The 55,862-nt window shown below is 63.8% G+C and carries 54 protein-coding genes (2 of these 54 running past the window's edge); 30 read left to right on the top strand and 24 right to left on the bottom strand.

Translation table 11 applies throughout. The features are described from left to right. Both CAG31_RS18645 and CAG31_RS18650 read left to right on the top strand, forming a co-directional pair. A protein-coding gene (locus tag CAG31_RS18645) for a MalY/PatB family protein (protein ID WP_085583821.1) crosses the window boundary here: on the top strand, positions 1-738 show its 3' portion. 420 nt of this gene lie to the left of the window's left edge; the window shows 738 of its 1,158 coding nt (coding positions 421-1,158); the start codon falls outside the window, past its left edge; it ends in the stop codon at positions 736-738. A 258-nt stretch (positions 739-996) separates the two neighbouring features. Beyond that, entirely contained in the window at positions 997-1,776 is a 780-nt protein-coding gene (locus CAG31_RS18650) for a TSUP family transporter (protein WP_085583823.1), read from the top strand. On the opposite strand, the gene nudC is transcribed toward CAG31_RS18650, so the two are convergent. The 3 genes from nudC to CAG31_RS18665 form a co-directional block, all read right to left on the bottom strand. Beyond that, on the bottom strand, positions 1,744-2,574 hold the full coding sequence (gene nudC / locus CAG31_RS18655) for an NAD(+) diphosphatase (RefSeq protein WP_085583825.1): 831 nt from the start codon (positions 2,572-2,574) through the stop codon (positions 1,744-1,746). The genes CAG31_RS18650 and nudC overlap by 33 nt on opposite strands. A gap of 6 nt (positions 2,575-2,580) precedes the next feature. After that, complete coding sequence (locus tag CAG31_RS18660; protein ID WP_085583827.1) at positions 2,581-3,393, bottom strand: crotonase/enoyl-CoA hydratase family protein; 813 nt, start codon at positions 3,391-3,393, stop codon at positions 2,581-2,583. A 220-nt stretch (positions 3,394-3,613) separates the two neighbouring features. Next, entirely contained in the window at positions 3,614-4,387 is a 774-nt protein-coding gene (locus tag CAG31_RS18665) for a class I SAM-dependent methyltransferase (RefSeq protein ID WP_085583829.1), read from the bottom strand. A gap of 143 nt (positions 4,388-4,530) precedes the next feature. On the opposite strand from CAG31_RS18665, the gene CAG31_RS18670 reads away from it, so the two are divergent. From CAG31_RS18670 to pncA, 4 genes are all read left to right on the top strand, one after another. Then, entirely contained in the window at positions 4,531-5,064 is a 534-nt protein-coding gene (locus CAG31_RS18670) for a tetratricopeptide repeat protein (RefSeq protein WP_085583831.1), read from the top strand. 62 nt (positions 5,065-5,126) lie between these two features. Further along, positions 5,127-5,612: a sigma-70 family RNA polymerase sigma factor gene (locus CAG31_RS18675; RefSeq protein ID WP_085583833.1), complete on the top strand. Its 486-nt coding sequence runs from the start codon at positions 5,127-5,129 to the stop codon at positions 5,610-5,612. Next, positions 5,609-6,367 (top strand): anti-sigma factor, encoded by a 759-nt coding sequence (locus CAG31_RS18680; RefSeq protein WP_085583835.1) that lies wholly within the window; start codon positions 5,609-5,611, stop codon positions 6,365-6,367. Before CAG31_RS18675 ends, CAG31_RS18680 begins: the two co-directional genes overlap by 4 nt. Before the next feature lie 52 nt (positions 6,368-6,419). Then, positions 6,420-7,046, top strand: coding sequence for a bifunctional nicotinamidase/pyrazinamidase (pncA, locus tag CAG31_RS18685; protein ID WP_085583837.1), 627 nt, complete (start codon positions 6,420-6,422; stop codon positions 7,044-7,046). Positions 7,047-7,267: 221 nt separating this feature from the next. On the opposite strand, the gene CAG31_RS18690 is transcribed toward pncA, so the two are convergent. Both CAG31_RS18690 and CAG31_RS18695 read right to left on the bottom strand, forming a co-directional pair. Beyond that, positions 7,268-8,569: an ATP-binding protein gene (locus CAG31_RS18690; protein ID WP_085583839.1), complete on the bottom strand. Its 1,302-nt coding sequence runs from the start codon at positions 8,567-8,569 to the stop codon at positions 7,268-7,270. Positions 8,570-8,573: 4 nt separating this feature from the next. Further along, positions 8,574-9,275 (bottom strand): response regulator transcription factor, encoded by a 702-nt coding sequence (locus CAG31_RS18695; RefSeq protein WP_085583841.1) that lies wholly within the window; start codon positions 9,273-9,275, stop codon positions 8,574-8,576. A 259-nt stretch (positions 9,276-9,534) separates the two neighbouring features. Here CAG31_RS18695 and CAG31_RS18700 point away from each other — a divergent pair, with 259 nt between their 5' ends. The 5 genes from CAG31_RS18700 to CAG31_RS18720 all read left to right on the top strand — a co-directional run bounded on the left by CAG31_RS18700 (position 9,535) and on the right by CAG31_RS18720 (position 16,197). Further along, complete coding sequence (locus CAG31_RS18700) at positions 9,535-10,692, top strand: efflux RND transporter periplasmic adaptor subunit (RefSeq protein WP_085583843.1); 1,158 nt, start codon at positions 9,535-9,537, stop codon at positions 10,690-10,692. A 15-nt stretch (positions 10,693-10,707) separates the two neighbouring features. After that, a complete protein-coding gene (locus tag CAG31_RS18705; RefSeq protein WP_085583845.1) occupies positions 10,708-13,803 on the top strand; it encodes an efflux RND transporter permease subunit in 3,096 nt (1,031 codons plus the stop codon). Between the two features lie 330 nt (positions 13,804-14,133). Further along, on the top strand, positions 14,134-14,556 hold the full coding sequence (locus CAG31_RS18710) for a hypothetical protein (RefSeq protein ID WP_085583847.1): 423 nt from the start codon (positions 14,134-14,136) through the stop codon (positions 14,554-14,556). A 274-nt stretch (positions 14,557-14,830) separates the two neighbouring features. Beyond that, the gene (locus CAG31_RS18715) at positions 14,831-15,472 is read left to right on the top strand and encodes a DUF1345 domain-containing protein (RefSeq protein ID WP_085583849.1); all 642 of its coding nucleotides are present in this window, start codon (positions 14,831-14,833) and stop codon (positions 15,470-15,472) included. Between the two features lie 275 nt (positions 15,473-15,747). Further along, positions 15,748-16,197 (top strand): hypothetical protein, encoded by a 450-nt coding sequence (locus CAG31_RS18720; RefSeq protein ID WP_085583851.1) that lies wholly within the window; start codon positions 15,748-15,750, stop codon positions 16,195-16,197. Positions 16,198-16,272: 75 nt separating this feature from the next. Here the strand turns inward: CAG31_RS18720 and CAG31_RS18725 are convergent, their stop codons facing one another. The 3 genes from CAG31_RS18725 to CAG31_RS18735 form a co-directional block, all read right to left on the bottom strand. Further along, the gene (locus CAG31_RS18725) at positions 16,273-18,600 is read right to left on the bottom strand and encodes an autotransporter outer membrane beta-barrel domain-containing protein (RefSeq protein ID WP_085583853.1); all 2,328 of its coding nucleotides are present in this window, start codon (positions 18,598-18,600) and stop codon (positions 16,273-16,275) included. Between the two features lie 201 nt (positions 18,601-18,801). Beyond that, positions 18,802-20,811, bottom strand: coding sequence for a hypothetical protein (locus CAG31_RS18730; protein ID WP_139831390.1), 2,010 nt, complete (start codon positions 20,809-20,811; stop codon positions 18,802-18,804). Positions 20,812-20,889: 78 nt separating this feature from the next. Next, a complete protein-coding gene (locus CAG31_RS18735; RefSeq protein ID WP_085583857.1) occupies positions 20,890-21,681 on the bottom strand; it encodes a hypothetical protein in 792 nt (263 codons plus the stop codon). A gap of 227 nt (positions 21,682-21,908) precedes the next feature. On the opposite strand from CAG31_RS18735, the gene CAG31_RS18740 reads away from it, so the two are divergent. Genes CAG31_RS18740 through CAG31_RS18760 form a run of 5 tightly spaced genes read left to right on the top strand, consistent with a single transcriptional unit; the run spans position 21,909 to position 27,139 of the window. After that, entirely contained in the window at positions 21,909-22,928 is a 1,020-nt protein-coding gene (locus CAG31_RS18740) for a LacI family DNA-binding transcriptional regulator (protein WP_085583859.1), read from the top strand. 56 nt (positions 22,929-22,984) lie between these two features. After that, positions 22,985-23,767, top strand: coding sequence for an AP endonuclease (locus tag CAG31_RS18745; RefSeq protein WP_085583861.1), 783 nt, complete (start codon positions 22,985-22,987; stop codon positions 23,765-23,767). Continuing rightward, positions 23,760-24,782: a sugar kinase gene (locus CAG31_RS18750; protein WP_085583863.1), complete on the top strand. Its 1,023-nt coding sequence runs from the start codon at positions 23,760-23,762 to the stop codon at positions 24,780-24,782. Before CAG31_RS18745 ends, CAG31_RS18750 begins: the two co-directional genes overlap by 8 nt. Before the next feature lie 59 nt (positions 24,783-24,841). After that, positions 24,842-26,140, top strand: coding sequence for an MFS transporter (locus CAG31_RS18755; protein ID WP_085583865.1), 1,299 nt, complete (start codon positions 24,842-24,844; stop codon positions 26,138-26,140). Positions 26,141-26,161: 21 nt separating this feature from the next. Continuing rightward, positions 26,162-27,139 carry a D-glycerate dehydrogenase gene (locus tag CAG31_RS18760; RefSeq protein WP_085583984.1) on the top strand — a complete coding sequence of 326 codons (978 nt, stop codon included), beginning with the start codon at positions 26,162-26,164 and terminating at the stop codon, positions 27,137-27,139. A gap of 181 nt (positions 27,140-27,320) precedes the next feature. On the opposite strand, the gene CAG31_RS18765 is transcribed toward CAG31_RS18760, so the two are convergent. From CAG31_RS18765 to CAG31_RS18780, 4 genes are all read right to left on the bottom strand, one after another. Beyond that, positions 27,321-28,508, bottom strand: coding sequence for a pyridoxal phosphate-dependent aminotransferase (locus CAG31_RS18765; RefSeq protein ID WP_085583867.1), 1,188 nt, complete (start codon positions 28,506-28,508; stop codon positions 27,321-27,323). A gap of 41 nt (positions 28,509-28,549) precedes the next feature. Further along, complete coding sequence (locus tag CAG31_RS18770) at positions 28,550-30,175, bottom strand: methyl-accepting chemotaxis protein (protein WP_085583869.1); 1,626 nt, start codon at positions 30,173-30,175, stop codon at positions 28,550-28,552. Between the two features lie 287 nt (positions 30,176-30,462). After that, on the bottom strand, positions 30,463-31,605 hold the full coding sequence (locus CAG31_RS18775) for a glycerate kinase (RefSeq protein ID WP_085583871.1): 1,143 nt from the start codon (positions 31,603-31,605) through the stop codon (positions 30,463-30,465). Between the two features lie 390 nt (positions 31,606-31,995). Then, entirely contained in the window at positions 31,996-33,105 is a 1,110-nt protein-coding gene (locus tag CAG31_RS18780) for a sugar diacid recognition domain-containing protein (RefSeq protein ID WP_085583874.1), read from the bottom strand. Positions 33,106-33,275: 170 nt separating this feature from the next. Here CAG31_RS18780 and CAG31_RS18785 point away from each other — a divergent pair, with 170 nt between their 5' ends. Continuing rightward, entirely contained in the window at positions 33,276-34,586 is a 1,311-nt protein-coding gene (locus CAG31_RS18785; protein WP_085583876.1) for an MFS transporter, read from the top strand. Positions 34,587-34,658: 72 nt separating this feature from the next. Here the strand turns inward: CAG31_RS18785 and CAG31_RS18790 are convergent, their stop codons facing one another. Both CAG31_RS18790 and CAG31_RS18795 read right to left on the bottom strand, forming a co-directional pair. Beyond that, positions 34,659-35,024, bottom strand: coding sequence for a hypothetical protein (locus CAG31_RS18790; RefSeq protein WP_085583878.1), 366 nt, complete (start codon positions 35,022-35,024; stop codon positions 34,659-34,661). Further along, complete coding sequence (locus tag CAG31_RS18795) at positions 35,021-35,731, bottom strand: SDR family oxidoreductase (protein WP_085583880.1); 711 nt, start codon at positions 35,729-35,731, stop codon at positions 35,021-35,023. Before CAG31_RS18795 ends, CAG31_RS18790 begins: the two co-directional genes overlap by 4 nt. A gap of 100 nt (positions 35,732-35,831) precedes the next feature. Between CAG31_RS18795 and CAG31_RS18800 the strand changes: the two genes are divergently transcribed. The 3 genes from CAG31_RS18800 (at position 35,832) to rarD (ending at position 38,970) form a co-directional block, all read left to right on the top strand. Beyond that, positions 35,832-36,731, top strand: coding sequence for a LysR family transcriptional regulator (locus CAG31_RS18800; RefSeq protein ID WP_085583882.1), 900 nt, complete (start codon positions 35,832-35,834; stop codon positions 36,729-36,731). Between the two features lie 68 nt (positions 36,732-36,799). Next, positions 36,800-37,813 (top strand): aldo/keto reductase, encoded by a 1,014-nt coding sequence (locus CAG31_RS18805; RefSeq protein ID WP_085583884.1) that lies wholly within the window; start codon positions 36,800-36,802, stop codon positions 37,811-37,813. 275 nt (positions 37,814-38,088) lie between these two features. Beyond that, a complete protein-coding gene (rarD, locus tag CAG31_RS18810; protein WP_085583886.1) occupies positions 38,089-38,970 on the top strand; it encodes an EamA family transporter RarD in 882 nt (293 codons plus the stop codon). Between the two features lie 177 nt (positions 38,971-39,147). On the opposite strand, the gene hppD is transcribed toward rarD, so the two are convergent. Together hppD and CAG31_RS18820 are read right to left on the bottom strand one after the other, a co-directional pair. Beyond that, positions 39,148-40,224 (bottom strand): 4-hydroxyphenylpyruvate dioxygenase, encoded by a 1,077-nt coding sequence (gene hppD, locus CAG31_RS18815; RefSeq protein WP_085583888.1) that lies wholly within the window; start codon positions 40,222-40,224, stop codon positions 39,148-39,150. Between the two features lie 246 nt (positions 40,225-40,470). Beyond that, complete coding sequence (locus CAG31_RS18820; protein WP_085583890.1) at positions 40,471-41,418, bottom strand: DMT family transporter; 948 nt, start codon at positions 41,416-41,418, stop codon at positions 40,471-40,473. A 76-nt stretch (positions 41,419-41,494) separates the two neighbouring features. Between CAG31_RS18820 and CAG31_RS18825 the strand changes: the two genes are divergently transcribed. From CAG31_RS18825 to CAG31_RS18835, 3 genes are all read left to right on the top strand, one after another. Continuing rightward, positions 41,495-42,367: a LysR family transcriptional regulator gene (locus CAG31_RS18825; protein ID WP_085583892.1), complete on the top strand. Its 873-nt coding sequence runs from the start codon at positions 41,495-41,497 to the stop codon at positions 42,365-42,367. 103 nt (positions 42,368-42,470) lie between these two features. Further along, complete coding sequence (locus tag CAG31_RS18830) at positions 42,471-44,006, top strand: EAL domain-containing protein (RefSeq protein WP_085583894.1); 1,536 nt, start codon at positions 42,471-42,473, stop codon at positions 44,004-44,006. Positions 44,007-44,241: 235 nt separating this feature from the next. Then, a complete protein-coding gene (locus CAG31_RS18835; RefSeq protein WP_085583896.1) occupies positions 44,242-44,607 on the top strand; it encodes a histone-like nucleoid-structuring protein, MvaT/MvaU family in 366 nt (121 codons plus the stop codon). Between the two features lie 206 nt (positions 44,608-44,813). Here the strand turns inward: CAG31_RS18835 and CAG31_RS18840 are convergent, their stop codons facing one another. Next, entirely contained in the window at positions 44,814-45,332 is a 519-nt protein-coding gene (locus CAG31_RS18840; protein ID WP_085583987.1) for a DUF4946 domain-containing protein, read from the bottom strand. Between the two features lie 139 nt (positions 45,333-45,471). Between CAG31_RS18840 and gloA the strand changes: the two genes are divergently transcribed. Next, positions 45,472-45,993, top strand: coding sequence for a lactoylglutathione lyase (gloA, locus tag CAG31_RS18845; RefSeq protein WP_085583898.1), 522 nt, complete (start codon positions 45,472-45,474; stop codon positions 45,991-45,993). Positions 45,994-46,056: 63 nt separating this feature from the next. Here gloA and ahpF read toward each other — a convergent pair whose 3' ends face one another. The 3 genes from ahpF to CAG31_RS18860 form a co-directional block, all read right to left on the bottom strand. Next, entirely contained in the window at positions 46,057-47,619 is a 1,563-nt protein-coding gene (gene ahpF, locus CAG31_RS18850; protein ID WP_085583900.1) for an alkyl hydroperoxide reductase subunit F, read from the bottom strand. 134 nt (positions 47,620-47,753) lie between these two features. After that, positions 47,754-48,317 (bottom strand): alkyl hydroperoxide reductase subunit C, encoded by a 564-nt coding sequence (gene ahpC / locus CAG31_RS18855; protein ID WP_085583902.1) that lies wholly within the window; start codon positions 48,315-48,317, stop codon positions 47,754-47,756. 138 nt (positions 48,318-48,455) lie between these two features. Then, positions 48,456-49,394 (bottom strand): site-specific integrase, encoded by a 939-nt coding sequence (locus CAG31_RS18860; RefSeq protein ID WP_139831391.1) that lies wholly within the window; start codon positions 49,392-49,394, stop codon positions 48,456-48,458. Between the two features lie 177 nt (positions 49,395-49,571). Here CAG31_RS18860 and CAG31_RS18865 point away from each other — a divergent pair, with 177 nt between their 5' ends. Then, positions 49,572-50,588: a DNA-binding protein gene (locus CAG31_RS18865; RefSeq protein WP_085583907.1), complete on the top strand. Its 1,017-nt coding sequence runs from the start codon at positions 49,572-49,574 to the stop codon at positions 50,586-50,588. Here the strand turns inward: CAG31_RS18865 and gorA are convergent. After that, positions 50,585-51,943, bottom strand: coding sequence for a glutathione-disulfide reductase (gene gorA / locus CAG31_RS18870; RefSeq protein ID WP_085583909.1), 1,359 nt, complete (start codon positions 51,941-51,943; stop codon positions 50,585-50,587). The genes CAG31_RS18865 and gorA overlap by 4 nt on opposite strands. Positions 51,944-52,075: 132 nt before the next feature. Beyond that, positions 52,076-52,915, bottom strand: coding sequence for a UTP--glucose-1-phosphate uridylyltransferase GalU (gene galU, locus CAG31_RS18875; protein WP_085583911.1), 840 nt, complete (start codon positions 52,913-52,915; stop codon positions 52,076-52,078). 224 nt (positions 52,916-53,139) lie between these two features. Here galU and CAG31_RS18880 point away from each other — a divergent pair, with 224 nt between their 5' ends. Next, positions 53,140-53,328 carry a hypothetical protein gene (locus CAG31_RS18880; RefSeq protein ID WP_085583913.1) on the top strand — a complete coding sequence of 63 codons (189 nt, stop codon included), beginning with the start codon at positions 53,140-53,142 and terminating at the stop codon, positions 53,326-53,328. 142 nt (positions 53,329-53,470) lie between these two features. Continuing rightward, on the top strand, positions 53,471-53,761 hold the full coding sequence (locus CAG31_RS18885) for a hypothetical protein (protein ID WP_085583915.1): 291 nt from the start codon (positions 53,471-53,473) through the stop codon (positions 53,759-53,761). A 2-nt stretch (positions 53,762-53,763) separates the two neighbouring features. Here CAG31_RS18885 and CAG31_RS18890 read toward each other — a convergent pair whose 3' ends face one another. Both CAG31_RS18890 and CAG31_RS18895 read right to left on the bottom strand, forming a co-directional pair. Next, positions 53,764-53,994: a hypothetical protein gene (locus CAG31_RS18890; RefSeq protein WP_085583917.1), complete on the bottom strand. Its 231-nt coding sequence runs from the start codon at positions 53,992-53,994 to the stop codon at positions 53,764-53,766. A gap of 70 nt (positions 53,995-54,064) precedes the next feature. Further along, on the bottom strand, positions 54,065-54,421 hold the full coding sequence (locus CAG31_RS18895; protein WP_085583919.1) for a hypothetical protein: 357 nt from the start codon (positions 54,419-54,421) through the stop codon (positions 54,065-54,067). Positions 54,422-54,633: 212 nt separating this feature from the next. On the opposite strand from CAG31_RS18895, the gene CAG31_RS18900 reads away from it, so the two are divergent. The 3 genes from CAG31_RS18900 to CAG31_RS18905 all read left to right on the top strand — a co-directional run. After that, positions 54,634-54,936 (top strand): DUF1883 domain-containing protein, encoded by a 303-nt coding sequence (locus CAG31_RS18900; protein WP_085583922.1) that lies wholly within the window; start codon positions 54,634-54,636, stop codon positions 54,934-54,936. A 35-nt stretch (positions 54,937-54,971) separates the two neighbouring features. Then, on the top strand, positions 54,972-55,142 hold the full coding sequence (locus CAG31_RS28475; RefSeq protein WP_170930059.1) for a hypothetical protein: 171 nt from the start codon (positions 54,972-54,974) through the stop codon (positions 55,140-55,142). A gap of 92 nt (positions 55,143-55,234) precedes the next feature. Continuing rightward, a protein-coding gene (locus CAG31_RS18905) for a 2OG-Fe(II) oxygenase (protein WP_085583924.1) crosses the window boundary here: on the top strand, positions 55,235-55,862 show its 5' portion. Its footprint extends 89 nt past the window's final position; only the first 628 of its 717 coding nucleotides appear in the window; its start codon is at positions 55,235-55,237; the stop codon falls past the right edge of the window.

Below are 55,862 nucleotides of genomic sequence, written 5' to 3' on the forward strand. Positions count from 1 at the left end.
GGCACCTACGCCACCCCGCTGGACGCCCTGCGCCAGTCCCTCGAAGGCGGCGGCGCGCTGCTGCTGAGCAACCCGCACAACCCGATCGGCAAGGTGTTCGGCCGCGAAGAGCTGCAAGCGGTGGCCGACCTCTGCGTGCAGCAGGACGCCTGGATCATCTCCGACGAGATCCACGCCGAGCTGTGCTACGACGGCCGCGTGCACATTCCGACCGCCTCCCTGGGCGCCGACATCGCCAAGCGCACCATCACCCTGATGTCGGCCAGCAAGGCCTACAACATCGCCGGCCTCAAGACCTCGTTCATGATCATCCAGGACGCCGCCCTGCGCGAGCGGGTCAACCACGCCCGCTGCGGCATGGTCGACAGCGTCAACCCGCTGGGCATGGAAGCCACCCGCGTGGCCTACAGCGAGGCCGGGCCTTGGCTCAAGGCGCTGAAACAGTACCTGCAGGCCAACCGCGATTACCTGGTCGAGGCAGTGCGCAGCCGTCTGCCGGGCATCTCGATCAACGTGCCGCAAGGCACTTACCTCGCCTGGCTCGACTGCTCGGCGCTGGACCTGGGCGACCCACAGCGGTTCTTCCTCGAACACGCCAAGGTCGGCCTGAGCGCCGGTTCGGATTTCGGCGACCACAGCCAACCGTTCGTGCGCCTGAACTTCGGCTGCCCACGCTCGATGCTCGAAGAAGGCATTGCCCGGATGGAACGCAGCCTGGCGCAGCGACGCGGCGCCTAACCCGCAAAACCTGTAGGCGCTTGCCTGCAAGCGATGACGCCGGCACTGCCGACATCTATGGCGACTGCTCCACCGCCATCGCCAGCAGGCTGGCTCCCACAAGGGGTCGGGGGTGTTCGGAATCGGTGGTCACCGCAGAACCTGTGGGAGCGGGCTTGCCCGCGATAGCGTCAGACGGGTCGCCGCAACATCCGGAAATGAGTAACATGACCGCCCGTCCCTGCAGCCCGTCTGCGCCCTGCCGAATAAGCCGATTCCATGCCCTTCGATCTCAGCGTTGACCTCACCACCCTGGCCATCCTGGCCCTCGTCGCGTTCATTGCCGGTTTCATCGACGCCATCGCCGGCGGCGGCGGCCTGTTGACCACCCCGGCCCTGCTCACCGCCGGCCTGCCGCCGCACCTGGTGCTGGGCACCAACAAGCTGAGCTCGACCTTCGGCTCGGCCACCGCCAGCTTCACCTTCTACCGGCGCAAGCTGTTCCACCCAAGGCAATGGATGCACGCGATCGTCGGCACCCTGGTCGGCGCGCTGACAGGCGCCATCGTCGCCCACTACCTGCCGGCGGAATGGCTGAACAAGATGCTGCCGGTGATCGTGTTCGCCTGCGGCCTGTACCTGCTGTTCGGCGGCACGCCGAAGGCGCCGCTGGACAGCGACGCGCCGATCAAGAAGACCTGGCAAGGCCCGCAAGGCTTCAGCCTGGGCTTTTACGACGGCGTGGCCGGCCCCGGCACCGGCGCGTTCTGGACGGTCAGCAGCCTGCTGCTCTACCCCATCGACCTGGTCAAGGCCAGCGGTGTGGCGCGCAGCATGAACTTCGTCAGCAACGTCGCGGCGCTGGCGGTGTTCGTGTTCTCGGGGCAGGTGGACTGGATCATCGGCCTGTGCATGGGCCTGTCGGTGATGGTCGGCGCGTTCTTCGGGGCGCGCACCGCGATCAGCGGCGGCGCCAAGTTCATCCGTCCGGTGTTCATCACCGTGGTGCTGGGGCTGACCGTGCGGCTAGCCTGGCAGCACTGGTTCAGCGTGGCCTAAGCGGCGGGCCACGTAGACGTCGATCAGGTAACGTGCAATCGATTTCGACGCCGGCAACGGCGGCAGATCGTGCACGTTGAACCACTGGGCGTCTTCAATCTCGTCTTCCTGGCAGACAATCTCCCCGCCGGCATATTCGGCATGAAAGCCCAGCATCATCGAATGCGGGAACGGCCAGCACTGGCTGCCCATGTACTGAATGTTCTTCACTTCGATGCTGACTTCCTCACGCACTTCGCGAATCAGGCAATCCTCGGCCGACTCCCCCGGCTCGGCGAACCCGGCCAGCGTGCTGTAGACCCCGGTGACGAAACGCGGCGAGCGCGCCAGCAGCACTTCATCGCCCCGGGTCACCAGCACGATCATGCTCGGCGAAATGCGCGGATAGCTGCGCAGGTCGCACGGCTGGCAGTACATCGCCCGCTCCCGCGGCACCTGGGTCATGGCCTGACCGCAGTTGCCGCAGAACCGGTGTTCGCGGGCCCAGGTGCCGATCTGCGCCGCATAGCCCAGCACCTTGTAGACGGTGTGGTCACCGTCGAGCATGAACGCGCGCAAGCCCTTCCAGCTGCAGCCCGGCACCTCGCTGTGGCTGCGCAGTTCCAGCAGGTACACCGGCTCGCCGTCGAGGTGGCCGATGCCGTGTTCGGCGAGGATCGCCAGATCCTGGCGCTTGAGCCATTCCCGGGGGAACAGCGCGCCGTTGTCGTCGAACAGAAAGCCCTCGGGGCTGCGCGCCACGGCCCAGCCGCCGGGTTGGTCGGTGTCCAGTACTGCAGTGGTCCAGCGAGATGTCATGGTTTCTCAATCCAGAAATTCGGGTTTCTGTTTGCTCATGTGGGCGGCCATGGCCACGCGCAAGTCGGTGGATTGCAGCATGGCGGCGTTCCAGGTGGCAACGTACTCGAGGCCGTCGTCGATGCCATGGTCGCGCATGTAGCTGATCATGGCCTTGGTGCCGGCGACCGCGATCGGCGACTTGGCGGCGATCTCCCGGGCGATGTCCAACACGCCTTCGATCAGGCTGTCCTTGTCGCCGTAGACGCGGTTGACCAGGCCGATGCTGCGCGCCTCCTCGGCGCCGAAGGTACGGCCGGTGTAGGCCAGCTCACGCAGCATGCCGTCGCCGACGATCCGTGGCAACCGTTGCAGGGTGCCGACGTCGGCGGCCATGCCGATGTCGATTTCCTTGATCGAGAATTGCGCGTCCTCGGCGGCGTAACGCATGTCGCACGCGGCGATCAGGTCGATGGCCCCGCCCAGGCAATAGCCCTGGATCGCCGCCAGCACCGGTTTGCGGCAATTGTCCACGGCATTGAACGAGGCTTGCAGGGTGAGGATCTTGCGCCGCAGCAGGCGCGCGTTGCGGCCGACGTCCTTGCCCAGTTCGTTGGCCACGCCGGCCAGCATCATCAGGTCGATGCCGGAGGAAAAATGCTTGCCGGCACCGCTGAGCACCACCGCCCGCACTGCGTCGGTGTCGTCGATCCACTGGAACACCTCGACGATCTCGCTCCAGAACGCAGCGTTCATCGAGTTGATCTTCTCCGGACGGTTGATCTGCACATGGGCGACGTTGTCGGCCAGTTCGACGCTGAAGGCGGTGTATTGGGTCATGGCAGAAATCCTTTACCGGGCATTGAATGAGGCCCGCACTATAACAAGGCACCTTGACCCGCAGTAAGGCAGCGGTTCGGCCAAAAGCGGGACTGACCCGGCCTCGCCCCGAACCCTGTGGGAGCCAGCCTGCTGGCGATAAGGTCGGTGAGCGCGCCACAGGGTTGCGCCCTGTGGAGGCTGGGCTGACGCCATCGCCGGCAGGCTGGCCCCTACAGGTTCAGCTGCCCTTCACCGCCACAAACGCCGCCGTCTCATAAGGCACCGTCACCACATCCCGGCCCCGCAGCTCGGGCTCGGAGAGGATCAGCGCGCGGATCCGCTCATCGACCTTCGCCCGCTGCGCCGCCGGCAGCGCGGCGATGAAACTGGTGGAGCGCACCCGGTTGAAGATCACGTCCTCCGGCGAGCCGGTATGGCCATGGTGAAACCGCTGCACCTGCAACGGCCCGAACGCCGGATGCGGAAACGCCTGGCGCCAGGCGCCGGTGTAGTAGCGCGGGGTGTCGCCCTCCAGCGCGTTGACGATGGCGTCGAGCTTCGGCACCCAGCTCACTTGCGTGTCGCGCAGGTTCCAGATCAGACCGAGCCGCCCCCCGGGCTTGAGCACCCGGGCGATTTCGTCCAGCGCCTCGGCGGTGGCGAACCAGTGGAACGCCTGGGCGCAGACCACCGCGTCCACCGAGGCGTCCGGCAACGGCAGGTCGGTCGCCGTGCCGCTGACCGCCAAGGCCTTGGGCCAGGTGACGGCGAGCCGGTCGAGCATCTGCGCCACCGGTTCCACGGCAATTACCTGGGCGCCGGTCGCCAGCAGCCGGCCGGTGAACTTGCCGGTGCCGGCGCCGAGGTCGATCACCGTCTTGCGGCCGTCGAGCCCGAGCGTGTCGCTCAGCCAGTCCCCCACTTGGGGCGGGTAGTCCGGACGGCCTTTGACGTATAGGTCGGCGGCGCTCTTGTAGCCGGCGGTGGCTGAATGATGGACCTGATCTTTCATGGCGCACTCCAAAAAGACGACGGACGCCGACGAGCATAGCGTCCGGAATTGGGCTTACCTTGAACGAACCCTGACAAAGCGATGAATAAAAATTCACCCTGGGGTGTTCAAAGTGAAACGTGACCCACAGTGGAGCCTTGCCCATGACTATCCGTTCCGTTATGTTCGCCGCCCCGTTGCTGATGGCCGCCGTTCTGGCCAGCCCCCTGGCCCTCGCCCATGGCGATGAGGACGAGCCGGTCAAGGCACCGAACTGCCCCAAAGGCCAGGTGTACGACAGCAAGTCGCAGAAGTGCGTCATGCAGACCAGCCACCTGCTGCCGGACGCCGACCGCACCGACTACGCCTACCGGCTGGCCAAGGCCGGCCGCTATGAAGAGGCCCTGGCGCTGCTCGACACCCTGCGGCAGCCGAACACCGCCAAGGCCCTGAATTACCGCGGCTACGCCACCCGCAAACTGGGGCGCACCGACGAAGGCATCGGCTATTACCTGCAATCGGTGAAGCTGGATCCGCAGTACGCGCAAGTGCGCGAGTACCTGGGCGAAGCCTACGTGGTGAAGGGCCGCATCGACCTGGCGCAGGAACAGCTGCAACAGATCAAGGCGATCTGCGGCACGGCCTGCGAGGAGTACCGCGACCTGGCCGAAGCCATCAACGATTCATCGAAAACCTGACACGACACGCGGAGGCGATCATTTTCAGCGAACAGGCATTCAGAGCCGAACTGGGGCAACACCTGGCGCGCTTGTGGCGCTACGGCCTGCTGCTGTCGCGCAACCGCCACGTGGCCGAGGATCTGGTGCAGGCCACCTGCGTGCGCGCCCTGGAGCGTTCCGGCCAATACGTGGCCGGCACGCGCATGGACCGCTGGCTGCTGAGCATCCTGCATTCGATCTGGCTCAATGAAGTGCGCGCCCGCCGGGTGCGCCAGGGCCAGGGCACCTGCGACGCCGACGGCCAACTGGCGTTCGACGGCGAATACGCCGCCCAGACCCACGTGATGGCCGCGCAGGTGATCCGCCGGGTCGATGCGCTGCCCGAGACCCAACGCGAAACCGTCTACCTGGCCTATGTCGAAGGGCTGTCCTACCGCGAAGTCGCCGAGATCCTGCAGGTGCCCATCGGCACGGTCATGAGCCGCCTGGCCACCGCACGCCTGAAACTGGCCGAATACCCGCCGCTGCAAGCGGTGCCGAACACCCCCGCAGGAGACCGCCAATGAACACGCCTTCGGACGAGCAACTGGTGGCGTACCTGGACGACGAGATCGACCGCGAACAACGCGACCTGCTGGACACCGCCATCACCGACGACCCGCTGCTGAGCCTGCGCGTGCAGTGGCTGGCCCGCAGCAACCTGCCGTTCCGGGACGCCTACGACGAACTGGCCCGGCAGGCGCCGCTGGATCGCCTGCAAGCCCGGCTGGACGCCGCCCCCTCCCCGGCCCGCCCCGGCATCAGCCGGCGCTGGTTCATCGGTGCCGCCGCGGCCGCCCTCGCGCTGGGCGGCGTGGCGGCCGACCGCCTGTTCCTCGGCTGGCAGGCGCGGCAGCCGCACAACTGGCGGGCGATGGTCGGCGACTACATGGCGCTGTACGTGCCGCAGACCCTCGAACATCTGCCCACCGACGAAGCCTCCCAACGCGCCCAGTTGCGCACCGTCGACGCGCGGCTGGGCCTGAACCTGACCGCCGCGCAGCTGAAACTGCCCGGCGCCGAGCTCAAGCGCGCGCAACTGCTGGAATACGACGGCATGCCCATCGCCCAGCTGACCTGGCTGGACGCCGCCCATGGCCCGCTGGCGCTGTGCGTCATCCGTTCCAACAGCGGCAGCCGGCCCTTGGCCCACGAGCGGCGCCACACCCTGAACGTGGTGTACTGGACGGAGCGCGAACACGCGTGGATGCTGATCGGCCACAATCCGCCCGCCGATCTGGAGGCGCTGGCGAAAATGTTTAAGGACCGGCTCGGCGCCTGACCGAAGCGGCCGCTATGCTGGGTAAGTGATTATCCAGGGAGGAACACTGTTTATGCCGATCTCACCACGCTCTGCATTGCTGGTCATCGACGTCCAGAACGACTTCGTTCCCGGCGGCCGGCTGCCGGTACCCGAAGGCGACCTGATCGTCCCGCTGGTCAACCGTCTCGGCGCCCGCTTCAAGCAAGTCATCGCCGCCCAGGACTGGCACCCGGCCGGCCACGCGTCGTTTGCCTCAAGCCATCCCGGCCACGGGCCTTACGATGTGGTCCACTTGCCGTACGGCGAGCAGACCCTCTGGCCGGACCATTGCGTGCAGGGCTCGCCGGGGGCCGAGTTTCACCCGGGGCTGGACCTGCCCCACACGCAGTTGATCATCCGCAAGGGCTGCAATCCCGACATCGACAGCTATTCGGCGTTTCTGGAGGCGGACCGGGCCACGGTCACGGGCCTGGCCGGTTACCTGAAGGAGCGCGGCGTCGACACCGTTTACGTGGTCGGGCTGGCCCCGGACTTCTGCGTGATGTTCACCGCGCTGGATGCGCGGGCGGCCGGCTTCAATGCCTTCGTGGTGATGGACGCCTGCCGGGCCATCGACCACAACGGCTCGCTGGCCGCAGCGGTCGAACGGATGCAGGTGGCGGGCGTCGGCCTGATCCAGTCCAAAGACCTTCTCTGACTGACTTCGCGGGCAAGCCCGCTCCCACAGTGGATCTAAGCCTTGCACATACTCTGTGGGAGCCAGCCTGCTGGCGATGGCGGCCTGCCTGAAACATTGGATCTACGCCGTGCGCCTACCCTGTGGGAACCACTGTCTTGCGCCGGGCCTGTGGTGTCCGGACTGACGCTATCGCCAGCAGGCTGGCTCCCACAGGGGGATCCTCGGCCCAGGCACCGGCGTCAGGCCGGGGTCGGCAGGCACAGCCGGAACCGCGCCCCGCCCAGCGGAGAACTCTCCACGGTCAGCGTGCCGCCCTGGGCCTCCAGAGCCCGGCGGCTGATCGCCAGCCCCAGGCCAAAGCCGCCGGTGGCCCGATCGCGACTGCGGTCGAGCCGGTAGAACGGCTCGAAAATCCGCTCGCGCTCGTCGTCCGGAATGCCGATGCCGTCATCGTCCACCCAGATCTCGCAACCCTTGGGGCACACCTGCACGCCGACCTGGATGCGCTTCTCGCAGTAGCGCATGGCGTTGCGCAGCAGGTTCTGCAAGGCCCTGGCGGTGAGGCGCGGATCCAGCGTGAAACGCTCAAGCTGACCGTGCAGCAGCACGTCGATGACGACCTCCGAGGACTCCTGCTCGTCATCGACGCTGCCCAGGATGCTGTCGATGAACTCGTCCAGCGACACCTCGACCTGCTCCGGCAGCTTCGCCGGATTCTGCAGGCGGCTGTAGGACAGCAGCTCCAGTACCAGGTCATCCAGCTCGCGGATGTGCGCAACCAGCCCTTGCAGGCGCTCGCGGCTGGCCGCCGGCAAGTCGTCGGACAGCGCCAGCGCCAGGCCGAAGTCCAGGCGGGTCAGCGGCGTGCGCAATTCATGGGAGACCGCGTTGAGCAGGTCGCGCTGCTGGTTGAGCAGGCTTTCGATATCGCTGGCCATGGTGTCGAACACGTAGGCCAGGCTGCCGATGTTCGAGCTTTGGGCGATCTGCGTGCGCTCGCTCAGATGGCCCTTGCCGAACCGTTCGGCGGTACGCTTGAGGCGCTCCAGGTCGCGCCAGTGCGGGCGCAGCCACAGCAGCAGGCACGCCAGCATCGTCGCGCCGATCAGCACGTTGATGCTCCAGTACAGCAGGTTGACGTCCATCGGATCCGGCGGCACCACCATCCGCACCGCCATCTCGTCGTTGAGCGGCGTCACCGCCAGGGTGCGCCAGCCCCAATCGCCGATGCGCACCACGTTTTCGCCCTTGAGCAGACGCTCGCGCTCAGGCGCGGTGAAATCGGCGTCATCGATGCGCGCCAGCACGATGTGCAGCGGCTGGAAGTCCTTGTCCATCGAGGCCGCGACCTCCGGCCAGCGCTCCGGCGGCGCAGCGCGGAACTGCTTGGTGATCAGCGACTGCAAGCCCCGCGAGAATTCCAGGTTGTAGGTGATGAAACGATCACGGAAGACCATCACCACCAGGTCCGGCATCAGATAGGTCGCGGCGCTGAACGAGACGATCGTCACCAGATAGAGGCGGAACAGGATTCTGAACATCGGCTCAGCATTCCCACTCGGAACGGCTGAACAGGTAGCCCTTGCCCCACACCGTCTTGATCTTGCGCGCCTCGCCGGCGTGGTCGTCGAACTTGCGCCGCAGCTTGGAGATGGCCACGTCCACCGAACGGTCGGTGCCGTTGAACTCGATGCCGCGCAGGCGCTGCAGAATCTGGTCGCGGCTCAGCACTTCGCCGGCGTGGCGGGCCAGCACCACCAGCAGGTTGTATTCGCCGCTGGACAGCTCCACCGCCTGCCCGCGCCAGGTCACGGTGCGCTCCGACAGGTCGATGCACAGGTTGCCCATGACGATCCGGTCGTTGACCGTCAACGGCTCGCCCAGGCTGCTGCGACGCAGTAAAGTGCGCACCCGGGCCAACAGCACCCGGGGCTCGCAGGGTTTGGTGACGTAGTCGTCGGCGCCCATCTCCAGGCCCAGCACCTGATCGTGGCTGTCGTCGCGGGCCGTGAGCATCAGGATCGGCAGCGTCGCCGAGTCGGCGCGCAGCAGGCGGCACACCTGCAGGCCGTCGAGGCCCGGCAGCATCAGGTCGAGGATCACCAGGTCCGGCGGGCTGAGCCGCGCCCGCTCGCGCACATGGTCGCCGCGGCCGATCACGCTGACGGAATAACCGTTGCGCTCCAGGTAGCTGGCAATCAGTTCGGCGAGGGCGGTGTCGTCTTCGACCAGGAGGATGTTGGGCATGGGGTGTTCCAGAAAGTGCTGGCGACCGGACAACCGCCATCGCGAGCAGGCTCGCTCCCACAGGTTTTGTTCGTTGTAGGAGCGAGCCGGCTCGCGATGGCGGCCTGACTGTCACAAAAGAATTCAAGGCATAAAGGATATACGCCCTCACCCGTCCCTGACTAAAACCCTTACACAATTTCACACAGCGCCTACAAAGCTTCACCGCTGCCGGCGGTCGCTACCCGTAGGATTCGCCCATCAACATTGGGGGTAGTACATGTCGAAGAAACTGCTGGCCGGGCTCGGCCTGATCGCAACGGCGCTGGCGCTCGGCGCCTGTGGTGCGTCCTCGGACAGCGAAGAGCAGGCGCCGCCGGCCACGGTGCGGATCGAGACCCTCAAGGCCCATCCCCTGTCGCTGAGCAGTGAGCTGAGCGGACGCATCGCCGCGCCGCGCATCGCCGAAGTGCGGGCGCGGGTGGCCGGCGTGGTGCTGCAGCGCACCTTCCGCGAAGGCAGCGACGTGAAAAAGGGCGACGTGCTGTTCCGCATCGACCCGGCCCCGTTCAAGGCTGACCTGGACAGTGCCGAAGCCGCGCTGCGCAAGGCCGAGGCCAATGCGTTCCAGGCTTCGCTGCAAGAGCAGCGCTACGCCCAGTTGATCGGCGACAAGGCCATCAGCGCCCAGGACTACGACAACGCCCGGGCCAACGCACGGCAGACCGCCGCCGAGGTCGCCGCCAACAAGGCGGCCGTCGAACGGGCGAAGCTGAATCTGGGTTACGCCACCGTCACCGCGCCGATCTCCGGACGCATCGGCCGGGCGCTGGTGACCGAAGGCGCGCTGGTCGGCCAGAACGAAACCACGCCGCTGGCACTGATCCAGCAGCTCAACCCGATCCACGCCGACGTCACCCAGTCGACCCGCGAGCTCAACGAACTGCGCCGCGCCTTCCGCTCCGGCCAGTTGCAGCAGGTCGGCCAGGATCAGGTCAAGGCCACGCTGATCCAGGACGACGGCAGCCTCTACCCGTTGCCGGGCAAGCTGCTGTTCGCCGACATCACCGTCGATCCGGGCACCGGCCAGATCATCCTGCGCAGCGAGTTCCCCAACCCGGACCTCGACCTGTTGCCCGGCAGCTTCGTGCGCGTGCGCCTGGAGCAAGCGGTCATCCGCGAAGGCCTCACCGTGCCGCAAAGGGCTGTGCAACGCGACAGCGCCGGCATCGCCCAGGTGCTGACCCTCGACGATCACCTGCGCGTGGCCCAGCAGCCGGTGCAGCTCGGCGCGGTGCAGAACGACCGCTGGATCGTCACCGGCGGCCTCAAGCCGGGCGACCGCATCATCGTCGAAGGCTTGCAGCACGCCCGTCCCGGCGAAACCGTGCAGATCGACGATACCCCTCTTCCACTCGCCCAGACCTCCGGGCAGTAAGCAGGACACCTCTTTATGCCGCAGTTCTTTATCGACCGCCCGGTGTTCGCCTGGGTGGTCGCCCTGTTCATCCTGCTGGCCGGCGCGCTGTCGATTCCGCAGTTGCCGGTGGCCCAGTACCCGGACGTCGCGCCGCCGCAGATCGAAATCTACGCCGTGTACCCCGGCGCCTCGGCGCAGACCGTCGACGAAAGCGTGGTCAGCCTGATCGAGGAAGAGCTCAACGGCGCCGACCATCTGCTGTACTTCGAGTCGCAAAGCAGCCTGGGCAGCGCCACCATCAAGGCCACGTTCCAGCCGGGCACCAACCCGGAGCTGGCCCAGGTGGACGTGCAGAACCGCCTCAAGGCCGTGGAGTCGCGCCTGCCGCAAGCGGTCAACCAACAAGGCTTGCAGGTCGAGAAGGTGTCGGCAGGCTTCCTGCTGCTGATCACCCTCACCTCCAGCGACGGCAAGCTCGACGACGTGGCGCTCAGCGATTACCTGGCGCGCAACGTGATGAACGAGATCAAGCGCCTGGACGGCGTCGGCAAGGCCCAGCTGTACGGCGCCGAGCGGGCGATGCGGATCTGGATCGACCCGCAGAAGCTGATCGGCTTCAACCTGACCCCGGCCGACGTCAACGCCGCCATCGCCGCGCAGAACGCGCAGGTGTCCGCCGGCAGCATCGGCGACCTGCCCGCGCCGAAGGCCCAGGAGATCACCGCCACCGTGTTGGTCAAAGGCCAGTTGTCGACCCCGGAAGAGTTCGCCGACATCGTGCTCAAGGCCAACCCCGACGGTTCCACCGTGCGCATCGGCGATGTGGCGCGGGTGGAGGTCGGCAGCCAGGAATACCAGTTCGGCACCCGCCTCAACGGCAAGCCGTCCACCGCCGTGGGCGTGCAGCTGTCGCCGGGGGCCAATGCCTTGAACACCGCCACCCTGATCCGGGCGAAGATGGACGAACTGTCGCGCTACTTCCCGGCGGGCGTCGCGTACAAGATTCCGTATGACACCTCGCCGTTCGTGAAGGTCTCGATCACCAAAGTGGTCTACACCCTCGGCGAAGCCATGCTGCTGGTGTTCGCGGTGATGTTCCTGTTCCTGCAGAACGTGCGCTACACGCTGATCCCGACCCTGGTGGTGCCGGTCGCCCTGATGGGCACCTTCGCCACGATGCTGGCGCTGGGGTACTCGATCAACGTGCTGACCATGTTCGGCATGGTGCTGGCCATCGGCATCCTGGTGGACGACGCCATCGTGGTGGTCGAGAACGTCGAGCGGATCATGGCCGCCGAGGGCCTGTCGCCCAAGGAGGCCACCCGCAAGGCGATGGGGCAGATCACCGGCGCGATCATCGGCATCACCCTGGTGCTGGTGGCGGTGTTCATTCCGATGGCGTTCATGCACGGCTCGGTGGGCGTGATCTACCGCCAGTTCTCGCTGTCGATGGCCACCTCGATCCTGTTCTCGGCGTTCCTCGCCCTGACCCTGACGCCCGCGCTGTGCGCCACGCTGCTCAAGCCGATCGCCAAGGCCGAACACCATGAGAAGGCCGGGTTCTTCGGCTGGTTCAACCGCCGCTTCGAACGGCTGACGGCGCGCTATCAGGGCTGGGTGGGGTACGCCCTCAAGCGCAGCGGGCGCTACCTGCTGATCTACGTTGTGCTGCTGATCGGCCTGGGCGTCCTTTTCGTGCGGCTGCCCTCCTCGTTCCTGCCGACGGAAGACCAGGGCTACACCATCACCGACATCCAGCTGCCGCCGGGCGCGACCCAGAACCGCACGGTGCAGGTGGCCGAACAGCTTGAGGCGCACAACGCCGGCGAGCCGGGCATCAGCGACAGCGTGGTGATCCTGGGCTTCAGCTTCTCCGGCAGCGGGCAGAACGCCGCGTTGGCCTTCTCCACGCTCAAGGATTGGTCCGAGCGCGGCAGCGACGATTCGGCCGCCTCCATCGCCGACCGCGCCAACGCCGCGCTGAGCCAGGTCAAGGACGCCGTGGCCTTCGCCGTGCTGCCGCCGCCGGTGGACGGCCTCGGCACCTCCAGCGGCTTTGAGTTCCGCCTGCAGGACCGCGGCGGCCTCGGCCACGCCGCGCTGATGGCGGCGCGTACCGAACTGCTCGCCGCCGCCGAGAAGAGCCCGGTGCTGATGAACGTGCGCGAGAGTGCCCTGGCCGAAGCGCCGCAGGTGCAGTTGGAGGTCGACCGCCGGCAGGCCAACGCGCTGGGCGTGTCGTTCGCCGACATCAGCAACGTGCTGGCCAGCGCCGTGGGCTCGACCTACGTCAACGACTTCCCCAACCAGGGCCGCATGCAGCGGGTGGTGGTGCAGGCCGAAGGCGACCGGCGCAGCCAGGTCGACGACCTGCTGAAGATGCACGTGCGCAACGACGCCGGGAAAATGGTGCCGCTGTCGGCGTTCGTCCAGGCCAAGTGGACGCAAGGCCCGACCCAGCTGACCCGCTACAACGGCTACCCGGCCATCGCCATCTCCGGCGAGCCCTCGCCCGGCCACACCACCGGCGAAGCCATGGCCGAGATCGAGCGGCTGGTGGCCCAGGGGCCGAAAGGCCTGGGCCAGGAATGGACGGGGCTGTCGCTGCAGGAACGGTTGTCCGGCAGCCAGGCGCCGATCCTGCTCGGGCTGTCGCTGCTGATCGTGTTCCTGTGCCTGGCGGCGCTGTACGAGAGCTGGTCGATCCCGACCTCGGTGCTGCTGGTGGTGCCGCTGGGCGTGCTCGGCGCGGTGCTGGCGGTCACGTTGCGCGGGATGCCCAACGACGTGTTCTTCAAGGTCGGGCTGATCACCATCATCGGCCTGTCGGCGAAGAACGCGATCCTGATCATCGAGTTCGCCAAGAGCCTGTACGACGACGGCCACGACCTGCTCGACGCGACCCTGCAGGCCGCCCGCATGCGTCTGCGGCCGATCGTGATGACGTCACTGGCGTTCATCCTCGGCGTGGTGCCGCTGGCCATCGCCACGGGCGCCAGCTCCGCGAGCCAGCAAGCCATCGGCACCGGGGTGATCGGCGGGATGATCACGGCGACATTGGCGGTCATCTTCGTGCCGGTGTTCTTTGTGGTGGTGATGAAGCTGGTGCGGCGCTCCAGCCGTCACTGATCCCTGTAGGGCGGACTGGCTCGCGAAAACGGTGTGCCGAGAAAGGTCGGTTGACATGACACCGTCGCGAGCAAAGCCCGCCCTACCAACCCGTGTGTGGCAATGAGCCTGTGGGAGCCTGACTGTCGCTCCCGCAAACAACGCACTGAGGCTTTCGGTCAAAAATGCGGTGGGGCTGCTTGACTCCGTTCAACTGAACAGCAGCATGTATATAGATACACCTGTCAACCCTGACAGTTATCTCAATTTTTTTTCATCCTTAGACTCCGGGCAAGCAGACGACATCCTGTCGGTTGCACTCGCTAGGGCTTAAGCCCTCGGAGAACGCAGATGAAACAAGAAAAACAAAAGATGACGGCGACCATCACTCAAAATGACAAAGAAACACATTTCGTTGCCGACTCTTCCTTCTCCTTAGTGGAGACCCCGCGAGGCTTTGATTTAAGAGCGGTCATGAACCACGGTGGCGACCAGACAGCCCTCTACCTTATGTCAATTCCTCCCAGCATTCCGAAAGATGGCAAGCCTATAAACTTGGGTCTGAGAGAACACCCGCAAGGGAATAACGAAGCCACCGGACGATATTTGGAGTTAACGGCCGAAGGTGTCGTAGATATGATTTCGGCGACGGGATCGGCAATCATTCACTACGACGAAAAGCTTCATAAAATGTGGGGAACATTCCGTTTCAACAACTCCAAAACAAATCCCGGTCTCGTAATCGATCATGGCGATTTCGAAGTGCACAAGTGAAAAGGCACAAACGAGATACACAGCGAAGCAAAAAACAGTCACCTGCGGGTGACTGTTTTTTTACGCAGAGGCGCAGAAGTGTGAAACAGCCGTCCTGATTAAGCGTCTATCCACCACCGCTGCCTGCGGCAGGTGCCTGCCAATGCAATCAATCCTTGCATCGACTCGACGGTCGCTTGGCAAGCCGGTTTCCACGGATCTCCCTGGCAATACGGGTCTTGAGCACAGCCCAAATAAGCTAAGGTGTCAGCAAACCCTGACCCTACGAGCCCCCATGCGCTTTCTCGCCCGCACCCACCCTCGCCTCTCCGCCGCCGCGCTGTTCGGCATCGCCGTCGGCCTGCTCACGCCCAACGCCTCTCTCGTCAGCAAGGTCCTGATCGGCTGGAACGCCGGCGTCTGGACCTACCTGGCGCTGATGCTCTGGCTCACCGCCCGGGCCAAGGCCCCGGACGTCAAACGCATCGCGGAAATGGAAGACGAGAATGCCGGCCTCGTCCTGCTGATGGTGAGCATCGCCGCCCTGGCCAGCCTCGCCACCATCACCTTCGAACTGGTCGGCAGCAAGGACCTGGAAACCACCCGCAAGCTGCTGCACTACGGTTTCACCGCGCTGACGGTGATCGGCTCCTGGCTGCTGATCGGGGTGATCTTCAGCGTGCACTACGCCCGCCTCTATTACACCTGGGACGGTCAGGAACCGGCCCTGCGCTTCGCCGAAGGCCTGACCACGCCCAACTACTGGGACTTCCTGTACTTCTCGTTCACCATCGGCGTCGCGGTGCAGACTTCCGACGTCGGCGTCGCCACCCGCGAGCTGCGCAAGATCGTGCTGGCGCAGTCGTTGATCGGGTTTGTGTTCAATACGGCGATCCTGGGGTTCTCGATCAACATTGCGGCGGGGTTGTTTGGCTGATCTGCACAGGGGCCGCCTGTATATAGACACACCTGTCAACTCTGACAGTTACTCAGGTGTTCTCGCTCCATTATGCTGACCCCGCACTCGTGCAACACACAACCCAACTCGCACGAGTGGTAAGACCGTGTACTGAACACTGAAGGCGGTGCGCCGTGCACATGTCATAAGTGCCAGTACACGAGCACCAACATTGGTTCTCGCATGACTCTATCCATGCCCCGCTGGCCTACCGCAGTGCATGGATCATTCGTTTAACCCTACGGAGATGATTCATGAACAGTTCAGCCCTGAAAGTGATCGACACTGACCCGCTGGAAGTCTTCACTGCGATCCTGGAAGACGGCTCGGAGTTCTCTGCCACGCTCACTGAAATAAAACTCGAGCACTCACCCGGCCGCGGCGAACTTTGGGCCGTCATCGCCACTGAGTTCAATGACGGTGCCGCCAGAAGCTTCACCATCAAGTTTTCCAAAGCAATCGATGAGGCCATCGCAAGAATTACCGATGAAGACGGTGAGGGTGACGTCACTTTGTTTTTCAACGACTACAGCGACCCGGAGCGCCCGACCTTGCAGAAAGCCAGATCGGGAAACATCCAATACAGCCTTGATCCAAGAACCCTCCATTTCTTCGGCACTTTCAATGCCCATATCGATAAGGCTGACGGCAGTAGTCAGAGCTATCTGTCCAAAGGCGAATTTGATACGGTGCTAGGCCACTAAGCCTGAAGAATAGGCCCCGACTCAGATCGGGGCTTTTTTTTGCGTCAGGTTCAAACGCTGATCCGCGTTATGCCCCTACCATTTGAACTGAACGCCCAACGTGCCGCCGATGGGCATTTCGATGTTGCTTCCATTCATGTACTCGACTTCCGCATGGGCCTGCCAACGCTCCGACAAATTGACGGCGATGCCGGCTCCCACTTCGGCACGCGAACCGGAAAGGTCATTGTCGAAGGCATTGTTGTTGACTTTGACTTCGTTGTTTCTGGAGAACTCATGCACCAACGCCGCGCGCACGTAGGGCTGAACCTGCGTGCCGTCACTCAACTGCATCTTGCGCCCTGCCGTGGCGCCAGCCTTGCCGAGCAATGAACGGGTGCGGTCCCCTTCGGCCCGCAGTCCGTTGTTCAGGTCGAAGTCCCTGCCCTGGATCACCACGGCCGACCACTGGGTGAACGGTTCGATGAAGTAGCCGTCGTCCAGCTTGATGTGCCGCCCCACTTCCACCGATCCGCCCACAGCGCTGTTGTCGTAATCGCCCTTGGCGCGCGTCCCGTCGCTCAGGCCGGCCTTGGCATCGTTGCGGAACCGGTTGACCTTCAACACGCTGTCGACGTAGTAACCGCTCGCTTCATCCAACCAGGTCAGGTAGGTTCCGGCGTAATAGCTTTTGATCGTGCCGCTGCTGCCCGTGTGCAGATTGAGGTCGGATGTGCTGTAGCCGGCCATCACGCCCAACAGCCATTGCCCGTCGGAAAAGTGCAACGGTGCGTCCGCCCCCAACGTGAATCCCTGCTGGGTCTGTCGGTAGCCGTCCCCGAACGCGTCATTGACGTTGTATTTGTTGCCGTAGGCCCTCGCCCATGCCCCGGACTTTTCCTGATTGAAGCGCACTTCCCCCATGCGGCTGCGCAACGACGTCAGCTCGCCGTACCATACCGTCGGCGCGGTGTTGAACAAGGCCATGACGGTGCGGGTCGAGGGGCTGACCGTGCGCCCGGACGGATCCAGGAACCAGTTGTTGCGGCTCTCGTCCGCCTTCAACCCATAGGAAAACGCGCCGAGATCGACTTTGCCGTCGGCATTGGCAAGAGAGAACGCCGCATCCCCGCCTGCGGTGTGAACGACCGTGACGGGCTGGCCGCTGGGAGGTTCGGTGCCGGTGCTGGCGATCAACAGTTGATGGTTGCCTGTCGCAACACCGGTGACATTGAGGACGTCCGATTGAAGGGTCGCAAAATCCACGCTCATTTCAAACAGGCCGTTGCCGGACAAGTTGTTCACGTTCAACTGATGGAACCCGTCGTCCGAACCCAGCTTGACGGTCCCTCCATCGAGGTTCAGGTCACCGACCTTGCTGTCGCCTGTCAGTGCCCAACGGGATTGCCCACCGATGTCTACCTTGGCGACATCGGTCATGACACCCTTGAGTTGCGAGCCCTGCTGCAGCCCGACCGATACGGCGCTTGAGGCGTCTCCTGTCACGTTGCCGGTCAGCGATCCTTGAGTGAGGGTCAGTGCAGCCACACTGCCGTCGCTCACCTGAACATTGCCGACGAGGTCGCTGCGTTCCACGTTGATCGCGGCATCGGCGGCGCCCTTGACCTCCACGGCGATCCCGTTGCCGCCCGTCAATGTGGAGCCGTCAAGCACATCGATGCGTGTGACCGGTGCGGCACGACCGTTGTTGTCGACCAACACCGCAGAACCGCTCTTGCCCTCGACGCTCGCCCCGTCCAACGTCAATTGGCTGGCAGGCAGGCCTGCGCCTTCGAGACCGAGGGTCACGCCGTTCTGGCCACCGACGATTTGCGTTCCGTTGCGGGCCGAGGCACTGCCGCTCAACAGGGACACGCCGGCACTGCCGGCACCGGTGCCTTCCACTCGGGAGCTGGAAAAATCGAGGCTGCTGAACGCTGTGGCGCGCGCACCGCCCGAAGCGCCGGTGATCCGGCTGTCCGTCACGCTGATCGAAGAGCCGCTGGCGGTACTGACATTGCGGGCCGCCTGCAGGCCCAGGCGGTTGCCTGTGACGGTGCTGGCATTGATGGTGCCGGTGCTGTTGATGATTTCCACACCGGCCCGGGCATTCCCGCCGTTGACGGTCGAGTCGCTGAGGTTGACCACTGAACCCTGGCTGACGGAAATCTGCTGGGTTGTCGCACCGGTCGCATTCAGGGTGGAATGCGATGCGTTGATGCCCAGCGTCTGCGCCTGCTCAACGTTCAATGTTGCGCCTTGGGAAAGTGTCCATGCTTCCACAGGTGCGCCGTTGGTGAGGGTCTGACTCCCACCGACCAATGTACCGGCAGAGGAAAGATCGGGGAGCCACAAGAGGGACAGTGATGAAAGACTGATCAGCCTCCTGAGGCCGGACTTCGCATCAATACAAGATGACAACATAAGAAATTCCCTTGAATGGCTCCCGCAGGAGCACGGAGCTGAATTCGCGGGCATAGCTCCCACGCCCAAGACGGCGCGTAAATTACAGTTCCGTAGTAGGAAGATATGTAGGACTTATCCGGCAGCTATGCGGGAAAGGTCTGTACACGCAGTTGAATCAACAATGCCGAAGAGAATTCTCTTCGGCATTCATCAACGCCTTCAGTCGGTCGGTGTCCCCTCGCAATAGTTGTTACTGGCATTGAGCAGCGACACTTCGTTCAGGAACTCCATCGACGGCAGCGGTGCGCCTGCAACCGTGATTTCGTACCAGATCTTGATGTAACCGTTGGGTAGACTGGAACTGGCCGGAGGCTGAATGGGTTTGAGTTTTGTCAGGTATGGCTGAATGTTCTGGATGAACACGCCATCGGCTTCCGCCCCGGTGATCGTGTAAGTGTCGGCAAAGTCTGTGCCCGGAATCGGCATCAATCCCTGGCTGTCGGTCGTGCCGATGGATCGCAATGTGACTACGGTTCCGACCGGCATCGCGGTGGGGTGAATCGGCACTGTCACCGGCAACTGGAAGTCAGGCCGGGTGAGATAACGGCAAGACACAAAGCCGTTGAAGAGCCGCACCGTCGGTTTCGGCAAGATAAGCCGGACGGCGTCGAGCTGGACTTCGGTGTCGAATGACTTCATCACATTGCGGCCGCCCGTTTCCTCGATCGTCCAGTAGGCGATTTTCTTGCCGGGTACGGCCGCCTCGATCACCGCCGCCGGAATGGGCGCGGTCAGTACGGTCACGGTGCCGGCCGTCAGCAGTTCGCTGTGCACCTCTTTGCCGTCGAACCAGAGTTTCGCTGTCTCGTCTCCCAGCGGTACCCAAGGGTTGGGGGCCGCCACCATCGGCGTGCTGATGGTCACCACGTCCAGACGATCGTCTTCCGTGATGTGATTGGGCGTACCGGATTTGCCGACGACCGTGACCCTCACCATGTTCGGGTTTTCCCGTCCCGGGAAAATGGGGTTGATGGGCCCCCTGTACGTGAAGTCAAGCGCGGACGAAGTCGACCTTGAATCCTGCGGGGGTTGAACGCCGCGGGTGAAGACATAGGTGCCGGTGATGGGCACTTCAGCCGTCGCATTGTTCCAGAGCGCCAGCAACCGGCTGTTGCTGAGAGTGAATTGCAGATTGGCCGGTCCGATCCCCAAGGCTTTGCTGCCCAACGGCACATCCAGTGTTCCATTGCTGACGGTCGGGGTGATCCGGTCCGTCTGCTGCCCGTTTGTGGAGTAGGGAACTTCCAGGAACACAGGGGTTTCCAGGTCCGCCAGGTCGATCACATCCGGCAGGATCCCTTTCGGAAACACACAATCCAACAGTACCGGTGCCGGACGGCGAGACACTCGCAAGCCTCTGGCAAGTGAGGGGTCGCTGACATTGCCTACGATGTCGCGCAATTCGTACCAGAGAAAGTACTGTCCATCCAATTGCGGGATGTCGTCCGTCGGAATGGCAACGGAACTGTTTGACAGCGTCTGCTCAAATACCGGCATCCCCACACCATAGTTGGTCGAGAGATAGACAATGATGGTGTCATCCGGACGATAGAACTGATAAGAGATATTGACGTCGATATCAAGCGAGTCGTGGGTGCTCAGCCACTCATCATCAATGATGCCGGGCGCCGGCAGGTTGATGAGCGTGGCGGTCTCCGGCTTGAACTTCTGACCTGACGCCTTATCTTGCTCCGGAGCGTTACGGTCGATCTGGACAGGGAACCAGTCCGAGCTGTCCGGGTTGCCGTTATCCCCCCTATACACAACCAGTTCAAACTCCCACAACGTTGAAGCCTGCGCCAGATCGTCGTCCACAAGAGCGACTGTGGGCACTTCAATGTCCACCGTCGCCGGGCGACCTGCGGCTTGGCCCAGGTTACCGCCGGCCACCATTTCTGGTGCATCTGAAGGCCCTTTGCGCTGCCAAAGCTCATACTCGTCATTATCCTGTGGATCCAGGATCGTGTTGGTGTGAAATCGAATGATCAGGTCTCCGGAGTCCAAAATGGTCTTGGGGATCAGGTCATCGACAATCTTTCCCACCACTTCGGGCTTTTCCAGCAGTACGCCGGAAACCTGTCCAGATGTGCGCAAGGACAAGCGAGCACGTTCGCCGATTTCCTGCAATGTCAACCTTGCGCCTTTACCGATAATGTTTTGTACGGTCATTTCATGTTCTCCACGTTGAGCGATATTGAACAACCACCTCACAAACAGATGCAGCCATGGGTAAAACATCGGAATCATTCAGGGCTCACCCCCACAAGGCGGAGATCCCGGCAATGTGCGGTCGATCTTGACCAGCCCCTTGCGGGATTTGCGGAAGGAGACACCTGCACGAAAAAGGGTGTATTGAGCGAGGGCCGAATCGTTGTCCACCATGGGCCGGACATAGGGATCGAACGGAATGTCGATGACGAAGCCGTTGCTGACATCAGCAGGGCTCAGGGTTCTTCTGAATTCGTGCACCGGCGTCAATGCCGGCGGAGATCCGTTGAGAGAATCGAACCCCTGCCATTGCAGGACGCATTCGTCTCCGTTGAGGAACACCGGCTCGCTCAGGATCTTGACCCGGATCCTTTCCCAGACCGGCGGCGCAGAACTGCAATTGATGTAGCCATAGAAGTTGACGTCAGGAAACTCAGGCGCCCTGAGGGTGGGTGCCAACTCATGGTCGATCGTCAACTTACGCTCGGGTGAGGGATCCAGATTGCCATTGAACCCCTCCAGTTCGTAATAGATGACCGCCGTTCCGTCGACACTCATTTGTTCAGGAGTGATCGGAAAGGTGAACTCCGGCCGGTCATCCGCCTGGGTATAAGTAGCGGTAAATATTTCGTCCGTCGCACCGTCTTGCCGCCAATAGACACGGAGGATCGTGAAGTCGTCGGGGTCGGCCGGAAAGTTGGGCCACCGAGGTATTCTGCCGATCGTGCCGGCGATCAAAACATCTCTCGGAATATGGCCGTCCGGATCCAGTTCGCTGACCCCGTCTATCGTCAATGGGGCCGCTGTTATCTGGTTCTTGAGTGTGGGCATGTCAAGATCCTCTCCTGAAGCAGCGCTCTTGCTTCAGGTGTTCCGGGAAAAGTTGATGAGTCGATTAAGCGCCCCGGCCGAGAGGTTGCCTACTGTCATATCTGACAGGTCTTGCTACCGTTCGTCGTTCGATGCAGCCCCTCTCTCCAACGGTGCCCTTGACGGCTTTCGCTGGATGGTGTTTTCTGAAACCGGTTTCAACACCTACAACAATAAGGCTCAACCCCGTGAACGACTTCTCCGCCGCCCAGCGCAGCCGCGTGACCATGCTCGACGTCGCCGAGCACGCCGGCGTGTCCAAGGCCAGCGTCTCGCGCTTCATCGGCGATGACCGTGCCTTGCTCTCCGAGGCCACCGCCGAGCGCATCGAGCGGGCGATCGCCGAGCTGGGCTACCGCCCCAACCAGATGGCCCGAGGCCTGAAACGCGGGCGCACCCGCCTGATCGGCATGCTGGTGGCCGACATCCGCAACCCTTACTCGATCGCCGTGATGCACGGGGTGGAAACCGCCTGCCGCCGGCACGGCTACAGCCTGGTGGTGTGCAATACCGACCGCGACGACGAACAGGAACGCCAGCACCTGGCGCTGCTGCGCTCTTACAACATCGAAGGCCTGATCGTGAACACCCTCGGCCATCACCGGGACGAACTGCATGAGCTGAAACGGGAAATGCCGCTGGTGCTGGTGGACCGCAAGGTCGAAGGGTTGGACAGCGACATGGTCGGGCTGGACAACCCCCGCGCGGTGCAGATGGCGCTGGAACACCTTGAGCAGCGTGGCTACCGCGATCTGCTGCTGGTGACCGAACCCTTCGACGGCACCAGTTCGCGGATCGAGCGGGTCGCAAGCTTCCAGCAGCAGATCGGCCAGCGAAGCGGCCTGAGCGGCGCGGTGCTGGAGACCGGCGAAACCCTCGCCGCCGACCTGCAAACCTTTTTGAACCAACCCTGTGCCGGGCCCAAGGCGCTGTTCTGCGCCAACGGTGTGGCGGCGCTGGCCTGCACCCGTGCCCTGCGCGAGATCGGCAGCCGGCTGTTCGAGGACGCCGGGCTGATCGCGCTGGATGACCTGGACTGGTACCCGCTGGTGGGCAGCGGCATCACCGCCCTCGCCCAGCCGACGGCGGACATCGGCGCCCGAGCGTTCGAATGCCTGCTCAAGCGCTTGCGGGGAGATGACGAGGCGGCGCGGGTGGTGGATTTTGCGCCGGTGCTGATTGAGCGCGGGTCGACCAGAGCCCCGTAAACCCACCGCAACCTTTTTTTGAACAAGAATGAAACCGGTTTCAGAGGACAACAACAATGAATGAACCTGCCGTTTCCATCAGCCTGTCCAGCTATGGCGCCGACTTGGTGCGCCAGCGTGGTCAAGGTTTTTTCATCGATGTGCTGGCCGCCGCCGGCGCCAGCCGCATCGAATGGCGCGAGGAATTGCTCACCGGTGAGGTGCCCGCACAACTCGCACAGGCCAGCGCAGCGGCACGGCTGCAAAGCGTCTATTCGTCGCCCACCGAACTGTGGCTCGCCGGCCAGGCCTTACCGAACCCGCAACTGGACACCGCCTTGCGGAACGCCGAGGCCTTCGGCGCCCGTTGGTTGAAAGTCTCGCTGGGCCACTTCGCCGACGGCCACGATTTCAGCGCGCTGGCCCACTGCTTGAGCCAAAGCCCTGTGCGGCTGCTGGTGGAGAACGACCAGACCCCGCACGGCGGCCGCATCGAGCCGTTCCAGCGCTTCTTCGCCGCCGTCGAGCATCACGCACTGCCGGTGCGCATGACCTTCGACATCGGCAACTGGCAGTGGCAAGGCGAGTCCGCCGTCCAGGCCGCATGCGTACTGGGCAGGCAGGTCGGCTACGTGCACTGCAAGGCCGTGGCCCGCCGCGCCGACGGCAAGCTCGTCGCCGTGCCGCCCGTCGCCAACGACCTGCATCACTGGGAACAACTGCTGCGGCACATGGATCAAGGCGTCATGCGCGCCGCCGAATACCCGCTGCAAGGCGACGATCTGGTGCAGCTCACCCGCGACCACGTCGCCGCCCTCGCCCGCCTCGGTCAATCCTGCCTGGAGCCTGCCCATGTCTGAGATCGACATTCTTTCGTTTGGCGAAACCATGGCGATGTTCGTCGCCGAGCACAGCGGCGACCTGGCGTCGGTGGGCCAGTTCCACAAGCGCATCGCCGGGGCCGACAGCAACGTCGCCATCGGCCTGTCCCGGCTGGGGTTCAATGTGGCTTGGCTGAGCCGGGTCGGCGCCGATTCCCTGGGCCGCTTCGTCGTCGAATCCCTGGCGCGGGAGGGCCTGGACTGCAGCCATGTGGCGGTGGATCCGGCACACCCCACCGGTTTCCAGCTCAAGTCCCGCAGCGACGACGGCAGCGACCCGCAGGTCGAGTACTTTCGCCGGGGCTCGGCGGCCAGCCATCTGTCGCCCGAAGCGATCACGGCAGAGCTGCTCAATGCCCGGCACCTGCACGCCACCGGCATTCCGCCGGCGCTGTCGGCCTCGGCCCGGGCCATGTCCCATGACCTGATGACGCGCATGCGCCAGGCCGGGCGCAGCGTGTCGTTCGACCCCAACCTGCGCCCGAGCCTGTGGGGCAGCGAACGGGAGATGGTCACCGAGATCAACCGTCTCGCCGCCCTCGCCCACTGGGTGCTGCCGGGCCTGGCCGAAGGCCGTCTGCTCACCGGGTTCGACGACCCGGCGGACATCGCCGCGTTCTACCTCGACCGGGGCGCCGAAGCGGTGGCGATCAAGCTCGGGCCCCAAGGCGCCTATTACCGCACGCAACTGGATCAAGGCTTTGTGGCCGGCGTGCCGGTGGCGACGGTGGTCGATACGGTCGGCGCCGGCGACGGGTTCGCCGTCGGGATGATCAGTGCCCTGCTGGAGCACCAAAGCTTTGCCGAGGCGGTCAGGCGCGCCAACTGGATCGGCAGCCGTGCGGTGCAGAGCCGTGGCGACATGGAGGGGCTGCCGACCCGGGCTGAACTGTGCGCCGAATTTGAGGCCGCCATCGCTGGCAAGCCAGCTCCCACAGATTTTGTGTACACCGCAGATCCTGTGGGAGCTGGCTTGCCAGCGATGAGGCCCTGACAGACAAACCACCCATTGAACCTGCTGCGACAAAAACAACAAGCTCAGGAGCAAGACCCATGAAAACCGCAACCCTCGCCGCCCGCCGCTGGTGGTACATCATGCCCATCGTGTTCATCACCTACAGCCTGGCGTACCTGGACCGCGCCAACTACGGCTTCGCCGCCGCCTCCGGCATGGCCGCGGACCTGATGATCACACCGGGCCTGTCGTCCTTGCTCGGCGCGCTGTTCTTCCTCGGCTATTTCTTCTTCCAGGTGCCGGGCGCGATCTATGCGCAGAAGCACAGCGTGAAGAAACTCATCTTCGTCAGCCTGATCCTCTGGGGCGGCCTCGCCACCCTCACCGGGGTGGTCTCCAACGCCTACTGGCTGATCGTGATCCGCTTCATGCTCGGCGTGGTCGAGGCCGCGGTGATGCCGGCGATGCTGGTCTACCTCTGCCACTGGTTCACCCGCGCCGAACGCTCCCGGGCCAACACCTTCCTGATCCTCGGCAACCCGGTGACGATGTTGTGGATGTCGGTGGTGTCGGGCTATCTGGTGCAGCATTTCAGCTGGCGCTGGATGTTCATCATCGAAGGCCTGCCGGCGGTGCTCTGGGCGTTCATCTGGTGGCGGCTGGCGGATGACCGGCCGGCCCAGGCCAGCTGGCTGAGCGACGGCGAGAAGCGCGACCTGGAAAGCGCCCTGGCCGCCGAGCAGGTCGGCATCAAAGCGGTGAAGAACTACGCCGAAGCGTTCCGCTCGCCGAAGGTGATCATCCTGGCGCTGCAGTTCTTCTGCTGGAGCATCGGCGTCTACGGGTTCGTGCTGTGGCTGCCGTCGATCCTCAAGGCCGGCGCGCAGATGGACATGGTCGAGGCCGGCTGGCTGTCGGCGCTGCCGTACCTGGCGGCGGTGGTCGGCATGCTGCTGGTGTCGTGGGGCTCGGACAAGCTGCAAAAGCGCAAGCGTTTCGTCTGGCCGCCGCTGCTGATCGCCTCGGTGGCGTTCTACGGCTCCTACGCCCTGGGCGCCGAGCATTTCTGGTGGTCCTACACCTTGCTGGTGATCGCCGGGGCCTGCATGTACGCGCCTTACGGGCCGTTCTTCGCCATCGTGCCGGAGATCCTGCCGGCCAACGTCGCCGGCGGCGCCATGGCACTGATCAACAGCATGGGCGCCCTCGGCTCGTTCGGCGGCTCCTACCTGGTCGGCTACCTCAACGGCTCCACCGGCTCGCCCGGCGCTTCGTACCTGCTGATGAGCGGCGCGTTGCTGCTGTCGGTGCTGCTGACGGCATTCCTCAACCCCGGCGCCAGTGACCGGGTGACGCCCAGGCCTGCGGCGCGACGTCCGTTGCCGGCCCATTCCTGATTCGAAAGAGAGATGAACGCGATGAAAAAGCAGGTTGTGCTGTACAAGAAACTGTCGCCGCCGCTGATGGCCCGGCTGCATGAGCACGTGGACGTGACGCTGATCGACGCCCTCGACGCCGACGGCCTGATGAAGCTGCGCGACGCCCTGCCCGGCGCCCACGGTCTGCTCGGCGCCAGCCTGAGACTGGACGCGGCGCTGCTCGACCTGGCGCCGTGCCTGGAGGCGGTGTCGAGCGTGTCGGTGGGCGTCGACAACTACGACATCGACTACCTGACCCGCCGCCGGATCCTGTTGAGCAACACCCCGGACGTGCTCACCGAAACCACCGCCGACACCGGTTTCGCCCTGATCCTGGCCACGGCCCGGCGCGTGGTGGAACTGGCGAACATGGTGCGCGGCGGCCATTGGCACCGCAGCCTCGGCCCTGCGCATTTCGGCACCGATGTGCACGGCAAGACCCTGGGCATCATCGGCATGGGCCGGATCGGCGAGGCGTTGGCCCAGCGCGGGCATTTCGGCTTCGGCATGCCGGTGCTCTACCACAGCCAGTCGCGCAAGCCGGCGGTGGAGCAGCGCTTCGACGCGCAATACCGCAGCCTTGAGGCGCTGTTGCGGGAAGCCGACTTCATCTGCCTGACCCTGCCGCTCACCGCGCAGACCGAAGGCCTGATCGGCGCCGAGCAGTTCGCGCTGATGCGCCCCGAGAGCATCTTCATCAACATCGCCCGGGGCAAGGTGGTGGACGAAGCGGCGCTGATCGAAGCCCTGCGCCACAAGCGCATCCGCGCCGCGGGGCTGGACGTGTTCGAGCGTGAGCCGCTGAGCCACGATTCGCCGCTGCTGCAGTTGAGCAACGTGGTGGCGACGCCGCACATGGGCTCGGCCACCCACGAAACCCGCGAGGCCATGGCCCGGTGCGCAGTGGACAACCTACTGGCGGCGCTGAGGGGAGAGAAGCCTGCAAACCTGGTGAATCCCTCGGCCTGGCAGGCTTGAGGGCTGCTGTGCCTGTCACCCGAAGGGTGAGGGATCCCGCCCTGCGGCGTCTTCACTGACGCTATCGCCAGCAGGCTGGCTCCCACAGGCATCGCGGCTGTAAGCAGCATCTGCGGCCACAACAAAAACCTGTGGGAGCTGGCTTGCCAGCGATAGGGCCGGCACAGACAGCACATGACTGTCAGGCCGTACGCGCCTGCAACAGCTGCGCCGCGCACAGCGCAATCCGCGCGCAGGCATCGGCCAGTTTCACCCGGTCCACCACCAGCCCGATGCGGATGTGCCCCGCCGCACTGGGCCCGAAGGCCTCTCCGGCGAGCACCGACACCCCGTAACCCTCCAGCAGCCGCTCGGCGAACGCCTGGGCGCCGAGCCCGGTCTGGCGCACATCGACCATCACGAACATCCCGCCGTCCGGGCGCACCGGGTGCAGGCCCGGGCAACCGCGCAGACGGTCGCACACCAGGTCCCGCCGCAGGCGGTATTCCTCGCGCATCCGGGTCACCTCCGGCAGGTCTTTCTCCAGCGCCACCTGCGCCGCTTTCTGCACGAAGTCCGGCAGGCCGAACAGCATGCTCAAGGACAGGTTCACCAAATGCTCGGCCAAGGTCTTGGGCCCGATCATCCAGCCGATGCGCCAGCCGGTCATGGCGTGGGACTTGGACAGGCTGTTGACCGTCGCCGTGCGTTCGGCCATGCCCGGCAGGCTCGCCGGGCTGACATGCTCGCCCTCGTACAAAAGATCGCTGTACACCTCGTCGCTGATCAGCCACAGGTCATGACGGATGCACAGCGCCGCCAACTCTTGCCAGATCAGCAGCGGCAGGCTGGCGCCCGAAGGATTGTTGGGACTGTTGAGCAACATGGCGCGGGTCTTGGCGGTGATCCGCGCCGCGACGTCCGCCGGGTCGACACGAAAGCCGTTCTCAGGCCGCACCGGCACCGGCACCACCGTCGCCCCGCAAGCGCCGAACACGCCTTCGTAGGTGACGTACATCGGTTCGGCGACGATCACCTCGTCGCCCGGATCCAGCAGGCACTGCGCCACCGAATACACGGCGCATTGCGCGCCGGGCATGACGATCACATGGTCGGCGTCCACCGCCTGACCGCTGCGCCGCTGGTGGCGCCGGGCGATCAGGCTGCGCAGGGCATGCTGGCCGCGCACCTCCGAGTAGTGCGTATCGCCGGCCAGCAGGCTGTCGATGGCGCCGTGGATGATCGGCAGCGGCGTGTCGAAATCCGGATCGCCCACGGTCAGCAGCAGGACATCGACGCCTTCGGCGCGCAACTCCAGCGCTCGGTCGTGAATCCGCCAGGCCGCTGCTCCCTCCCCGGCGATCCGTTGGGTCAAGGCTGAATAGCGCATGTACGTCTCCTGGTTGCGCGGTCTCCAGCCTTCACCGTATCTCAAATCACGAAACGCGCCACCATGGCGTTCAAATCCACCGCCAGACGCGACAGTTCGTGGGTCGCGGCGCTGGTCTGGTTGGCCCCGGCGGCCGACTGGGTGGCCAGGTCGCGGATGTTGACCAGGTTGCGGTCCACTTCCCGCGAGACTTGCGCCTGCTCTTCCGACGCGCTGGCGATGACCAGGTTGCGTTCGTTGATCTGATGGATCGACTGGGTGATCTGCTCCAGGGCGATGCCGGCGGCGCGGGCCATTTCCAGGGTGGACTGGGTGCGCTGGTTGCTCTGCTGCATCGACTCGACCGCCTCGCCGGTGCCGTTCTGGATGCCGGCGACCATTTTCTCGATTTCCTGGGTCGATTGCGCGGTGCGGTGGGCCAGGGCCCGCACTTCGTCCGCCACCACCGCAAAGCCGCGTCCGGCCTCGCCGGCACGGGCCGCTTCGATGGCGGCGTTGAGCGCCAGCAGGTTGGTCTGTTCGGCGATGGCGCGGATCACGTCCAGCACCTTGCCGATGTCACGGCCCTGGGCGGCCAGGCCTTCGATCATCTGCGCGGTGTTCTGCACGTCGTGGGTCATGGTCTGGATCGCGTCGACGGTTTTCACCACTTGGTCGCGGCCTTCACGGGCGGCGTGGGTGGACTGGTTCGAGGCTTCGGAGGTGGACACCGCGTTGCGCGCCACTTCTTCCACCGCTGCGGTCATTTCGTTGACGGCGGTGGCGGCCTGTTCGATTTCATCGTTCTGCTGCTGCAGGCCGCGGGAGGCCTCTTCGGTCACCGCGCTGAGCTCTTCGGCGGCGGCGCCCAGCTGCGTGGCGGAGCCGGCGATCTGTTCGATGGTCTTGCGCAGGTTGGCCTGCATCTGCGCCAGCGCTTCGAGCAGGCGCGCCGGTTCATCCTTGCCGTCGACCTCGATGGCTTTGGTCAGGTTGCCGCCGGCGATGGTCTGCGCCGCCGTCACCGCCCGGTTCAGCGGGGTGACGATGCTGCGGGTCAGCAGCAGGGCCAACAGCACGGTGGCCACGGCCGCGATCAGCGCGACGACGACGATCCCGGTGATGGCGCTGTCGTAATGCTCGCCGGCCTGGGTCGAGGCGGTCTTCGCATCGGCGGCGTTGATCGCGATCAGTTTGTTGAGCTGCTCGCCCATCAGGTCGGTGCCGTCCTTGATCTTGGTGTTGATCAGGGTGCGCATCTCGTCGACTTTGTCCTGGCGCGACAGATCCAGCATCTGGTTCTGCGCTTGCAGGTAGCTGTCCAGGGTGTTCGCGAACGACTGATACAACGCGCGCTCTTCGGCGCCGGCCGGCAATGCCGCGTAGGCGGCCTGGGCGGTGCGCACTTTCTCGACCAGCACGCCGATGCGGGTCTGGGCCTCTTGCAGGCCGGCCGGCTCGCGGTTGACCAGGATGCGGAACGACAGGATGCGCAGGCGCAGGACGTTTTCCGTCACCACGGCCAGTTGGGTCACGCTGGGCAGTTGCGTGGTTTCCATGTCGATGGAGGCCTGGCGGATGATCGACATGCGGTTGACGGCGAATACGCCGAGCACGACCACCAGCAGGGCAATGAAGGCAAAACCTAAGAAGGCACGGGGCGCGATATTCAGATTACGCAAAGACATAGGAGCACTCTCGAATGAGGGTAACGGCGAGCGTCCTTGCGCTTATCACTGGCCCGTGGTCGGATCCGGTGCGGCGCCACTGTTCGAAGGAGTCTTTGTGCGCCTGACCGTTGTATCGGCCAGGCTTGAGGTTTTTTTCGGGCGGGGATGAAATATTTTTCAAGGTGTTGCAGCGATGAAACACCGCCTGCCGTGAGGGAGTTATCCGACCGCGCAGCACTCACCTCGATGAGAGGGGCGCCGGGCAGCTCAGCGGGAGCAGCTCCCTCACCCCTGGGGTGCTCTGGTCAGGCGTTGCGCTTGGCCAGTCGCCACACCCTGGCGATGTCGCAGGCCCGCTCGCGCAGCAGGCGCGGCGCTTCGGCGCAGGCTTGCTCCAGCGGCATCGGCCCGCCGGTCACGGCGAAGGCGGCGTCGATGCCGTGGTCGTAGAGGGCCTGATAGCCCTCGCCCAAGGTGCCGGCGATGACGATCACCGGCACGCCGCGCTGGCTGGCGATGCGCGCCACGCCGAACGGCGTCTTGCCGCGCAGGGTCTGGGCATCGAAGCGCCCTTCCCCGGTGATGACCAGATCCGCGCCCTGCACGGCGTCCGCCAGGCCCACCAGTTCCGCCACGACCTCGACGCCCGCCTGGAAGCGCGCACCGAGAAACGCCTTGGCCGCAAACCCCAGGCCGCCCGCCGCGCCGCTGCCGGGCTCGTCGCGCACATCCTTGCCCAGCGCCTGGGCACAGAGGTCGGCAAAATGCCCGAGGGCCTGATCCAGCTGTTGCACCTGTGCCGGCGAGGCGCCCTTCTGCGGGCCGAAGATCGCCGAGGCGCCGTGGGGGCCGCACAGCGGGTTGTTGACATCGGCGGCGATGTCGAAGCGCACCTGCGCCAGGCGCGGGTCCAGCCCGTCGAGCTCCAGTTGCGCCAACTGCGCCAGGGCGAGGCCGCCCGGCGCCAGCGCTTGCCCTTGGGCATCTCGCAGGTTCACGCCCAACGCCTGCATCGCCCCGGCGCCGCCATCGTTAGTGGCGCTGCCGCCGATGGCCAGGATCACCCGCTGCGCCCCGGCGTCCAACGCCGCGCGGATCAGCTCACCGGTGCCGAACGTGCTGCTGACGCAGGCGTCGCGCTGCCCCGGCGGCACCAATTGCAGGCCGCTGGCCTCGGCCATTTCGATGATCGCGGTGCGGCTGTGCGAAAGCCAACCCCAGGCGGCGTCGACCGGCACCCCCAACGGGCCGCGCACCTGGGTGCGGCGCAGCTCGCCTTCGCAGGCGGCCAGGATCGACTCCACCGTCCCCTCGCCGCCGTCGGCCATGGGGCACTTGACCAGCGTCGCCTCAGGCCAGACCTGCGTCAGGCCCGCCGCGATGGCCTCGGCCACGCCTTGGGCGCTCAGGCTGTCCTTGAACGAATCGGGTGCGATGACGATCTTCATGCGAATTCTCCAGTTGCAATGGCGTCCATGCTGCCAGCCCCCAGTGCCCTTGACGCCTGTCCGCTGCACAAGCGGCGGGGGCGTTTATTGTTCAATTCCACAAAACCGGGGCTCTGCGAATGACATTGTGGGAGCTGCGGTGCGACGACTCGACTTGCCAGCGATGGCGGTAGTCAGGCAGCAGAGATGCTGGCAGTGCCGGCCCCATCGCTGGCAAGCCAGCTCCCACAGGTCTGCGGTGACCTCCGATGTGGTGGGTACCCCGCAATCCATGTGGGAGCCAGCCTGCTGGCGATGGCGGCGGGTCAGGCAGCAGAGATGTCGGCAGTGCCGGCCTCTTCGCTTGCAGGCAAGCGCCTACAGGGTTTGGCGGTGCGTCCTCAAGAGCCCTCAGGTCTGCGGCAAGAGCTGCACCCCCAGGTACAGCGCGAGCATTCCGTCCAGCCGCAGCGGATCCACCCCGCTCAGTTCGGCGATCCGCTCCATGCGGTAACGCAGGCTGTTGCGGTGGATGCCCAGCGCGTCGGCGCAGGCCTGGCTCTGGCCGTCGTGCTCGCACCAGCTGCGCAGCGTCGCCAGCAACTGGCCGTTGCTGTCCTTGGCGATCACCTTGCGCAGCGGCTTGAGCAGTTCATCGAGGGCGTCGTCGTTGCGGTGCCGCCAGAGCATCACCGGCAGGCGATAGCGGTCGAGCTTGAGCAGCCGCGAATTCGGCAGCACCTCACGGCCATACGCCAGCAAATCGCCGACCCGCCGGTAGCAGCGGCGCAGCCCAGCCAAACCGTCGGCCTGCCCGCCCACGGCGATGCGCAGGATGTTCCAGCCCTGCCCGTCGAGCTTTTCCAGCAGGCGGTCATGCTCCAGGGCCTGTCCCGCCGGACGGCACCACAGCAGCGACGATTTGGCCGAGCTCACGCACCAGCTGTCCGGGTAGCGCGACATCAGCCAGGCACCGAGGGCCTCGACCGTTTGCCCCGCGCCCTGCTCCAGGCCCAGCTCGAACAGGTACGGCACCCGCGTCAACTGCGGCTTGAGCCCCAGTTGCTGCGCCTCGTCCACCAGCCTCGGCGAATCCCCCGCCTCGCTCAGCAGCAGCGCCAGCAGGTCATCGCAGCGCTGGCGCCGCCACTGCTGCTCAGCCTGCTGGTTGCGCTGGCCCACCAGCATTTCGGCCGTCATGCGCACCAGTTCGGCGTACGTGCGCAGTGGCTCCGGCTCGCCGGTGATGCCGAGCACGCCGATCAGCCGACCGTCGAGCATCAGCGGCAGGTTGATCCCCGGCTGCACGCCTTTGAGGTGCACGGCGGTCTGGGCGTCGATCTCCACCACCCGGCCGTTGGCCAGCACCAGTTGCGCGCCTTCGTGGCGGGTGTTGATGCGCTCCGGCTCGCCGCTGCCCAGGATCAGCCCCTGGCTGTCCATGACATTGACGTTGTAGGGCAGAATGGCCATGGCCCGGTCGACGATGTCCTGCGCGAGGTCGTGATCGAGTTCGAACATAGTGGGCAAAATCCTTGAAAACGGGCGCGGACGGTTGTTCACCCGCACAGGGTCCGGCGACAAACCCTGTGCTCAGGCACAAAGACAATCCGGCCAAAGGTGGCCGAGACTCTCAGGGCGATCAACGTTACCCTTGCATCGCAAAAAATCATAATAAAGAGAGAGTCGCCATGTCACAGAGCGCCGCAGCTGTCCAGGCCATCGCTGACGACAAGAATGCCGTCTACAAACGCATCACCCTGCGTTTGATCCCCTTCATCTTCATCTGCTACCTGTTCAACTACCTCGACCGGGTGAACGTGGGCTTCGCCAAGCTGCAGATGCTCGACGCGCTGAAGTTCAGCGAAACCGTCTACGGCCTCGGCGCCGGGATCTTCTTCATCGGCTACGTGCTGTGCGGCGTGCCGAGCAACCTGGCGCTGACCAGGTTCGGTCCGCGGCGCTGGATCGCCCTGATGATGATCACCTGGGGCACGCTGTCGACTTGCCTGCTGTTCGTCACTACCCCGACCCAGTTCTACACCTTGCGCCTGTTCACCGGCGCCGCCGAAGCCGGGTTCTTCCCCGGTGTGGTGCTGTACCTCTCGCAGTGGTTCCCGACGTTCCGCCGCGGGCGGATCATGGCGCTGTTCATGTCGGCGATCCCGGTCTCGGGCCTGCTCGGCAGCCCGTTCTCCGGCTGGATCCTCAACCACTTCGCCGCAGGCCAGGGCGGCCTCGCCGGCTGGCAGTGGATGTTCCTGCTGCAAGGCATTCCGACCGTGGTGCTGGGCGTGCTCGCGTACTTCCTGCTCAGCGACAGCTTCGCCAACGCCAAGTGGCTGAGCCCCCAGGAGCGCAAGGTGCTGGAGGCCGACCAGGCCGAAGACCTGGCGAACAAGCCCAAGACCGCCTCCGATTCGTTGACCGAAGTGTTCAAGAACCCGGCGATCTGGGCGTTCGGCCTGATCTACTTCTGCATCCAGAGCGGCGTGTACGCGATCAACTTCTGGCTGCCGTCGATCATCAAGAACCTGGGCTTCAGCGACAACCTGGTGATCGGCTGGCTGAGCGCGATCCCGTACCTGCTGGCAGCACTGTTCATGCTGGTGGTCGGCCGCTCGGCGGACCTGCGCAAGGAACGCCGCTGGCACCTGGTGGTGCCGATGCTGATGGGCGCCGCCGGCCTGCTGATCGCGGTGAACTTCGCCGCCAACCCGACCCTCGCCATCCTCGGCCTGACCCTCGCCACCATGGGCGCCCTCACCGGCCTGCCGATGTTCTGGCCGGTGCCGACGGCGATGCTCAGCGCAGGCGCGGCGGCGGGCGGCCTGGCGTTGATCAACTCCATGGGCCAGATGGCCGGTTTCCTGAGCCCGTACCTGGTGGGCTGGGTCAAGGACAGCACCGGGTCGACCGATGCGGCGCTGTACCTGCTGGCGGCCGTGATCGTCGGCGGCAGCCTGTTGGCGCTGCGCATGACGCGCACGTTGCGGGCGTAATTCGCGAGCGATGCACAAACGGCCCTTTCGGGCCGTTTTTCATGGGTGAACCACTGCCTGCATCGAGCGCACTCAAGCAACGCGCGCTTTTGCATCCAGCTCGATCACCAGCCCGCCGGGCACCTGCACGAAGATCTGCCAGATCCCGTCCTCCGGCACCTGCGCCACCTGATACGGCAAACCGCTGGCCTGCACCCGCTTGAGCACGAGGGCCGCGTCGTCATCGGTACGAAAGGCAATGTGGCTCAGCACCGTATCCTCTAGCGCAGGCTGCTCGATCACATGCACCAACGCCTGGGCATCCTGGTACAGCCATCGGCCGGGAAACGGAAACGGCGGCCGCCGGCCGGGCTTGAGCCCCAGCAATCCATCGAAGGCGTCCTGCACCGCTGGCCCGTCCGGCGTGCTGAACGCCAGGTGGTCGAAATGCCAGGTCATAACAGTCCGCCTCCGTCGACGTCGATGATGCTGCCGCTGATGAAGCCGTTTTCCATCACCAGCGTGAAGGCGTCTGCCAACTCCTGCGGCGTGCCGATCCGGCCCACCGGCAACGCCGCCGAGGTGCGGGCGAACATCGCCGCACGCTGGCTTTCATCCATGCCGGCGTAGGCTTCGGTGTCGGTCACGCCGGGGCTGATCACATTGACCCGGCGCGGCGCCAGCTCCTTGGCCAACTGTTTGGCCAGCGCCTCAAGCGCGGCGTTCAGGGTGGTCTTGATGAACTGCCCGGCCACGAACTTGCGCGACAGCAGGCCGGACGTCAGGGTGATGCTGCCCCGCTCGCTCAGGTACGGCAGCGCTTGCTGGATCGAACGCACCGCGCCCCAGAACTTCACGTCGAACGCCTGTTGCGCGAGCAGCAGGTCACTGTCGGCCAGGGGCTTGGCGCTGACGTTCGGGCCCGCAGTGATCACCAAGTGATCGAAGGCGCCGATGCGTTCGAACAATTGGCGCAGCGACGCATCATCGGTGATGTCGGCGGACGCCTGACGGACGTCGCCGGCGCCGGCATCGATCCGCCGGCCGACTGCGTAGACGCGGGCGCCCCGCGCGGCGGCGCCGGATGCGACGGCGGCACCGATGCCGCTGCTGCCGCCGATGACGACGACGGTCTGATCGCGCAAGGAAGATTCGAGTGGTTTCATGACAGTGGCTCCGCTGGGCTTAAGGAGATTCCATATTCACGGGTTGCCAATCGAAGAAAAATCCCGGTAAATCGGAAGGATCTTTAAAGGATTTTTACCAATGAGCTCGATACTCGATCTGGAGATCTTCGTCCGCACCGCCGATTCGGGCAGCATTTCCGCCGCCGCCCGGACGCTGGAGCTCACCCCGGCGGCCGCCAGCATCGCGCTGAAGCGTCTGGAGACACGCCTGGGCATCCGCCTGTTCGCCCGCTCCACCCGCAGCATGCGCCTGACCGAAGAGGGCCGGCGCTACCTGGAAAGCGTGCGCCTGGCCCTGGCCACGCTGGCCGAGGGCGAACTGGCGCTCAAGCAGCAGACCGAAGGCTTGAGCGGCGTCCTGCAGCTGGCGGCACCGTCGGACTTCGGGCGCAACGTGCTGCTGCCGTGGCTGGACGATTTCAAGCGCGAGCATCCGCACATCCAGCTGCAGCTGCTGCTCAACGACCGTCACGCGGATCTGTTTCGCGAAACGGTGGACGTGGCGCTGCGCTTCGGCGTGCCGAGCGATTCAACGCTGGTGGCGCTGCCGATCCTGCCCGAGCACCGTCGCGTGGCCTGCGCCAGCCCCGCGTATGTGGCGCGCCACGGTTCGCCGCAGCACCCCGGCGAACTGAGCGGACACAGCGCCCTGCTTTACCTGCGCAACGGCCGGCCGTACAACACCTGGCGTTTCGGCCGCGGCGACGAGACCCTGGAGGTCGAAGTCCACGGCGACTATCTGAGCGACGACGGCGAAGTCGCCCGGCGCTGGGCCTTGGCCGGGCACGGGATCGCCTACAAGGCCTGGCTCGACGTGGCCGAGGACGTGCGCGCCGGCCGGCTGGTGACGCTGTTCGACGACTGGCACGGCGAAAGCGTGCCGTTCAATCTGCTGTGCCCGCACCGGGTGCAGGTGTCGGAGCGGGTCAAGGTGTTGCAGGCGTTCCTGCGCGAGCGCTGCAAAACGTTGAGCCGATAATTCACTTTGCCGCGCCAGGCGCTTCTGGTATTTGATGGAGGCTTTCCCTCCGGCAAAAGGAATTCGGCATGAGCTATCGCACTTTGGGGCACTCGGGTCTGCAGGTGTCCACCCTCACCCTGGGCACGATGATGTTCGGCGAACAGACCAGCGCACAAGATTCGCTGCGCATCATCGACAAGGCCTGGGACCAGGGCATCAATTTCATCGACACCGCCGACGTCTACACCAACGGCCGCTCGGAAGAGATCGTCGGCGAGGCCATCGCCCGCCGTCGCCACGAATGGGTGCTGGCGACCAAGGTCGGCTTCGGCCCGACCGAAGGCGTGCCGAACCGCAGCGGCTTGAGCCGCAAGCACCTGTTCAACGGCCTGGAGGCCAGCCTGACCCGGCTCGGCACCGACTACCTCGACATCTATTACCTGCACCGAGAGGACCACAGCACGCCGCTGGAGGTAACGGTTTCGGCCATCGGCGACCTGATCCGCCAGGGCAAGATCCGCTACTGGGGCCTGTCGAACTACCGGGGCTGGCGGATCGCCGAGGTGGTGCGCATCGCCGACAAGCTCGGCGTCGACCGTCCGGTGATCAGCCAGCCGCTGTACAACATCGTCAACCGCCAGGCCGAGACCGAGCAGATCACCGCCGCCCAGGCCTATGGGCTGGGCGTGGTGCCCTACAGCCCGCTGGCCCGTGGCGTGCTCAGCGGCAAATACGCGCCGGACGTCAAACCCGACGCCGACAGCCGCGCCGGCCGCCAGGACAAACGCATCCTGGAGACCGAATGGCGGGTGGAGTCGCTGCGCATCGCCCAGCAGATCCAGCAGTACACCCAGGACCGCGGGGTGGGGATCGTCGAGTTCGCCATCGCCTGGGTGCTGAACAACAGCGCCGTGACCTCGGCCATCGTCGGGCCGCGCACCGAAGCGCAATGGGATGCCTACACCAAGGCCCAAGCGGTGAAGATCACCGCTGAGGACGAGGCGTTCATCGATTCGCTGGTCACGCCGGGGCATGCCTCGACGCCGGGGTTCAACGATGTGAGCCATTTCGTGTCGGGGCGCCGGCCGCGTTCGGCCTGAGGGCTGTTTTGCCTCGACTGAAGCCATCGCCAGCGGGCTGGCTCCTACAGGGATTCAGGTGAATGCAGGTTCTGCGGTCACCTGAAAACAAGGTGGGAGCCATCCTGCTGGCGATGGCGTCACTGAGGCCGCCCCGGGGCAGGATCAAGACAATCACTCCCCCGGTTTTTGTGCTTATCTTCACGATGTGGGAAATATTGAGCACTCGGCCAATATTCAGCACAAAAACCACGTATCCTGCGCGCCCCGTTTGACCTGCAACCCGCGAGGACAGTTTGGCTAAAGGTATCGCTCTCTCGGTGACGGCTTCGACGCTGTTTGCCGTCATGTATTTCTACACCTCGTTGCTCAGCCCCCTGAGCGGCGTGGAAATCTACGGTTGGCGGATGCTGCTGACCGTGCCCTGCATGACCGTGTTCATGCTGCTGTCCGGCGAATGGCGCCGGGTGGCGGAACTGCTGCGCCGGTTGGCCGGGCAGCCGAAGCTGATCGGCGGCCTGGTGCTGTCGTCCGCCCTGCTCGGCGTGCAGCTGTGGCTATTCATGTGGGCGCCGCTCAACGGCTACAGCCTCGATGTGTCGCTGGGCTACTTCCTGCTGCCGCTGGCCATGGTGCTGACCGGCCGGATCGCCTACGGCGAGAGCCTGTCGTACCTGCAGAAGGTCGCCGTGTTCTTCGCCAGCCTGGGCGTGCTCAACGAGCTGTACCAGGTGGGCGGCTTCTCCTGGGCGACGCTGGTGGTGGTGGTCGGCTATCCGCTGTACTTCGTGCTGCGCAAACGCCTGAAGACGGACAACCTCGGCGGCTTGTGGGTCGACATGACCCTGATGCTGCCCGTGGCCTACTGGTTCGTGCGGGGCGGCGAGCAAGGCTTCGGCGTGTTCGACCAATACCCGGCCCTGGCCTGGCTGATCCCCCTGCTCGGCCTGATCAGCGCCTCGGCGCTGGTGGTCTACATCATCGCCAGCCGTCTGCTGCCGTTCAGCCTGTTCGGCCTGCTCAGCTACGTGGAACCGGTGCTGCTGCTGGGCGTGGCGCTGCTGCTGGGCGAAAGCATCAAGTCCGGCGAATGGCTGACCTACATCCCGATCTGGATGGCGGTGATGGTGCTGGTGTTCGAAGGTTTCAAGCACCTGATGCGCCAACGCCGCCCGTAGTCCCCGCACCAAAAACCTGTAGGAACGAGCCTGCTCGCGATGACGTCTTCAGACTCGAAATGGATATCGACCGAACGATCGCAATCGCGAGCAGGCTCGCTCCCGCAAGGGAATGTGAAGGCATGAAAAAGCCCGGCCTGCAGGATTGCAGGCCGGGCTTTTTTGCATCGTTGAAGCTTACTCGGCGGTCAGCACGCCACGACGCACCTGGTCACGCTCGATCGACTCGAACAGCGCCTTGAAGTTGCCCTCGCCGAAGCCATCGTCGCCCTTGCGCTGGATGAATTCGAAGAACACCGGGCCCATCAGGGTTTCCGAGAAAATCTGCAGCAGCAGGCGCTTGTCGTTCGGCTCCGAGGAACCGTCGAGCAGGATGCCCCGAGCCTGCAGCTGGTCGACCGGCTCGCCGTGGTTCGGCAGGCGGCCTTCGAGCATTTCGTAGTAGGTGTCCGGCGGCGCGGTCATGAAGCGCATGCCGATCTTCTTCAGCGCGTCCCAGGTCTTGACCAGGTCGTCGGTGAGGAACGCCACGTGCTGGATGCCCTCGCCGTTGAACTGCATCAGGAACTCTTCGATCTGGCCGGCGCCCTTGGACGACTCTTCGTTGAGCGGGATGCGGATCATGCCGTCCGGAGCGGTCATCGCCTTGGAGGTCAGGCCGGTGTATTCGCCCTTGATGTCGAAGTAGCGGATCTCGCGGAAGTTGAACAGCTTCTCGTAGAAGTTCGCCCAGTAGGCCATGCGGCCGCGGTACACGTTGTGGGTCAGGTGGTCGATGATCTTCAGGCCCGCGCCTTTCGGATGACGGTCGACGCCTTCGAGGAACACGAAGTCGATGTCGTAGATCGAGCTGCCTTCGCCGAAACGGTCGATCAGGTACAGCGGCGCGCCGCCGATGCCTTTGATCGCCGGCAGGTTCAGCTCCATCGGGCCGGTCTCGATGTGGATCGGCTGGGCGCCGAGTTCCAGCGCACGGCTGTAGGCCTTCTGTGAATCCTTGACCCGGAACGCCATGCCGCACACCGACGGACCGTGCTCGGCGGCAAAGTACGAGGCGACGCTGTGGGGTTCGTTGTTGAGGATCAGGTTGATCGCGCCCTGACGGTACAGGTGCACGTTCTTGGAGCGGTGGGTCGCGACCTTGGTGAAGCCCATGATCTCAAAGATCGGCTCCAGGGTGCCGGGCGTCGGCGACGCGAATTCGATGAACTCAAAGCCCATCAGGCCCATTGGGTTTTCGTACAGATCTGCCATGGTAGGCGCCTCATCATTCTTATCAATTAACCAAAGTTAGTTGCCAGTCATGCTGAGGGCGCGGGGCGGTGCGCAGGAGACGCCACGCACGCTGCGGGCGAGGAAGTCACCGTAGATCAGTTGTAACCCGAATATCTTCATTGTCGACCCAAGGCTCTTGCGGGCGAGGCTTCTGCTGCCAGAAGACGATTATTATTGTATGCGTAACCGGATTCTACACAGCGTAAAACGGATTGTCTGCCCTCTCTATAAAATCCGCCTTTTGCGCGTCGCTGCAAAGGGTTTGTTGCACAGGTAGATCCCCGCCAGGATCACCGCCCCGCCCAGGCACATGGCCGACGTCAGCCGCTCGCCGAGCAACAGGGCACCGAGGATCACCGCCGTCAGCGGGTTGAGGGCGATGAACACGCCGGCGCGCGTCGCGCCGATCTTGCGGATGCCGTCGTAGTAGCCGATGTAGGCCAGCGCCGAACCGAGCACGCCGAGGTAGATCAGGCTCCACCACTGCTCTGCGCCAAGGTCGGCCAGTCTCGCCCAATCCAGTTCTCCGCGCAGGGCCGCCAACGCCCACAACATCCCCGTGCCGAGCAGGATGGAGTAGGTCACCGTCTGCACCGGGCCGAGGCTCTGGCTGAGGCTGCGGGAAAACAGCGAGTACACGCCCCAGCCCAGCACGCAGCCGAAGATCAGCAGATCTCCGATCCAGGCCTGCGGCGATGCCGCCAGCGATTGCGGGTCGCGGCTGACGATCACCGTTACCGCGCCGGCGATGCAGACCGCGATGCCGAGGACTTTCATTCGTCCCAGCCGTTCCTTGAACAGCAGCCAGGACGCCAGGCCGATCACCGCCGGATTCAACGCCACGATCAGCGAGGCCCGCGACGCGTTGATGTATTGCAGGCCGTAAAAGAAACACAGGTTGTAAAGGAAGATCCCGAAGAACCCCAGCACCGTCAGTTGCAGCCATTGCCGGCGGCTCGGCCGGGCCAGCGGGATCCGCGCCAGCCGCAGAAAGACCAGCAGCGCCGCGCTGGCCAGCAGGAACCTGAGGCTGGCGGCAAACATCGGGCTCAGCTGGCCGGCCAGCAGCCGACCGGCCACCCAGGTGCCGCCCCAGACCATGGTGACCAGCGCCAGGTTCACGTACACCGGCACGTCCGAAGGCGCCGGGCGGATTTGCTCATAACCGGACATAACACTCCCGAGACAAAGAGAACGGATGCCGTATCATTTGTTCGATTGTTCATCATCGTAAAATGAGTAAAAGCTCATGACCCTGACTCAACTGGAAATCTTTTCGCGGGTGGCCGAATTGCGCGGATTCACCCTCGCCGCCAATCGCCTGGGCATTTCCCAGTCGGCGGTGTCCCATGCCCTGAAGTCGTTGGAGCAGGAACTGGGCGTCGAACTCTTGCGTCGGCATGCCGCCCAAGTGGAGCTCAGCGACATCGGCGAACAATTGCTGCTGCGCGCCCGGGCCATGCTCGGGCTGGCCGACACCTTGCGTCAGGAGGCGGCCGATGCCCGGGGAATGAAGCGCGGCACGCTGCGCATCGGTTCGTTCGGCCCGACCTCTTCGGTCACGCTGCTGCCCGGCATCCTGGAGGCATACCGCCAGACCCATCCGGGCATCGAGGTGCACATCGAGGAAGGGCCGGATCGACAAGTGATCCAGTGGCTGGAAGAGCGGCGGATCGACATCGGTTTCGTGGTCTTGCCGCAAGAGCGCTTCGACACGTTCCCCCTGATCGAGGACCGGATGGTCGCCCTGCTCCCGGCCGGCCATCCGTTGGCGGCACGGGCGCACGTGAGCCTCAAGGATCTGTGCGACGATCCTTTCGTGCTCACCGAGGCCGGCTCTTCGGAACTGGTCTCGCGCCTTTTCAGCGCGGCCCGCCTGAGCCCCAACATCCGCTACCGCTGTTCGCAACTGCTGAGCACACTCGATGTCGTCGGCCGTGGCGACGCGGTCAGCCTCGTGGCCGAAGGCTCATTGCCTGCGGACACCGCCGGCCGCTACGTGAAACGGCCGTTGTCCCCCGCCGTGCGCCGACAGGTGGGGCTGGCCGTGCTGGACAGCCGCCAGGCGTCGCCCGCCACCCTCGCCTTCATAGCGTCGGCGACCCGGCGACATCGCCCTTGAACGGCACAGGCACCGACAGCCATCTATCATGGGCGTTGACGACTCACTTACCGGAGGGCGCCCTGCATTCAAGGGCGGCTCTCCCCCGCGACAGGATGCCCCCATGCCGCTGACCGCCCGATCCCGCCGCAAGCCCGGCACCCGGATCATCGTGACCCTGCTGTGCGGCTTGCTGCCGATCCTGTCGGGCACCGCCATTCTCTACCTGCAGGCCGAGCGCACCTTGCAGCAGAGCGCGGAGCAGACCGCCGAAGAAGCGCTGCGTCAGTTCGAACTGATGCTCGACAACACGGCCCAGGCCGCCCTCGAACTGCTGCCTCTGGCCGGCCAGCCCTGCGACACGGCGCAACTGGCCCTGCGCGAACAGGTCACCCGCCGCCCCTTCGTCCGCTCGACCAACCTTGTGTGGGACGACAACCTTTATTGCAGCTCGCTGTTCGGCCACTTCAAGGAGGCCGTCAACCCCGGCGACTACACCCAGGGCAAACTGTGGCTCATGAACGGCAACCCGGTGACGCCCGACACCGCACTGCTGGTCTATCGGCTGAGCGGAGGCCGGGGCGGCGCACTGACTACGCTGGACGGCTACCACCTGAGCAACATCCTGCGCCTGATCGGGCGGCAGACCCTGCTGCTGTTGCAGGTGGGCAACAACTGGCTGTCCGCCGACGGCAAAGTGCATCAAGGCGCCCTCCCACCGTTGCCGGTGGCGCAAAGCACGCTGAACTCATCGCGCTATGCCTTTTCGGTGTCGGCGGGGTTTCCTGAGGGCAAGGTGTGGCGTTACATGGCGGACGAATACCCGCCCTTGTTCAGCCTGCTGATCTTTTTCGGCGCGGTGTCCGGCGCCATCGGCTACATCGTGCAGAAGCGCTCCACGTCACCGAGCCATGAAATGCTCCGCGCACTGGAAGCCGGAGAGTTCATTCCCTACTTCCAGCCGGTGGTCCACGGCGACAGCAAGCAATGGTCGGGAACCGAAGTGCTGATGCGCTGGAACCACCCGAAAGAAGGCCTGGTCCGCCCCGACCTGTTCATCCCCTTTGCCGAGCATTCAGGCCTGATCGTACCGATGACCCGCTCGCTGATGCAGCAGACCGCCGCCCTGCTGGGGCCGGTTTCGTCTACCTTCGTCACGCCCTTCCACATCGGCATCAACATCAGCGCCAGTCACTGCCAGAACCTGGAACTGGTACAGGACTGCCGCGAATTCCTCGCCGCGTTCGAGCCGGGCAGCATCCACCTGGTGCTGGAGCTCACCGAACGCGAACTGGTCGAGCCCACCGACATCACCCACCGCCTCTTCAGCGAACTGCGCGAAGCGGGCGTGAGGATCGCCATCGACGACTTCGGCACCGGCCATTCGAGCCTGACTTACTTGCGCACGTTCAACGTCGACTTCCTGAAGATCGACCAGAGCTTCGTCGCCATGATCGGTCTCGATGCGTTGTCGCGGCACATCCTGGACAGCATCATCGAACTGTGCGCCAAGCTGGACCTGGGCATCGTCGCCGAAGGCGTGGAGACCGAAGAACAAAGCCAATACCTGACGTTACATCACGTCAACTTCCTGCAAGGCTACCTGTACGGCAAACCCATGCCGGCGGCCGAATTCATTAACGCATTAACTCACCGTTAATTAGGCGTTCTCATCCTTCCCCCTGTGGCCTGGCGCACCAATTTGAAACAAAACAACGCGATTGTTACATGAAGAAAAAGTCAGGATTTACTCTTGCGGCATTAACTACTACAATTTTTCTTACCTGTTGCAAGATAGGCAGGTGAGCCAATTATCACCGAGTCGCTTCAAGGCTGACGTCCGAAGGCTTTGTTTGCGGTTGGTATCAGCCAAACACACTATTGGAGTAACGATATTGTCCAGACTCGCTGAATTTCGTGCAGCTGAAAAAGCCCTTCAGGAACAGCTCAAGCAGCTGGAATCGCTGAAGAACGATGCCGGGCTCAAGAAAGAAATCGAATTCGAAGAGAAGCTCCAGGGACTGATGAAAACCTACGGCAAAGGCCTGAAGGACATCATCGCCATCCTCGATCCGAACCCGGCGAAATCCGGCCAGCAAGTGGCCGCAGCACCCAAGACCCGCCGCGCCCGCGTGGTCAAGGTGTACCAAAACCCGCACACCGGCGAACTGATCGAGACCAAAGGCGGCAACCACCGCGGCCTGAAAGCCTGGAAAGAACAGTACGGGGCAGCCACCGTCGATTCCTGGTTGCGCGGCTGATCTTGCGCCAACAGAAAAAGCCCTGCCGATGCAGGGCTTTTTTGTGGACAATATTTAACAAATGCAACGAGCCCCGTCTGAAAAGTTGATCGGCCTTGCGCCAGACGCAGTACGAATTTGCAGCAGAATATTGCCGGCCGGCTCGCAGTTATCTTTGTGCTTAATGCTTTCGGGCATCTATAACGGTGCAGACCGCCCGGTCAGGATTAAAGTTTCAAGCTGTTTCGTATCGACGCTATTTCGTCGGTGCTCTGTTTGAACATCTCGGCCTCTCCCGCATACGAAAGTACATAGGCGTTCTGAGCGTCGAGGGCAGCGACCAATGTTTGCGACAACACGTGCCTGCCGTTTTCAGTGACCGTGCAGGTGGTCTCAAGTGCCGACAGCGAACCCAGGACGGATGAGTGGATCCTGTTGCACACACTCTGGTAGCCGCCCTGGAAGAAGTCCTTCTGCACCGCTTTGCGCATTTCCAGCAGCACCCCTTGCAGGTTGACTTGATGGCCGGTTTCCACTCGGGTCATGGTCAACTCCATCACCATCACCTGATTCCCTTCGGCATCGGTCTTCACCCCGCGCTGACGCGACACCTGCGGCGATGTGTCAGGCAGGGCCTCAACCTGCCAGCCGGCGGGCCAGGCGATCTCCGGCGCCTGGGCCGACGCGCCCGCGGCGCACAACGACAAGCAAAGGAAAACGAACAGCGATTTGAACGGTCGGATCATTCGAAGGACACCGGCAGACTGAGCCGAGCAGTCTGAGCCCAGCCTCCTGGCAGGGCAAGCCTGCACGTGAGGTTTGGCGATGTCCCAAGGCATGCGTATCATTGCGCCATTCACTCGCCCCATTCGTCACGGAGGGCCCATGAGCCTGCACGAACTGAACACTTTCCCTGGCGTGACCGCCACCCCGGACAGCGCAACCCGCAACTTCGTCTTCAACCACACCATGCTGCGCGTAAAGGACATCACCCGGTCGCTGGACTTCTACACCCGCGTGCTCGGTTTCTCGCTGGTGGAAAAGCGCGACTTCCCGGAAGCCGAATTCAGCCTGTACTTCCTCGCGCTGGTCGACAAGGCGCAGATCCCGGCGGACGCCGCAGCCCGCACCGAGTGGATGAAGTCGATCCCCGGCATCCTGGAACTGACCCACAACCACGGCACCGAAAACGACGCGGATTTCGCGTACCACAACGGCAACACCGACCCGCGCGGTTTCGGCCACATCTGCATCTCGGTGCCGGACATCGTCGCCGCCTGCGAGCGTTTCGAGGAACTGGGCTGCGATTTCCAGAAGCGCCTGACCGACGGCCGCATGAAGAGCCTGGCGTTCATCAAGGATCCGGACGGCTACTGGGTCGAAATCATCCAGCCGGCACCGCTGTAAGCAACACCCGAAAACGACAAACCCCATGAGCGATCATGGGGTTTGTCGTTTCAGGCTCAAGGCTTATGCCGGGGCCGACGTGCGAATCAAGTGATCGAACGCGCTCAACGATGCCTTGGCGCCCTCGCCCACCGCGATCACGATCTGCTTGTACGGCACCGTGGTCACGTCGCCGGCGGCGAAGATGCCGTGGATCGAGGTTTCGCCGCGGTTGTCGACAATGATCTCGCCACGCGGCGACAACTCGATGGTGCCCTTGAGCCAGTCGGTGTTGGGCAGCAGACCGATCTGCACGAAGATCCCCTCCAGCTCGACGCTGCGCAACTCATCCGACTGACGATCCTTGTAGCGCAGGCCGTTGACCTTCTGCCCGTCACCGGTGACTTCGGTGGTTTGCGCGCTGGTGATCACGGTCACGTTCGGCAGGCTGTGCAGCTTGCGCTGCAGCACGGCGTCGGCACGCAGCTGCACGTCGAACTCCAGCAAGGTCACGTGGGCCACAATCCCGGCCAGGTCGATGGCCGCTTCCACGCCGGAGTTGCCGCCGCCGATCACCGCCACGCGCTTGCCCTTGAACAGCGGGCCGTCGCAGTGCGGGCAGTACGCCACACCTTTGTTGCGGTATTCCTGCTCGCCCGGCACGTTCATTTCGCGCCAGCGCGCACCGGTCGCCAGGATCACGCTCTTGGCTTTCAGGATCGCGCCGCTGGCGAAACGGACTTCATGCAGCTCGCCGTTCTGGCCCGGGATCAGCTTGTCGGCGCGTTGCAGGTTCATGATGTCCACGTCGTATTGCTTGACGTGCTCTTCCAGCGCCACCGCCAGTTTCGGGCCTTCGGTTTCCTGTACGGAAATGAAGTTCTCGATGGCCATGGTGTCCAGCACCTGACCGCCGAAGCGTTCGGCGGCGACGCCGGTGCGGATGCCTTTGCGGGCTGCGTAGATGGCTGCCGAAGCGCCGGCCGGCCCACCGCCGACCACCAGCACATCGAAGGCCTCTTTGGCGCTGATCTTCTCGGCCTGACGCTCGATGGCGCCGGTGTCGAGCTTGGCGAGGATTTCCTCAAGGCCCATGCGGCCCTGACCGAAGTTCTCGCCGTTCAAGTAGATGCTCGGCACGGCCATGATCTTGCGGTCGTTGACTTCGTCCTGGAACAGCGCGCCGTCGATGGCGACATGGCGGATGTTCGGGTTCAGCACGGCCATCAGGTTCAGCGCCTGGACGACGTCCGGGCAGTTCTGGCACGACAGCGAGAAGTAGGTTTCGAAGCTGAATTCGCCCTTGAGCGAACGGATCTGTTCGATCACCTCGGCGCTGGCCTTCGAAGGGTGACCGCCGACCTGCAGCAGGGCCAGCACCAACGAGGTGAATTCGTGGCCCATCGGGATGCCGGCGAAACGCAGACTGATGTCGGCGCCGGGGCGGTTGATCGAGAACGACGGCTTGCGGACATCGTCGCCGCTGTCGATCAGGGTGATTTGGCTCGAAAGACTGGCAACGTCTTTCAGCAGTTCAAGCATTTCACGGGATTTCGCACCGTCGTCGAGAGAAGCGACGATCTCGATCGGCTGGGTGACCCGTTCCAGGTACGATTTCAACTGGGCTTTAAGATTGGCGTCCAACATACGGGCGATCTCCTGAACTTTCTTTGAGGCGAAAAAAAACGCCCGAGCGAATCTCGCCCGGGCGTTTTCATTGGGCGGTGCAGCTTACTTAGGTAGGTGCGGAGTTCCGCCCTGAGTGTTGCGGTGTCACAGGATCAGATCTTGCCGACCAGGTCCAGGGACGGAGCCAGAGTGGCCTCGCCTTCTTTCCACTTGGCCGGGCAGACTTCGCCTGGGTGGGCAGCGACGTATTGAGCGGCCTTGATCTTGCGCAGCAGCTCGGAAGCGTCACGGCCAACGCCGCCGTCGTTCAGTTCAACGATCTTGATCTGGCCTTCAGGGTTGATCACGAAGGTGCCACGATCCGCCAGGCCAGCTTCTTCGATCAGCACGTCGAAGTTGCGGGAGATGACGTGGGTCGGATCGCCGATCATGGTGTACTGGATCTTGCCGATGGCTGGCGAAGTGTTGTGCCAGGCAGCATGGGCGAAATGGGTGTCGGTGGAAACGCTGTAGATCTCTACGCCCAGTTTCTGGAAGGCTGCGTAGTTGTCGGCCAGGTCTTCCAGCTCGGTCGGGCAAACGAAGGTGAAGTCGGCTGGGTAGAAGAACACGACCGACCACTTGCCTTTCAGGTCAGCGTCCGAGACTTGCACGAAGTCGCCGTTTTTGAACGCGGTGGCTTTGAACGGTTTTACTTGGCTGTTGATGATAGGCATTGATGACTCTCCGTCAGGGGTTGTGAACTCGATGGGGTGAATCCTACCCACTCGCTCGACGGATGGCTCATTGGCAAACCTGATGCTGCTGATTTGTTTTCGCTATTAGCTGACTGTATTAATAGAAGAAAACGATATCTAAAGCGACGGCGGCTTATCCGTGATCCGAACCATCCCTTCAAAGGGGCTGGCTTCAACATAGCGCATGGCGGACTTCATATCCTTCCAGCCCACATAGCTCATCAGTGACTTGAGGTCCCAGCCGCTCTGATTCGCCCAGGTCGCGAAACCGCGGCGCAGCGAATGGGTGGTGTAATGCTCGGCCTCGATGCCGGCGCGCTTGAGCGCCTGGCGCAGCAGCGGAATCACGCTGTTGGCGTGCAGCCCCTCCTCGCTCAGATGCCCCCAACGATCCACCCCGCGAAAGACCGGGCCGCGCACCAGGGCTGCCTCGGTGACCCACTCGATGTACGCCTGCACCGGGCACAGCTTGAGCAGTGCCGGCGCCTGATAGGTCTTGCCCAGGTTTTCCCGGTCACCCTTGCTGCGCGGCAGGTACACGGTGATGCCTTTGCCGGCATGGGCCTGGACGTGTTCGACCTCGAGGCGGCACAGCTCGTCGCTGCGAAAGCCGCGCCAGAAGCCCAGCAGAATCAGCGCCCGGTCACGGCAAGCCTTGAGCAACTGCGGCCGGTTCTGTTGCGCCCGGGCTTCGCTGATCTCCTGATCCAGCCAAGCCACCGCCTGCTCCAGGTGTTGCAGCTGCAAAGGCTCGGCCTGTCTCTCCTGGGCCGGGTGCAACGCACGGATGCCTTTGAGCGTCTTGCGCACGAGCGGCGCTTTGGTCGGGTCGGCAAACCCCTGGCTGCTGTGCCATTGCGCCAACGCCGACAGGCGCAGTTTCAGCGTATTGATCGATAACACACCGGCATGGGCCACCAGGTAGCGGGCGACGCTTTCCGCCGTCGCGGGCAGGAAACCACCCCAGGTCACTTCGAAATGAGTGATGGCCGCACGGTAGCTGCGGCGTGTGTTGTCACGAGTGGCGGCTTGCAGATAGCGATCCAGATCGCTCATGGGCGGGTTTCTCACGGAGTGTACTGACGGGCTGCGCATCAAGCGCAATTCAGCGCTTCACGCGGGATAATACGAGTATATCCCGCCTCTTGAAAATCAAACATTTAAGATTTTTCTTGCCGTGGTACACTGCTATTTTTGTGGCATGTACCACAGTACGTAAAGGTAGGATCACTCATGGCCCGTGGCGGCATCAACAAGGCATTGGTTAAAGCGGCGCGGCAGGCGATTCTGGCTCGCGGAGAACACCCGAGCATCGATGCGGTACGCATTGAAATGGGCAATACCGGCTCAAAAACCACCATCCATCGTTATCTGAAGGAGCTGGATGACGGCCGAGAACCGGTCGAAGTGCCGTCGGAACCCATCGACGACGAACTGACCGCGCTCGTTGCGCGTCTGGCGCAACGCCTGAAAGAACAGGCACAGGAGCCGATCGAACAGGCCCGCGAGGCATTCGAAGAACAGCGCCAGACGCTGGAGACCGAGCTGAATCAGACGCGCCAGGCGCTCACCCAGCTGGAACAGCAACACGAAATCCAGAGTGCAGCACTCTCCCGCGAATCCGAAGCGCTGACCGACACCCGGTCGATGCTTCAGACGGAACAGACCCGCAACGCCGGCCTGAACCAGGCACTGGCGGATTTTGAATTGCGCCTAAAGGACAAGGACGAGCAGATCCGCTCGCTGGAAGAGAAGCACCTGCACGCCCGCGACGCCCTTGAGCACTACCGCAACGCCATCAAGGAACAACGCGAACAGGAGCAGAGCCGCCACGAAGGGCAAGTGCAGCAGTTGCAGATGGAATTGCGCCAGGCCCAGCAAAGCGCACTGGTGCGTCAGGACGAAATCACCCAACTGCACCGCGACAACGAACGCCTGCTGACCGAAAACCGCGGCTCGTTGCGCGAGCTCAGCCTGTTGCAGGATCAGCTCAAGCACAGCAACCAGCGCCAGGACCAGCTGTTCGAGCAAGCGTCCCACGTCGACAGCGAACGCACCCTCCTCCAGGAACGCTTGCGCGTCGCCACCCTGGAAAGCCAGACGCTCAAACAGAGCCTCGACGAACAGGCGCAACTCAATCAGGGACTGGAAAAGGAACTGACCCAGGCACAGGCGAGCCTGGAGGACAGCCTGCGCCTGGCCGCCACCGTGGCGGCAGCGGCAGACGCAGCCAAACCGAAAGGCGCTTAAGCGCCGACCGGCGAACGCATGGTGACAAACTCTTCGGCCGCCGTCGGGTGTACCCCGATGGTGTCGTCGAAGTCGCGCTTGGTGGCGCCGGCCTTCAGGGCGATGGCCAACCCCTGCACGATCTCGCCGGCGTCCGGGCCGACCATGTGGCAGCCGAGCACCTTGTCGGTCTTGCCGTCGACCACCAGTTTCATCAGCGTGCGCTCCTGGCAATCGGTCAGGGTCAGCTTCATCGGACGGAAGCGGCTTTCGAAGATCACCACGTCATGCCCGGCGCTCCTCGCCTCCTCCTCCGTCAGACCGACGGTGCCGATGTTCGGCAGGCTGAATACCGCCGTCGGGATCATCTTGTAATCCACCGGACGGTATTGCTCTGGCTTGAACAGGCGCCGCGCCACCGCCATGCCCTCGGCCAGCGCCACAGGCGTCAGCTGCACACGACCAATCACATCGCCCAGGGCGAGAATCGACGGCTCGCTGGTCTGGAACAGCTCATCGACCTTGACGAAACCCTTGTCGTCCAGTGTGACGCCGGTGTTTTCCAGCCCCAGGTTGTCCAGCATCGGACGCCGGCCCGTCGCATAGAACACACAATCGGCTTCCAGGACGCGACCATCCTTGAGGGTGGCCTTCAGACTGCCATCAGATTGCTTTTCGATCCGTTCGATGTCGGCATTGAACTGCAGATCCATCCCGCGCTTGGTCAACTCTTCCTGCAAATGCTTGCGCACCGAACCGTCGAAGCCGCGCAGGAACAGATCGCCGCGGTACAGCAGCGTCGTGTCCGCCCCCAGACCGTGGAAAATGCCGGCGAACTCGACCGCGATGTAGCCACCGCCCACCACCAGCACGCGCTTCGGCAGGTCCTTGAGGAAGAAGGCTTCATTGGAGCTGATTGCATGCTCGCGCCCCGGAATTTCCGGAATCTGCGGCCAGCCACCAGTGGCGATCAGGATGTGCTTCGCCGTGAAACGCTCACCGTTGACCTCGACCTGATGCGGTTCGACGATCTTCGCGTGGCCTTCGTGCAGGGTCACGCCGCTGTTGACCAGCAGGTTGCGGTAGATGCCGTTCAGGCGATTGATCTCGCGGTCCTTGTTGGCGATCAGCGTCCCCCAATCGAAATCGGCCTCGCCCAGATTCCAGCCGAAGCCCGACGATTGCTCGAAGTCTTCGGCGAAATGCGCGCCATAGACCAACAACTTCTTCGGCACGCAGCCGACGTTGACGCAGGTGCCGCCCAGATAGCGGCTCTCGGCCACGGCGACTTTCGCGCCAAACCCCGCCGCAAAGCGCGCAGCCCTCACACCACCGGAACCGGCGCCGATCACATAAAGGTCAAAATCGTAGGCCATATCTCTCTCCTTGACAGCTCACCAGCATACCCGCAGTCGTTCATTGGGCAAGCGCTGCCATCCAAATGGGGCCGGAAAATGAAAAAACCACCCGAAGGTGGTTTTTTTCGTGCAGACGCGAACAGACGCTTATCAGTAAGCCTTGCCGGTCTTGTAGAAATTCTCGAAGCAGAAGTTGGTCGCCTCGATGTAGCCTTCGGCGCCGCCGCAGTCGAAACGCTTGCCCTTGAACTTGTAGGCCATGACGCAGCCGTTCTGGGCCTGCTTCATCAGGGCGTCGGTGATCTGGATCTCGCCGCCCTTGCCTGGCTCGGTCTGCTCGATCAGGTCGAAGATGTCCGGGGTCAGGATGTAGCGGCCGATGATCGCCAGGTTGGACGGCGCATCTTCCGGCTTCGGCTTCTCGACCATGCTGTGCACGCGGTAGATGTCGTCACGGATCATCTCGCCGGCAATCACACCGTACTTGTTGGTTTCCTGAGGATCGACTTCCTGGATCGCAACGATGGAGCAGCGGAACTGCTTGTACAGCTTGACCATCTGGGTCAGTACGCCGTCGTCTTCGAGGTTGACGCACAGGTCGTCCGCCAGCACCACGGCGAACGGCTCGTCGCCGATCAGCGGACGGCCGGTCAGGATCGCGTGACCCAGGCCTTTCATTTCGGTCTGACGGGTGTACGAGAAAGAGCACTCGTCCAGCAGGCGGCGGATGCCGACCAGGTATTTTTCCTTGTCGGTGCCCTTGATCTGGTTTTCCAGCTCGTAGCTGATGTCGAAGTGGTCTTCCAAGGCGCGCTTGCCGCGGCCGGTGACGATGGAGATTTCGGTCAGGCCGGCTTCCAGGGCCTCTTCGACGCCGTACTGGATCAGTGGCTTGTTTACCACCGGCAGCATTTCCTTGGGCATGGCTTTAGTCGCTGGCAGGAAGCGAGTACCGTAACCGGCTGCTGGGAACAAGCATTTCTTGATCATATAAGTCCTTGAAAGGGCTGTGTGTACGAGTTTCGGCGCAGTCTAATCAGGCGGCGTGCACCTTACAATGCCCCGCACTGGCTAACCGATGCCAACATAGAGAAATATTCCGGCCGATAGTTCCATAGCCGCTTCAAGACTGCGCGTTGAGCGTAGCTCAAATCAGCCGAGGCGCCGTTTTGCCGGTATCATGGCACCTTTGAACCAGCCGACGAGACAAAGAGATGGCCGCAGCAAAAAGCATCAACGGGTATTTGGTCAGCCAAGCGAAGGACGGCCAGTGGTGGATCAGCAACGCCAAGGGCGAGCAGGTCGTCGGCCCGCTGCCCACCGAGGCGATGGCGTCTGAGGTGGCAGCCGTGTTCGAGGACACTCCGCCAGGCCCTAAACGCCGCGGCGACGATCAGGATTGACCTGCATCGAAGTCCCCAGGCCCTGCCGTTGCGCAGGGCTTTTTTGTGCCGCCCCTCGGGGGGAATGGCCAATCGCTATAACCTTTTCGCGCCAACGCTGTCAGATCGTTTGGCCGCCCCTTTTAGCAAGGATGAATGTGTCATGACCGCCCTCTTCAGAACCCTGCCGCTGATCGCCCTGCTGGCCCTGGCCGGTTGCGCCTCCTCGCAGCCCACCTACCTGGACGACGGTGAACAAGGCCTGAGCATCGACTGCTCCGGCGAAGCCAACTCATGGGCCAGTTGCTACGAGAAGGCCGATGACTCCTGCGCCGGCACCGGCTACCGCATCGTCGGCACCGACGGCACGCCCTCCGCCCAGGACAGCGACAAGACCCTGGGGCTCGACGTCGGCAACTACAAGACGCGCAGCGTCGTGGTGGTCTGCAAATAAGCCTACAGGTGGATTTCCGCGAACTTGACTCCCAATCCGCGCACGACGTCGATCAGGTCGTCGAGCCGGCTGAAGGACTCGACCTCATCGTTGTCGTCCACCAGAAAGTAGCTGCGTCCGCCGCTCTTCTTGAAGAACACGATCCACTCCCCCAGGTTCGCCGGGTTCTGGATCACGTGGGTGGCAGAGATCAGGCCCTCTGCATGCCGTTCGCGCACTTGTTCCCGCTTCATGCCTCTCTCCAGAAATGACAAAGCCGCCAAGGGTTCCTTGACGGCTTCGATGCCGACCGCCGGCAGTCTATCAGCCCGAGATGCAGGCGTTGGCGGCGTTGCGCACGTCCCGGGGGCGCACAGGGACGTTGGACATGCGCTCGTGCAGCTTGATGCTGCTGCCGCCGGAGCGATCCTCGATGTCGAACACCGCCGCAGGACCTGAAGACAGCTTGCCGGGGACGATCACCCGCACGCCGTCCTTCTGGGGCTCGACCTGCAAGGCGCCACGTGTGTCCGCCAGCTTTTGCGCCAGGCACCCGGCAAATTCATGGGGTTTCTTGCCGGAAATCACGTTCATGGTCGGCAACGTGGCGTCGATCTCCGAAACGCTCGCGCAACCGCTCATTGCCAACACCGCCGGCAGCCAAACCGCACCCCACTTCATACATATCCTCCAATAAAGCCCCTCCGACAGCACGAATGCCGTTTTTCTCCGGGGGCCTGTTGCGTTTATCGCGCATTGCACCGCGAAAATCCGTTTTAAATTGTCAAAGCAGCGCCCGACGGCGGGATAATAACCCGTCCGGGCTGATAAACTGCGCCCCTAGCCCATGCTATCGTTTTGATTTAGCAGAAAAAGCCCTTCTGGAGGCGCCCATGAAATTCATTCACCAGCGCGAGCACCTCAACGAAGACGACATCGTCGTCATCCAGTGCTCGCAGACCTGCAACATCCGCCTGATGAACGACGCCAACTTCCGCAGCTTCAAGAACGGCGGCCGTCACACCTATCACGGCGGCGCCTTCGACAAATTCCCGGCACGCATCACCGCTCCCAGCACCGGCTACTGGAACATCACCATCGACACCGTCAGCCGCCGGGCGATCAGCGTAACCCGCAAGCCGAACCTGACGCATTCGATCAAGATCATCCGCCGCTCCAGCTCCAAACTCAGCTGAGCCGCCCCTTCATTCCTGGACAGGCAGAGACTTCCGTGGCCCAAACGACCAAATACGTCATCAAGTACAAACTCAACGGCGAGCGTCGCTTCGAATTCGCGCAACTGGAAAATGGCACGCCGGACGAGGCCAAGGCCGCCCTGGAGGCCCTGCACGGGCAAAGCGGCGACGTGATCAGCGAGATCAAAGTCAGCAAGGCGCTTTAAGGCGCCGGCGCACATTCGACCGCAAGCAACGGAGTGCTGCGGGACGGGCCTGCGTACAGACTGACCGCCCCGAACTGCGCCAAGGAGCCGGAATGTCGAACCCGCCCACCCCTTCCCCGCTGGATTCGCTCGACTGGCCCGAGCTTGAGCGGCAGCTGGACCAAGACGGCTGCGCCATCATCCGCACGCTGCTGCGCCCCGAGACCTGCGCTCGCCTGAGCGCGCTCTATCCGCAAAGCGAACCGTTCCGCTCGCAGGTCATCATGGCCCGCCACGGTTTCGGGCGCGGCGAATACAAGTACTTCGCCTATCCGCTGCCGCCGCCGGTCGAACGCCTGCGGCGCGCCCTGTATCCGCACCTCGTGCCGCTGGCCAACCGCTGGTGCGAACGCATGGGGCTCACGGAGCGATTTCCGGCCGAGCACGCGCAGTTTCTGGAGCGCTGCCATGCCGCCGGTCAATGTCGTCCTACGCCGCTGTTGCTGCAATACGGCCCGCAGGACTACAACTGCCTGCACCAGGATCTCTACGGCGAGCATGTCTTTCCGCTGCAAGTGGCGATTCTGCTGTCGGAGCCCGGGCAGGATTTCACCGGCGGCGAATTTGTCCTCACCGAGCAACGCCCGCGCATGCAGTCCCGTCCGCAGGTCATGGACCTTAGGCAAGGCGACGCCTTGATCTTCGCCGTCAACCAGCGACCGGTCAAAGGTGTGCGCGGCG

Source organism: Pseudomonas sp. R25(2017), from assembly GCF_002112565.1.
Classification (GTDB): domain Bacteria; phylum Pseudomonadota; class Gammaproteobacteria; order Pseudomonadales; family Pseudomonadaceae; genus Aquipseudomonas; species Aquipseudomonas ekonensis.

Bases quoted from the DNA above. Each gene is read 5' to 3' on its own strand.
- CAG31_RS18680 (WP_085583835.1), top strand. From the start codon at position 5,609: ATGAACACGCCTTCGGACGAGCAACTGGTGGCGTACCTGGACGACGAG.
- CAG31_RS18770 (WP_085583869.1), bottom strand. From the start codon at position 30,175: ATGTCTTTGCGTAATCTGAATATCGCGCCCCGTGCCTTCTTAGGTTTT.
- CAG31_RS18705 (WP_085583845.1), top strand. From the start codon at position 10,708: ATGCCGCAGTTCTTTATCGACCGCCCGGTGTTCGCCTGGGTGGTCGCC.
- gloA (WP_085583898.1), top strand. From the start codon at position 45,472: ATGAGCCTGCACGAACTGAACACTTTCCCTGGCGTGACCGCCACCCCG.
- CAG31_RS18670 (WP_085583831.1), top strand. From the start codon at position 4,531: ATGACTATCCGTTCCGTTATGTTCGCCGCCCCGTTGCTGATGGCCGCC.
- CAG31_RS18890 (WP_085583917.1), bottom strand. From the start codon at position 53,994: ATGAAGCGGGAACAAGTGCGCGAACGGCATGCAGAGGGCCTGATCTCT.
- CAG31_RS18790 (WP_085583878.1), bottom strand. From the start codon at position 35,024: ATGACCTGGCATTTCGACCACCTGGCGTTCAGCACGCCGGACGGGCCA.
- CAG31_RS18785 (WP_085583876.1), top strand. From the start codon at position 33,276: ATGTCACAGAGCGCCGCAGCTGTCCAGGCCATCGCTGACGACAAGAAT.
- CAG31_RS18830 (WP_085583894.1), top strand. From the start codon at position 42,471: ATGCCGCTGACCGCCCGATCCCGCCGCAAGCCCGGCACCCGGATCATC.
- CAG31_RS18725 (WP_085583853.1), bottom strand. From the start codon at position 18,600: ATGTTGTCATCTTGTATTGATGCGAAGTCCGGCCTCAGGAGGCTGATC.
- pncA (WP_085583837.1), top strand. From the start codon at position 6,420: ATGCCGATCTCACCACGCTCTGCATTGCTGGTCATCGACGTCCAGAAC.
- CAG31_RS18730 (WP_139831390.1), bottom strand. From the start codon at position 20,811: ATGACCGTACAAAACATTATCGGTAAAGGCGCAAGGTTGACATTGCAG.
- CAG31_RS18650 (WP_085583823.1), top strand. From the start codon at position 997: ATGCCCTTCGATCTCAGCGTTGACCTCACCACCCTGGCCATCCTGGCC.
- hppD (WP_085583888.1), bottom strand. From the start codon at position 40,224: ATGGCAGATCTGTACGAAAACCCAATGGGCCTGATGGGCTTTGAGTTC.
- CAG31_RS18865 (WP_085583907.1), top strand. From the start codon at position 49,572: ATGGCCCGTGGCGGCATCAACAAGGCATTGGTTAAAGCGGCGCGGCAG.
- CAG31_RS18775 (WP_085583871.1), bottom strand. From the start codon at position 31,605: ATGAAGATCGTCATCGCACCCGATTCGTTCAAGGACAGCCTGAGCGCC.
- nudC (WP_085583825.1), bottom strand. From the start codon at position 2,574: ATGACATCTCGCTGGACCACTGCAGTACTGGACACCGACCAACCCGGC.
- CAG31_RS18795 (WP_085583880.1), bottom strand. From the start codon at position 35,731: ATGAAACCACTCGAATCTTCCTTGCGCGATCAGACCGTCGTCGTCATC.
- CAG31_RS18765 (WP_085583867.1), bottom strand. From the start codon at position 28,508: ATGCGCTATTCAGCCTTGACCCAACGGATCGCCGGGGAGGGAGCAGCG.
- CAG31_RS18860 (WP_139831391.1), bottom strand. From the start codon at position 49,394: ATGAGCGATCTGGATCGCTATCTGCAAGCCGCCACTCGTGACAACACA.
- CAG31_RS18755 (WP_085583865.1), top strand. From the start codon at position 24,842: ATGAAAACCGCAACCCTCGCCGCCCGCCGCTGGTGGTACATCATGCCC.
- galU (WP_085583911.1), bottom strand. From the start codon at position 52,915: ATGATCAAGAAATGCTTGTTCCCAGCAGCCGGTTACGGTACTCGCTTC.
- CAG31_RS18700 (WP_085583843.1), top strand. From the start codon at position 9,535: ATGTCGAAGAAACTGCTGGCCGGGCTCGGCCTGATCGCAACGGCGCTG.
- CAG31_RS18665 (WP_085583829.1), bottom strand. From the start codon at position 4,387: ATGAAAGATCAGGTCCATCATTCAGCCACCGCCGGCTACAAGAGCGCC.
- CAG31_RS18895 (WP_085583919.1), bottom strand. From the start codon at position 54,421: ATGAAGTGGGGTGCGGTTTGGCTGCCGGCGGTGTTGGCAATGAGCGGT.
- CAG31_RS18880 (WP_085583913.1), top strand. From the start codon at position 53,140: ATGGCCGCAGCAAAAAGCATCAACGGGTATTTGGTCAGCCAAGCGAAG.
- CAG31_RS18800 (WP_085583882.1), top strand. From the start codon at position 35,832: ATGAGCTCGATACTCGATCTGGAGATCTTCGTCCGCACCGCCGATTCG.
- CAG31_RS18715 (WP_085583849.1), top strand. From the start codon at position 14,831: ATGCGCTTTCTCGCCCGCACCCACCCTCGCCTCTCCGCCGCCGCGCTG.
- CAG31_RS18780 (WP_085583874.1), bottom strand. From the start codon at position 33,105: ATGTTCGAACTCGATCACGACCTCGCGCAGGACATCGTCGACCGGGCC.
- CAG31_RS18885 (WP_085583915.1), top strand. From the start codon at position 53,471: ATGACCGCCCTCTTCAGAACCCTGCCGCTGATCGCCCTGCTGGCCCTG.
- ahpC (WP_085583902.1), bottom strand. From the start codon at position 48,317: ATGCCTATCATCAACAGCCAAGTAAAACCGTTCAAAGCCACCGCGTTC.
- CAG31_RS18695 (WP_085583841.1), bottom strand. From the start codon at position 9,275: ATGCCCAACATCCTCCTGGTCGAAGACGACACCGCCCTCGCCGAACTG.
- CAG31_RS18690 (WP_085583839.1), bottom strand. From the start codon at position 8,569: ATGTTCAGAATCCTGTTCCGCCTCTATCTGGTGACGATCGTCTCGTTC.
- CAG31_RS18840 (WP_085583987.1), bottom strand. From the start codon at position 45,332: ATGATCCGACCGTTCAAATCGCTGTTCGTTTTCCTTTGCTTGTCGTTG.
- CAG31_RS18710 (WP_085583847.1), top strand. From the start codon at position 14,134: ATGAAACAAGAAAAACAAAAGATGACGGCGACCATCACTCAAAATGAC.
- CAG31_RS18660 (WP_085583827.1), bottom strand. From the start codon at position 3,393: ATGACCCAATACACCGCCTTCAGCGTCGAACTGGCCGACAACGTCGCC.
- CAG31_RS18760 (WP_085583984.1), top strand. From the start codon at position 26,162: ATGAAAAAGCAGGTTGTGCTGTACAAGAAACTGTCGCCGCCGCTGATG.
- gorA (WP_085583909.1), bottom strand. From the start codon at position 51,943: ATGGCCTACGATTTTGACCTTTATGTGATCGGCGCCGGTTCCGGTGGT.
- CAG31_RS18745 (WP_085583861.1), top strand. From the start codon at position 22,985: ATGAATGAACCTGCCGTTTCCATCAGCCTGTCCAGCTATGGCGCCGAC.
- CAG31_RS18825 (WP_085583892.1), top strand. From the start codon at position 41,495: ATGACCCTGACTCAACTGGAAATCTTTTCGCGGGTGGCCGAATTGCGC.
- CAG31_RS18750 (WP_085583863.1), top strand. From the start codon at position 23,760: ATGTCTGAGATCGACATTCTTTCGTTTGGCGAAACCATGGCGATGTTC.
- CAG31_RS18900 (WP_085583922.1), top strand. From the start codon at position 54,634: ATGAAATTCATTCACCAGCGCGAGCACCTCAACGAAGACGACATCGTC.
- CAG31_RS18735 (WP_085583857.1), bottom strand. From the start codon at position 21,681: ATGCCCACACTCAAGAACCAGATAACAGCGGCCCCATTGACGATAGAC.
- CAG31_RS18805 (WP_085583884.1), top strand. From the start codon at position 36,800: ATGAGCTATCGCACTTTGGGGCACTCGGGTCTGCAGGTGTCCACCCTC.
- CAG31_RS18720 (WP_085583851.1), top strand. From the start codon at position 15,748: ATGAACAGTTCAGCCCTGAAAGTGATCGACACTGACCCGCTGGAAGTC.
- CAG31_RS18820 (WP_085583890.1), bottom strand. From the start codon at position 41,418: ATGTCCGGTTATGAGCAAATCCGCCCGGCGCCTTCGGACGTGCCGGTG.
- ahpF (WP_085583900.1), bottom strand. From the start codon at position 47,619: ATGTTGGACGCCAATCTTAAAGCCCAGTTGAAATCGTACCTGGAACGG.